A 57671-nucleotide genomic window follows, 5' to 3' on the forward strand; every position below is an offset into this window, starting at 1 on the left:
GGATTTGTGAAAGATCGCTATCCGGACGCTCGCATTGCGATCGTTTCGGACAATTATCGGCCAGTCGACCTCGCCTCGGCATTTCGAGCAGGCGCCAACGGCTACTTTGTCAACGTCAATTCATGCGACGCTTTCATCAAGTCGGTCGAGCTCGTGACAATGGGCGAGACCGTCTTTCCACCTGCATTCCTGTCATTCGCCCTTGATGCCAGTCGCGAACGCGAAACGGCGGAGCCCGGCGAATGCGAACACGCCATCCTCGCCGTTGCGGAGGACGCGATCTTGCCGCAGCTCTCTCCTCGAGAAAACGCAATCCTATCCTGCCTCATCGAAGGCGATTCCAACAAGTGCATTGCCAGGAAGATCAACATCGCCGAGGCAACCGTGAAGGTTCACGTCAAGGCGATCCTGCGGAAGATCCGGGTCCAGAACCGGACACAAGCGGCGATCTGGGGAATGAACCATGGCTCGCGGATACGAGCGATGGACGGTCGCATCCCCTCAGCCGTGGATGCGGGCAGAGGAATCGCGAAGACCCTCGAGGTGATCTCCGAAATGAAGCAACTCGAGGAGCCGGCTCCATTGGTTCCCAACGCTGGTCACGCCGCGGTACCGCCTATCGACGGCCTACTTCGCAAGGCCGGAGTTCGATCGCCTGCCGCAGCCGTACGGCTCTGCAAGTAGATGCAGGGTTGTTGAAACGCCCAGGGGGTCTTCAAACCTCTGACGTCGCGCGAAAGTAACGCCGCGACATGTTCGTGGACATCTCGACACCGGGTGCTTCGCACGATCTGCCCTGCTACCCCGGCGCGAGTAGCAGGCGTGATCGCCGGACACTCTCCTCGGGCTGACGAGGCCCAGGCGCAGGGCTGCGGAGCCCGCTGTTTATCGCGCCCGCAGCGCCTGCTGCTTTGTACCTTGCCCAGCGGGGGCGACGGTGGCTGATGATCCTGCGTGCGCCGGTCTCGATCTCGACCGTCACCGCCGAGCCTCGGCCCATCCTCGAACCTGCATGTCATGTCGCGTTGACCGGGAGGCCGCGTGGCCGGACCAAAACGCTGCTCTTGGCTTTTCAAGGCTCTCGCCTCGCGTAAGCGGCCAATCAGAGCGGCGGCCAACGATAATTGTCACCGAGCCCCGCGCTTCCTCTGCAGGAGGCCGAGTTACCTATTTATCGCCAATTCCCATCCAGCGAGCTGTAATGTACTGATTCAGTCGACACGAGCGACTGGGTGGTAGAGTGCCATGGGCTATGCGTTCTTCACCAATCTGCCGGTCTCTACAAACTTTCCAGCACATTTGGTCGACGGCGGCAGAGCGGCCTCAACAAGCGTCGGTAGTGGTCGTTTAGTTCTCTCGTGCGACTTCGTCTGCTGCCGACCGACGTCCCCTTGGTAAATCGCGGCACATATTCAACACGGGCACCGTCGCGAAGCCTCAACTGACAGCGCTGGTACGAAAATGATGCAGACCAATAGAACGGACAATCGGGATAATATGCCTCGTCCGGCACCGTCCGTGTCCCTGGTGGAAGTGCTAACCTTCATACGACGGCATCTCAGGGCCATATCGCTGACATCTCTCGCAGCGCTTGGCATTGCTATACTTTATCTCGTCACCGCGGTCCCGACGTTCACTGCGAAGGCGGAACTCGTCGTCGACTCGAAAGCGATCGACCCTACGTCGGTGTCAACGGTCGTGGAAAGTCAGATCAGGATCATAAAGTCTGACAGCATCGCTAGCGCTGTGATCGGAAAGCTCGGCCTTGCTCAAGACCCGGAATTCGCGGACCAAGCCAGCCTCTTGCGCACGATGACCAGGTCGATATCCCGTCTGCTTGGCTGGAGCAATCCGGATACGGAAGCTAATGCCGCCCGCTATGTCGTGGAATCATTCCAACGCAAGCTTTCGGCCAAGCGTCTCGGCCCGACGTATCTTGTCGAGATTACTTTCGACTCCCGAGATCCCAATCGAGCGGCGCAGATTCTAAACGCTGTCGCGGAAAAGTATATTTCCCGTCAAATGGACAATGCCGGCTTGCAGGATGATTCATGGGTTAAGGATCGATTGAATGATTTGAGCACCCAGGCAGCGGCTGCCCAAAAGGCATTCGATGATTATAGTAGAACTGGGAAAGATGCAGCGGATTCCGCCGCGACTATGGACAAGCTGGCAGCAGCTGCCGAATCATCCAAAGCCGCCTATGACAATTTTCGTCACGTGCTGCGCAAGACGGAGGCCACGCAACAACAATCCTCGCCGGTGTTTGAGGCGAGTTTCATCACGGGGGCTTCGCCTCCCTTGAGCGCCAGTTCGCCAAAAGCCAGAATTGTGCTTGGAGCAGCGATCATTGTCGGGGCACTTCTTGGCATAGCTATTGGAATACTGCGCGATCTTTCGGAAATTCTCGCCAGCGAAAGCGCGCAAGATGACGCGATCGAGCGAGCTATTCCGGATGTGGTCCGACCAGGTCTTCAATCTGACGCATCGGCAAAGACGCGGCCGGCGCGCCTTACGAGTTCGGGGTGAAGGTCATTGGCCTTCACCCTCATTGCCCGCCATCGATGCTGGCGGGCGTGTCCGCGCTAAGCAAATACGGGTTGAAAGCACTGGACGTTCCTCAACGGTCCGACCCATCGAAGTGAAATGGTCGGGACGGTGAGCGCGGCCGATGGCGGTGCCCCCAAGCCATGGCCGCGCGGACGACGATGCGGCAGCGGGCGCTACGGCGATGCTGTCGATGCTCGGCCTCGATCGCATGATCCATTTCGGTCCCGAGGCGCGCCAGCCGGTCGGGAGAAGTAGTTCAAGCGATTCGACATCGGCAGGTTGCGCGCAACGCTCCGGTGCTCCGCTTCCGTCTATCGCTCCCGCAGCGCCTCCTGCTTGTATCTCGCCAGGGGTGAGAGAAGGTAGCTGATAATCCTGCGCGCGCCGGTCTTGACCTCAACCGTTACCGCCATGCCCGGGCCGAGCTTGACGAGCTTGTCCTCCACCTGCATGTGCGTGCGGTCGAGGGAAATGCGCGCCGCATATTCCAGTTCCTGGCCCTTCGGCTCGCTGCTGCCTTGCGCTGTGCCCGGCGCGCGGTCGTTCGATCCGCCCTGCCTGTCCCGCGTGATGGCGTCGGTCGATACGCTGAGCACGTCCCCGTGCAGCAGCCCATATCGCGTGAAATTGAACGTATCGACCTTGATCTCCGCCTTCTGTCCGGGATGGACGAAACCGATGTCGCGGTTCGAGAGCATGGCCTCGATCTCGAGCTGACTCTCGCTCGGAACCACGACGGCCAGTGCCTGCGCCGGCGTCACCACGCCTCCCACCGTGTGAACGGCGAGCTGTTGCACGACGCCGTCGACCGGCGCAGTCAAATGCTGAAGCTTCGTGCGCCGTTCCGCCTTGACTACTTCCTGCGCAGCGTTCGCGGCCTTCTGCTCGGCTTTCGCAAGTGCGTCATAGGTTGCACGCCGATACTCCGCGGCAGTCTTTTGTTTCGTTTCCTTCAGCAAGGCGATGGCGGCATCAGCTTCGCGGAGCCTGCTCTGCTGGAGGACCAGATCCTGCTGAAGACCGACCAGCTCCTGATACTCGGAGAGATAGACAACTTTCGAAGCCAGGGCCTTGTCGACGAGACCCTTGCGAATGTCGACCCGCTCCTGGAGCACCGGTATGGTCGCCTGGAGCTTCGCCACGCTCGCCGACGTGGTCGCCCGCTCCGCTTCCTTCTGACCTTGCTGGCGCTCGATCTCGGCGAGCTTCGCGCTCTGCTCGGCGCGCTGGCTGATCAGAAACTGCCGATGCATCTCGATCTCCGCGGCGCTCGCGTCCTGCGGTGCTCGGAAGGCGGCAAGCGGATCGTCGGTGAGTGCAGCGCGCAGCCGCGCAACCTCGAGTTCGGCCGCAACGAGATCGCTTCTCTGGCGTTCCTGATCGGCTTCCGTCATCGTCGGGTCGAGCTCAATCAGAACGTCGCCGGCCTTGACGCTCTGTCCGTCGCGTACGTGGATGGCGCGAACAACGCCCGTCTCGAACGGCTGGATCAGCTTGGTGCGCCCGCCGGGCACGATCTTGCCCGTCGCAGTGGCAACGATATCGACGCTGCCGAATGATGCCCACAGCAGTGCGACGCAAAAGATCGCGATGATGCTCGCCCCGATCGCGCGACCGATCGGTGACGGCGGCGATTCGGTGATCTCGAGCGCCGCGGGCAGAAACGCAATCTCCTGCTCGCGCCGTCGAACCTCGGCTCTGGGAAACGTAACGATATTTCGGCTAGCGGACGTCATGGATACCGGCCTGCAGATAGTGGAGGTTGGCGTAGCGCCCGTTCGAGCGGATCAGCTCATCATGGCTGCCGTCTTCGACGATGCGGCCATGCTCGAGAGTGATGATCCGGTTCGCATTGCGGACGGTCGACAGTCGATGAGCGATGACGAATACTGTCCGGCCAGCGGCAATCCTTTTCATGTTCTGCTGGATAGCGCGCTCGCTCTCGTAATCGAGCGCACTGGTCGCCTCGTCGAGGATAAGGATGCGCGGGTTGGTAATGAGTGCGCGAGCGATCGCGACACGCTGTCGCTGTCCGCCCGATAAACTGCTGCCGCGTTCGCCAACGATGGTGTCATAACCCTCGGGCAGCTCCAGGATGAAGTCGTGAGCGCCGGCGAGTGACGCTGCCTCGATGACGCGCTCCATGGGCATGGTCGGGTCGGCGAGTGCAATGTTCTCGCGAATCGAGCGATTGAAGAGCACGTTCTCCTGCAAAACCACGCCGATCTGACGCCGAAGCCAGGTCAGGTCGACCATCGCGAGGTCGACGCCGTCAACCAGCACGCGTCCGCTCTCCGGCACGTAGAGACGCTGGATCAGCTTGCCGATGGTGCTCTTGCCCGAGCCCGAAGAGCCCACGACACCAACGACCTGGCCGGGCTCGATGCCGAAGGATACGTCATGGAGCACTTCGGGTCCGTCAGCGCGATAGCGGAAGGTTACATGCTCGAACGTGACCTTGCCGCGGATGGGCGGCAGCGCGGCGCGGGCCGAACTGAAGCTTGGCTCGGGAATGGTGTTGAGAATGTCCCCGAGACGATCGACCGACAGGCGGGCCTGATGGAAATCCTGCCAGATCTGCGCGAGCCGAAGCACCGGCATGCTCACCCGCCCCGCCAGCATGTTGAACGCGACCAGCTCGCCGACCGTCAAGTCGCCGCCGATCACGAGCCTCGCGCCGAAGTAGAGCGTCGCGGCGGTGACCAGCTTGTTGATCATCTGAACCGCTTGACTCGCCGTATTGTTCAGGCTGAGCACGCGGAAGCTCGCACCGACATAGCCGGCGAGTTGCTCCTCCCAGCGGCGTTGCATTTGCGGTTCGACCGCCATCGCCTTCAGCGTCTCGACCCCTGTCACGCTCTCGACCAGGAAGGCCTGATTCTCCGAGCCACGATTGAACTTCTCATCGAGGCGCCGGCGAAACAGCGGCGCGGCCCCGACGGAAATTCCGATGTAGAACGGGAACGATGCCACGACGATCAGCGTCAACGTCGTCGAATAGTAGAACATGACCGCCAGGAAGACGACGGTGAACAAGAGATCGACGACGAGCGTGAGCGCCGAGCTCGTCAGGAACTGGCGGATGTTCTCGAGCTCGCGAACGCGTGCGACGGAATCGCCAACGCGGCGTGTCTGGAAATATGCGATGGGCAACGCAATCAGGTGACGAAATAGCCGGGCGCCGAGCTCGACGTCTATGCGGTTCGTCGTGTGCGCGAACAGATGGACGCGCAACGTGCCGAGAACGGTCTCGAACAAGGTCAACGCGACGAGGCCCGCAACCAGGACGTCGAGCGTGCTGATGCTTCGATGCACGAGCACCTTGTCGATGACCACCTGGAAGAACAGCGGGGCGACCAGCGCAAAGACTTGAAGGAAGAACGACGCGATCAGCACTTCGCCGAGAAGACGGCGATACTTGTGGACCGCACCGAGAAACCAGCTGATGTCGAAACGCCGGGAGAGATCCGTCAGCGCGGCGCGGCGGGTCATCAAGATGATGTCGCCGTCCCAGATGAGCTCGAGCTCAGCCTGGGTCATGGATTCCGGGCGGGGGGACAATGGGCGCTGAACAAGAAGCTTGTCGTCGATGACCTTGCCGAGGATCAGGAAGCCGCCGTCGCGCAGCACGGCAATTGCGGGCAGCGGCGTGACGGAAAGCCTGTTCCAGCTCGATCGCTGTGCACGAGCCTTGAGCCCGTACTCCCTGGTACAACGCAGGATTTCGGTCACACCGACCCGCGACGCCCCCATGCGATGCCGGATTTGCTCCGGGTCGGCCGCAATGCCATGGCAACGCAGCAAGATCGCCACCGCAATGAGCCCCGACTGATCGCCGCTCTCAGGCTCAGGACCCGCCTCATGGACGGGCATGTCGCGACGATCGGCGGAATAGGCACGCGTCAGGGCGTCACCGGCCTTGCCAACCAGATCACGCCCGCGCGCAATCAGACCGGCAAAGGCATGATGTGCCCGAGCGGCCAGGCCCTGAGATCCGGTCAGGATCAATCGGCCGTCCCAGATTTCCTCGAATTCCGCACGCGGCATCAACTTCGGATGCGGCGAGGTCGGATGCAGCACAAGCGCGGCATCGTCCTCAATCTTCCCGAGCAGCAGAAATCCGCCATCACGCAGCGCTGCGATTCCGGGCAGGCGGATGCCTGCAAGCTGCTTCCAATGTGTCGTGCGCGAACCGACCTTCAGCCCGAAATCGCGGGCGCAGCGCAGCATCGCCTGGATGCCGATTGCGCTCTCGCCACAGCGAGAGCGGAGCTGGTCGGGCTCGGCGTTGACGCCGTGAAGGCGCAGGAACAGAGCCAGGGATCGAAACCCGAGATCCGCGGCGTGGGCATTTCCATTCTGGATCGCCATTTTTTACTCAACCTTTCGCGGCTACCGACCGCGTACGTGGTTCCTTCTCATGCATTCACTGAGATCGACGGTGCCGCACCCAGGCACTGAGCCTGGGTGCGGGCCGGCATTAATGTTGCGGTCGGGCCAGCAATGGTTCGTGACCCAAACCGATCGCCTGCGACACAGCCGACACGATCTGACCGGCATCCACCTGGCCGGTATGGCCGGCCAGATACTGGTTCAGCAGCGCGAAACTCTGGCTTGCCAAGGACGCCATGCCCGTCGCAGCCGGATGATCCGCCACAGCAATCGACTGCGGCGCGGTCGTCGCCAGAGTGCTGCTACCCGGATCAAAATGCTGTTGGAGCAGCGCAAAGGCCCGGTTTGCCAAGGACCCCGTGTTCGCAGCGGTCTCCTGCGGATGAACCGCAGGGTCGATCGTGTGTGGCGAGGTCTGAGTCACCGCCGTCGTGGTGGGATCAGCATGCTGATGATCCGTCGCGATGTGGTGGTGGTGATGGTGGTGATGAACCGCGGAGCCGACCGTCTGTGACGACGTCGGCGTCACGGCCGTCGTGGCGGTAGCAGCATGCTGATGATCCGTCGCGACGTGGTGCTGGAGGTCGGGCGACGAGGTGGTGGTCGTGGCGGCCGTGGGTCGAGGATCGATCACGGTGATGGTCTGCGGCGAAGCCGTCGAAACTGCGCCGGTTGACGGATCCTTCGCACTTGCCGTCAGGGTAAGTGTCGCAACCGGATGGCCGCCGCCGCGATAGTTCGAGGTCAGCTCCAATCCGCTGTCGACCTGCGCGGCCGTCAGCGTGATGTTATTTCCACTGAACGTTTTGCCGTCGAGCTTGTCAGTGATCGATTCATATTTCGGCAACCCCGTGATGTTCACGGTCACGAGATCGTTTGAATCGGTCGTCGTCACCTTGGCACCGAGATCGACTGTGCCGCCTCTGCCGGCCACCGTGAGCGAGTTATTCGCAATGGTGAGAACCGGCGTGGTCGACGACGGGGTGGACGGCGTCGTGGGTGACGAGGGTGTCGTCGGTGTCGTGGGTGTCGTGGGTGTCGTCGACGTCGGGTCGACCTGCAGACCGGAGAACGTTTTCACCGCGCCGGCAAGGTTCGCAGCGACACCGCTGGCGTCCTTGATGGCCGCACCGCTCGGAAGATTGACCCCGGTGATGGCAAGCGCCGAAGTGCTGGTGTTGGTCGACGCGACAGTCGTTTTGAAGGTGAGCGTGCCCGTGCCCGAACCACCGGAATAAGTGGCCGTGCCGCCGTCATTGAGCGACAGCGTCGGCGTACCCGTCACCGTAACCGCCTCATTGAAGCCGAGTGTCAGCGTGATCGCGTCACCGACGTGCTCGGTGCCAGTGCCCGGAGAGGCCGTGGCCTGCGTCACCGCCGGCGAGATCGGATCGATCTGGAGACCGGCGAAGGTCTTCACCGCGCCCGACAGGCTCGCTGCGACACCGGAAGCATCCTTGATGCTCGCGCCACTCGGAAGGTTGACGCCGGTGATGGCGAGCGCCGAGGTGTTGGTGTCGGTCGCCGCGACAGTCGTTTTGAAGGTGAGCGTGCTCGTGCCCGAACCACCAACATAGGTGGCGGTATTGCCGTCGTTGAGCGAAAGCGTCGGCGTGCCCGTCACCGACACGGCCTCGTTGAAGCCGAGCGACAGGGTGATCGTGTTTCCTGCCTGTTCGATGCCCGTGGCCGGGGAAGCGGTGGCTTGCGTCACCGCCGGTGTGACCGCTGGGGTGGTGGGCGAGGTGCTGCCAGACGGTGTCGGCGTGCCGCCGCTCACGGCCTTGAGCATTGGAAGGACCGAATTCATGTCCAGACGGAGCGCGTTCATTGTCGCCGAGTCATAGGCGTTCGCCTGGGTGCGAATGGCGGTCTGGGTGCCTCCAGTATCGATGACGTAGGCGCCATATTGCTGGAGGGCGTGGAACACTTCCTGACCGAGCGTGGAAAGGCCGGAGGGCATTGGCGTTCCGGGCGCAATGGCCAGAAGCTCTCCTTCCTGCATTATGCCGCTGGAACTGTTGCCGTCGGTGGCGATAGCGGGGGAGACGTAGCCTGGCTTCAAGAGCGAGCCGTCGACCGCAAGCTGCAGGGCATGATCGATGGTGCCCGTGTCCGTCTGCGCCTTGATCAGCATCCCGCCCAGCTCGCTCGCACCGACTGCAAGGATGCCTGCGCCCTTCCCGGCGGTGCCCCAACCGGTGTCCGTCACGGCGTTTGCCTCGCCATACGACTGGGCGGTCGCGGTCGTGTTGCTGGTGCGGTTGAACCGCCAGAAATTATAGACGTTGTCGCCGTCGACGATAACGATCGAGGAGTCGGTTGGGGTCCCGCCGGTCGCCCCGACCGGAACGTGGACGCTAACGGTCCCGCCTGGCCATCCCCAGCTGGCGGGAACAGACACCTGCACGACGGGGTCCGACGACGAGGCGACGTAGACTGGCACGTTGCCCCAGCCCACGTCGTAGTTCCATCCGGTCGAGGCGGGCCAGTTGAGCGAGGTATAGGTTGCTCCGGTCGGGACCTGCTGGTTCCAAGCAGAGGTCGACGAGAACGGAGTGGATGACAGGTTGAACGACATACGTACCCTTTCGTTCTATTTGCAGACTTAGAGAGTCTTTTCGTGACAACGGAATTCCACTGCCGCGCATCGTGAAGGCGCGCGACATACCACGTGCTCGCAACCTCAGGTCGCGAGCAGATTCCAACGCATCGCTGTCTCGGACCGCGAGCGGATTCCAACGCATCACAGTCTCGGACTGCGAGCGGATTCCAAAGCAGTGGGATTTGGATTTGCCCCCCAACTGCTAGGTCGGCTGGCTAAAGAGCAAAAATGGCGAAAAAACTTTCAAAGTGTGATTTATACCCAAGTATGTCGCGCCATTATGTGCCCATTTTGCGCAAGGTATTGAATTGCTTGGCTCAAGACACGCGCGTTCAATTTACCTATCAGCTTGTTTCGCCGTCGGAGAGGTACAGCTGGGTCCCACGCCGGGATGGAAACGTTGCGTAGGCGAGCACATCATTGTTCGGCGCTGCTCTTGCCCGCATGCGCCAGCGCCTTGCGCATGAACTGCAGGCGGCAACGCACGCAATGTGGCGTCGATGGTCGATCTGTTTGAAGCGAGGTGGTCGTTGCAATTCCACCGCGCGGCATGGCGGAGCCATCACAGGCTCATTGCTTCCGCTCTCAGTGAGGATTCACATCGGCTGGTGCCCCGGCACGTGCGCGCCTCGGCGAGAGCGCCGTATAGGCAGCGAGGAGCGAACGTTTTTCGAGCTCCCACTGAAATGCGCCGTAGGCACGTTCCCTGCCGTACTTCCCCATTCGCTCGCGCCCGGCCTCGTCCTCAAGCAGCGCCACGATTCCTTCGCCGAGCGCCCGCGGCGTCGGCTCTGCCACCACGAGGCCGGCGTCGCCCGCATCACTTCTCGCCTGCGCCAAGTCGAAGAGGACGAAAGGCAACCCGAGGGCCATGTATTCAAAGACCTTGATCATCGACATCACCACGTTGCAGGCATTGGGCGGATCCGGAACGACACCGATGTCGCAAGCCGCCAGCATGGCGGGAAGCGGATCGCCCGAAACGTACCCGGCAAATTCGACATTCTCGGCAATCCCGAGCTCGCTTGCGAGCGTCCTGAGCCGACCGGCCTCCGGCCCGTCGCCGATGATCAGACAGGCGATATCCGTTCGATGCAGGCGCCTGACGATGTGCTCCATCGCCTTGACCAGGAGGTCTACACCGTCCTGCTCGGCCATCATTCCCACATAGCCGACGAGATATCGACAGCTCCGCCTGACCGACAGTTCGGGCTTGACGCGACTGAAGCGCCCAAGCTCGGGGACGCTTCTGACAATCCACACGCTGTCTGGCGGCATGCCGCCTCGCTCCACGGCCTGCCGCTTCAGGGTAGGGTTTGTCGCGAGGCTCCCGTCGGCCAAGCGAAACGTCCAGCGTTCAAGCAGAAGCAGGACACGGTAAAGGAAATCCTGACGGCCGAACTTGACCTCATAAAGTTCGGGCACGGGATCATGCTGATCAAACAGAAATTTCTTGCCAAAGAAGACTTTGTAGAAAATCGCAATCAAAAAGATCAAATCCGGTGGATTACATGCATGAAGAATATCGAATCCATGCCTGTACAACACCTTCAACGAGAGAACGAATTGCCAAAAAAGGGCGACAGTATATTCGAGAAGATAAGTCAGCGCGCCCGAGCCTTCCACACCCCGTGGATGGCGGTAGATGTGCACACCGTCCATCTGCTCGTATCCCTTGTCATATCCCCTTCCTTTCGGGCAAATGACCGAGACGGTGTAACCAGCCTGGTGCAGCGCTGTAGCCTGCGGCCAGACCCGGCGATCGGCTGGCACCGGCAGGTTCTCAACGATGATAAGGACCGCGCCGGCTGTATCACCTGCCGCAGATACGTTCGTTGAGAGAACCATTGCGTCTACCTCGGTCACTGGGAACACGGCCAGTTCTCGTATAGGACGTCCCAAGCACAATCGCGAGGTCGCGGACGATTGGCAGGATGCCCTCAAACGGATTACGCCGAAAAAGCACGATCACCGCGCCACCCGCGATCGGCCGACACGACCCTCTTTAGGCCGCGAGGGCTGGTCGATCAGCCCTTTCTTTACGAAAACCAGAACATGCCGCAAATCGCCGGCGAACCTACGTGCGCAGGAGCAGAGCCTTCAGTCTACGGCTCGAATTTGAATTCAATACGTTCTGCGCCGCCAATCGCCCTCGTGGAGTCTGCGCCGTTGCGACCGAAGTCCAACCGGCGCGATGGGTAAGGCTCGTCTAAAGCCACGTGCAATCAGCACGCGCTGCTCGACACACCAGCAACAATCGAGCGACTGACAACCAATGTCACCTCGGGCACGCCAGCGTAAAGACGACCAACCGCTTTCAGGGTTTTGACCGATCCATTTAGGCATTTGGTGCTAGCCTGGTGAGATAGCGTTCAGAGCGCGATTGTATGAACGCGGCGGCCGCGCTCAGCCCGTCACCGCCACAGATGTTTCCCGGGAGCTTTCCTGCGTTGAGTGTCGGGTGCCCCAGGGGCCGGTTATGATATTCTTCTGAACGATTTTGGCTGGATTGCCCATCACGATGGATCCCGCCGGGACATTTTGCAAAACGACGCTATTTGGTGACACAATGCAATTATTTCCGATTTGAACTCCTGGCATTATTACTGAACCCGCTCCGATCAGGCAGTTGTCGCCAATATAAACGTCCTTGTACCTTCCGTTTATGAAATCATGAGCAAGGATTGCAGATCGAAAGGCAACCGCAGTATTCGTACCAATGTGGATGCCAGAAGGATTTGTCTTATCAAGCTTTGCGCTAAGCGAGATGCGTGACCCCTTTTTTATGTCCATTTTCCAAAAGTGAACGAAATACAACCGCCTCAATTCATAGTTGAGCAGGGCCAACTTCGATCTAACGCGCGAGATCATCGGTGTTCGCATAGTATTACTCCGCACCATACTTGCTGTGGCAATCGTCGCGCGCCCTCGAGGATATTTTCAGCGCGTGCCCGCTTGGGGACCCGGGAACTGTATGTCGCGTCCCACGGACGCTGCGGAGCCATTGCTCCAGCACGACGATGCTAAAGAGTATCTTGTGGTGGTCGCCACGGCCTGCCGCATGGTCGCGCAGCATGGATTGCACTGCAGCCGGCTCCAAGAACCCGTAGACCTGTGACTGCGGATCAGCCAGGTATTGCCGGATCCGTCCGTCGAGGGATTGGTGAAACCACCCATCCACCACATTCACCGCAAATCCGCGCTTCTTGCGATGGATGATTTCCGACGGCAACAGCCGCTTGCTTACTTCGCGATGAAGCCACTTGCGAACGCCATGACGCACCTTGAAGGACGCGCCCAATTGCTGGACATGCTCGACCACTTCGCGATCGAGATAGGGTACGCGGACCTCGAGGGCATGCGTCATAGACAGCTTGTCGCCATACATGAGCAACTCGTCCGGTAGCGACGAGCGCAGCTCGAGCAACTGAAAGGCGTTCAGGTCGTCCAGCTTTTCGAAGGCCGGCCGGTATTCCTCCCAGCAACGGGACGCCACGGCAGCTTCGTCATCAGCGATCAGCCCCGGGCGAAAAAGCCCGCGCATCGCGTCGTCCGAAATCAGGGAGAATACCTGCTGGAAACGACGAAGCCGGTCGGGTTCGTGCAGCGAGTAAACGCCACGCTTGATCGTATCGTTTCGCGGGAGGGCGCGCGCGAGTGCAGCACTGGGTGTCCGCAACCAGCCGGGTAGCGCGCGCCAGGCGGCGCCAAGGTGCACGCCTAGGTGCCGGGTATATCCGCCGAACAACTCATCCGGCCCCTGCCCGATCAGCGCCACCTTCACGTTTTCACGAGCTCGCTGGCAGACGAAATACATGGGCACGATCGACGAAGAGGCGACCGGTTCCTCGAGGACGTCCACGATGCGGGGCAGCACGTCTTCAAACGTTTCCCGGGTAAGGTGAACCGCGTGGTGTCTGGCCCCGTAGGTCCGGGCCGTTTTGACGGCATCCTCGAGCTCATCATCGGCGAACAACGATCCATACCCGACACTGAACGTGTCCCAGTCGCGGCCATAGAAGCTCATCAGCGCCAGCAGCAGGCCCGAATCCAGGCCGCCGCTGAGCAGCAGTCCGACCGGAACGTCGCTGGTGAGATGCCGCTTCATGGCCGCCTTGTACAGCCCGATCAATTTTTCCGCCGCCTCCTCCGGGCGGGGCTGCGGGGCAAATGGCTCCGGGACGAACTGGTAGTAGCGCGAGACGTGCACCTGGCCGTTTTCGACGACGAGTTTTTCACCCGCGGCCAGCTTCTGGATGCCTCTGAACATCGTGCGCGGGGCCGGCGTGTAGCGATAGCGCAGAAAAAGAGCGACGGCTTCGGGATCAACGCCCGGCGGCTCGCCGAGAGCAACGCGGACCGGCCGGATCTCCGAACCAAAAGCGAGCGATCCGTTGGAGATCGCGTAGTAGATCGGCTTGATGCCCATCGGATCGCGCGCCAGAAGCAGCCGGCGCCTGTTCACGTCCCAGATGGCGAGACCGAACATGCCGTTGAAGCGGTTCAGCACGGCGTCACCCCACTGCTTGTAGCCGTGCACGATCACCTCGGTGTCGCAGTTGGAACGAAACACGTGGCCGTGCCCCTGCAACTCCTGGCGGAGCTGCTGATAGTTGTAGATCTCTCCGTTGAAGACCACCCACACCGTTTGGGCCTGGTCAGACATGGGTTGGTGGCCGGCGGGTGACAGATCGATGATTGCGAGCCGGCGGAAACCCAAGCCGAGATTCCCGTCCAAATGCTGGCCGGCGTCGTCGGGGCCGCGGTGGATGATCGTGCCCATCATCGCTGCGATGGTGGAAGCGCTGGCGGGCGCACCGCTGCCGAAGTTAAACTGCCCGCAGATGCCGCACATGGTGGAATCCTTTGGCGTGCTCGATCGTCTCGTCAACGACAAACCAGGAAGACAGAAAACACTCTCGCATTGCCTGGTCGAGATTGCCTGGTTCAGCGATTATCTCACCCGCGCCTGCGATCCGCCGCCCGGCAACACTCTGTGCAGCGCAGGCTATCACGCCGATCGACATTGTGCTGGGCACAATTATCGGAGGACAAACTTGTCGGTCATTGCCAGCTTCACCGGATGGATACACGGAGATCTTCGTTAATACCTTATCATATGGCAGGTTTCCCAAAATGTTTCTTCAATTCCAGCACCGGCGCGACTATCGGCGGTGAGGTATTCGTTGGCGACGGCGTGCCGTTGACCAGCGATCGCCATCGGCGCCTTCGCCTGCTTCACGAAAGAACGCGCTCGTACAAAGATTGTATTCGCCTTGCGACCTTTGCAAGCGAAAGTTCCTGAACCGCGGCATAACCGCCGGAAAGCCGCTTTCCACGGACCAGCACCTTCTCTGCAGCTTCCGCGATAGAGGTCGGTTCGTCAGACACGATGTAACATCCTTCTAACTCTTCAATTCGCTCGGCCACGTCGCCAACGTCGACGGAAACAATCGGGAGATTGCAGGCAAGAGCCTCCTTCACGATGTTCGGAGAACCCTCGTGAGCGGACGTAAGCAGCAAGCAATCGACGGCGTTCAGGAATCGCGCCACTTCCTCTTGAGGTCTCTTATCGAGAGTGACCAATTGGGCGGATGGATTGGATTTTCGAACCAGCTCAAAAGCGGCCTCGGCGAGCGGGTATCTCTTATAACCACCCGCTGAGGGCCTGCCTGCAAATAGGACGTGCTGCTCATCGTCCTTTAGACCCAGTTCGTGCTTGGCGACCGCTCTGGGATGGTAGACATCGAGATCTACCCCATTGGAAATGATGGACGTTGTTTTGGCGCGAAGATATTTTGCAAGGCCGGCACTCTTCGCAATATTGTGAGCCGTCGCACACGACAATAAACGGGAGAATAGTCGGTGCAACACTCGATTCGAGAGTCGATATTCTCCCCGCTCATTGCAGTCACCAAATACGTCGTTGCCCATAAAAGACACAACGAGTGGAAGGTTAGTGGCGAATCTGGCTGTCCAGCCTGCGTACATGTAATGCGCATGAACGATATCGTACTGCCTCGAACGCAAAGCCTTCCGTACTTCTGCAATACCGTTGATGTATTTGCCAATGCCTGTGCCCTTGAGCAGGCAAACATCAACATCAATCCCAAGCTTCGCCAGCGACTCCACTTGAGTGCGGATAAAAACGCCCGCAGACGGATTCTGTGCGGTAGGGTACGCGCCCGTAACATGCAGAACAATCATCGAAGCTTGCTCCTTACGGCCTCCCGGAAATAGCTACCACCTGATAATTCGCTCACCCGATGCACGTCAAAAGCCCCGCTTGATGGCCAAATACGGAATCAGGCCCAGCTCTACTATCGCGGGCAACGGGTCCTCTGGGCTGAATACCGATTCAATGCCGGCTCGTCGTAGCGAGCGAAAGTAAGCCCAGAAATCCTGCCGGCCTCGCAGGATTTCCAAGGCCGCCGTCGGTGCGTCAGTGATCAGGCGAACCCAGTTGACGCCGGCCCGGCCGCGGCAGGGTTTCACCGGGTATCCAAGCAGATCCGCAAAGAGAAGATAGGGAAAATCCACGCCGGCACCCGAGCCGAGGCTGTGATAGCCCCACGTACGTGCGTTGACGTCGAGCAATTTGTACTTGCCGTCGCGCGGATCCAATTTGTACTCCAGCTCCACCAATCCGTAGTAGTTGATGGCGCGCAGGAAGCGTTCGGACATGGTCTCGAGCACGGGAAAGTCGATCGTTTCAACGTAGGTGCTGGCCCGCCCGAATTCGGGCGGGTGCTGCCGGCGTCGTCGAACGACCATGCTTCCAATCGCCTGGCCGTCTTTGAAAAAGGCGCAATAGGCAAACTGCTGGCGGCCGTCGCCAGGAATCAACTCTTGAACCATGACTTCTTCCGGGCCGACCTGAGCGGCCGCCCGCGCGAAGAGCTCTCGTAATTCGGCGTGGCTGTCGGCGCGCCACGCCTTTGCTTTGGTTGTGTAGATGAAATGCTCTTTGATGGCCGGCTTGATGGCAAACGGGGGGTTGGCGGTGACGTCCGGCAACTCCCCCGTGCTGCGCCCATACCAAGTCGCAGGCGTCGCCAGCCCGAGCTCATTCGCCAGACGATACGTGTTCCGCTTATCCCAGACCCACTTGACCGTCTCCCAAGCCGGCGTCGGCAGGCGAAAGAATTCGGCCAGCGCGGGCCGATACCGCGAGAGCGCCGCAACGGTCTCGTCCCGCGTCGGATAAACGACCCAACCTCTCAGGTCCAGGCGATGGCCAAGGTCCAGGATGATATCTGCGGTCTCTTTTTCTTCACGCAGGCTCGATACCTTGACGGAATGGGTGGTGTAGCGGGAAAAACGGGCGATGGAGATTTCGTCATCGATAACGCAGACGGGAACGTTGTGGCGTCCGAGGCTGCGCGCGATGCCCAGACCCTGGTAGTCCCCTCCGATGACGAGGGCGCCCACCGGCTTTTTTGCGGACCCGGCGGACACATGCCGCGTGGTCAGGTACTCGCGATTTGCGGCAAGCATCAACGTTGTCCGGTTTCAGCGGGAGCAAGGCGGTCTTGCAGCGAAGCTCGGACCAGTGCGTGAGATGCGTAACGTGCGCCGGAGACAAATTGCATGAGCGGGCCGAAACTCCAGCGGGCCGGCGCGCCGATGATGTGAAGGCCTGGGACCGACGTTTCAAGCCCCGGCTTCAACCGCGGGTAGCCGTTGAATCGGTCGATGGATTGAACGAGGCTTGGGGCAAGGAATTTGTACTTAGACACATCGACCCGGTAGCCGGTGGCGAGCAGGATATGATCGACAATGCGCTCGCTATGATCATCCAGTTTAACCTTCACCTTTTCCGCAAGCGGTGTAACCCCCACAACCGCCCCTCCGAGCCTGATCGGAGTATTTTTGAGCCGGTCCACGAGCCAGCGAGCCCCGGCCGGCCGGACGGCACGTTTTGTGAGCTTGTCCTGCAACGCGCGCGGCAATTGCCTGACCAAGTGCGGACGGGCCACGAGTTGGCTCAGCACCGCCGGCCCGACGTCCGTCGGTGCGTACAGCAGGTTTCGCGTAAACTTGCCAAGCCGGTGGTGCAACGTTTTGGAGGCCCTCCCGCCGAGCCAATGGATGCGAGGCGAACGTGCGACGATCTCGACCTCAGCGCCGCCTTCGTGCAGCAATGCCCCCGATTCCAAGGCGCTCTGCCCGCCTCCGACGATCAGCAGCCGCTTTCCGGCGAACTTCTGGAAGTCGCGGTGCTCTGAAGAGTGGGAAGTCAGGTCGTTGGGCAGGCTCTGAAACTCCGGGGGCCGCCAGGCGAACGAACCGATGCCAGCCGCGATCACCACGCGCCGGGCGAGAAGTGCATCGCCGTCGTCCAAGAGGAGGCGGAACCCTTTCGGATGCGCTTCGAGATGGGCGACTTTCCGATGATCAAGGTCAGGCACCGCCTGACGTTGATACCAAAGGCCATAGCCGACGAAGTGCTCGATCGGCACTGGCAAGGCGAACTTGAGGCCGTGCGCCGCTTGGTACGCTTCCAGGGTCAGCTCGTCGTTCGGATCGGCGATCTGCGTAGCCGTCCAATTCGAGCGGAGAAACATGCCGACGGGCATATTCTGATCCCAGAACGACATGGGTTCACCGAATACGCGAAGCTCCAAGCCCTTAACGGTGCGCAGATGTGCCCCTGCAGCGAGTCCGTAAGGGCCCGCGCCGATGATCGCTACATCGAGGATCGTCATCCTATACGTCACATTTTCCGTAATAGCTTACGCTTCCCAGCCGACCTGAAGCCCGCAAGACCACCGGACCGTAGTTTTTCCGGCATGTTGCGGCATCAAGCCGTTCAATCGGATCGGCAGTGCTGCACGTTCTGGTATTTACCACCACGGATCTAACCGAGGAAATCTGCTTTCGAGGTATCCCGTTCGACGTAGGCACAGCATCACCGCTCGAGGGATTTCCGCTTCGTAGAACTTGTTAAGTTCGATCAAGTTTTCGGTTCTGAAGTCGGTGACAGTTGTGACGGTATCTTCTCAGGCGCTATGGAGCCGGTCCACCCACCCACGCTTTGATCACAGGCAACCGTGACCCTCGTCCAGAATTTGCACGGGCGTCGCGGCGGAAATGGTGTCCATCTCATAAACAAGGTGATCATTCACCCGGACCGCGTACGCAATCCTGGCTCGTTCGCTCCCCTGACCGATGATCCTCCAGGAGCCTTCCACATTAACGAGCGCCAACTCACTCCGGACCTTCCACCATTCAGCGATTTGGCCGGGCAAGGCGACGCAGAGCTTGCCCATCGCGCGTAGCTTGGAAAGGTATGCGAGCAGCTCGACGTAGACTTTTCGCGGGGCCGGATCGATGACGTAATCGGGGTGAACGATGAAGCTCATCAGGCCGTGCTTGGCACGGATCCGGCCGATTTGCTCCTGCCAGAGCCGGGTCGAATGATCCTTGAGGACGTGAAACAAAGAGTAGTCCTGCGTCGCGGTCACCGGCAGTTCGACGGTTGTACCGATGAAGAAGGGAAACACGGTGCAGCACCCGCCACGCTGTGGGTCAAGGTGCGCCACATTCGGGATTGACATGTCATAGGCGAAACCGAGGAGATCGCACCAGTCCGCATTCCGGTACAGCACCGCTGAGCGGAAGCCCGAAGCCTTGAATTCTCGCGCGTAATGCTTGATCCGTTCGGCCCGGCGCAGAAACTCCGCATGGTCGTCAAAAAGATGACCGTCGTGATTCAGGTCATGGACGTTCACTTCGAACCCTCGCTGCCGCATATCCTCCAGAACCTTGGGCGGCAGCGCGTATCTCCCTTCCGGCACAAGCTGGAAAGAGGATTTGATGCCGAATGAATCGTTCAGATCCATGAGCTGCGGGCAAAAATTCAGGCCGGCGCGCGTCTCGACGTCATGGGTTACCATCGCACAACTCTGGTGGCCATCCGGCCAGAACCAGATGAACGGAACGCGATCGAGATTTCGGGATTTCATCGCCAGAATCAGCAATCGCTCCAGAATGTCCTCGACCGTCATATCCACCGGCCAGGAGGGAAACGGAATTTTGTCCCAACCCCGCAAGTACCAGGATTGCAGGTGTTTACGTATCGCGACGGACATAAATGGGCGCGCCGTGTAGTACAGATTTCTTACAATGTTGCTAGCCCAGGGCGGACCGTTGCGCGCTGCGGGTATGCCGCTATACCGTTCCAGGCGCAGGTTATTCACCACCTGGACCGGGTCGAAAGGGAGTAAAATCGTATCACCCTGCGCCCTTGTGTGCATATAAGCGTCGGAAAGAGTTCTCGCCGGCAAAGTCGACGAAACGCTGAGATGGCATTGCCCAAAACAGACCGTTCCAGATCCGAACTGAAAAAAACCCGGCACCTGCGGAAGATCTCGTGCGACCAAGAATTCGGCAAGATCGTCGGGACAACGATAGTGGTCCGACACGAGCGTCTTGGTGTCGGATTGTATGAAGCGCATTGTGCCATCAGCGATGTGCCCTTGCGTCATGCACTCCCCTCCTTCGTGCGTCGAGCACACCTTTAGGGGTTCAATTCCAAGCCGGTCGCGCACGAGATGCAGCACCCGCTTTCGGCGTCCCCAAGTGCCCTCGTGTACATTCCGCTGAGCGCGTTTGTTGCCGCCGCTATTCCTCTGCTTGCAACAGACTCGGCCAGAACCTCTATGTCCGAATGACCTCGCCACGTGAGCGAGGCAACGCTCGACTCCCGACGAATATCTCCCGTACTGCCTATTTCAACATTATAACTTCGCCCATATGCCGACATCATGGGCAGCGCTCCGGCCTTACTTGGGTCAATTGTGGCCTCGGCGGTGTGAGATCGCCGAGGCCAATTTCTGCATCAATCCGCCCCCTCACCGTCTGGGCCCCGATGCAATCGCATCCGCCATCGCGCGCCGAACGTTGCAAGGTCTCCGGCTGCGCCGGCCGCTCGCAGTCCCACCTCAACAGAAAGCACTATTCCCGCTTGCCAACTGCCGGAACAACTCAACGTGCCTCTGCACCATTTGTTCAATCCCGAACTTCTGCTCGACCAGCGCGCGTCCTGCACGACCGAACGCGCTTCCAAAGTCAGGACGGTCGACAATTTCCTTTATCCGCGACGCCAGTGCATTTTCGTCTCCGGATGGGATCAGGAATCCACTCTCTCCGTCCTTGACAACTTCGCGATTGCCCGCCGCGTCTGTGGCTATGACAGGCTTTTCCAGCGCCATGTACTCTAGGATCACATTGGATATTCCCTCTCCGTTTGTTGAAACCAAGACTCCGACGGAAAAGGTTTTTATGATTTCTTCGACCCGTTTTCTGGCTCCCAGAATGCGTATGTTCGAATGACCGTCGCACTTCAAACGCTGCTTGAAGCTTTCCAGATCCGGACCTTCGCCCACAGCGACGAATGTTATGTCCTCCCGCTCGCTGCACACCAATTTTGCCGCCTTGAAAAACGTATCGTAGTCTCTCTCTCGATGGAATCGTCCGACCATACCGACTACGTGTTTGGTTCTTATGTCCATCGAACGCTTGACCTCGTCAACGTCCGGAAGATCGTTCACTCGATCAAAATCAAAACCGTTTCGTATGCAAAGTCCTTTTTTTCCATCAACTCGAAAAGCTCGCAGTCCTGCCGCCGAATTTGCCAATATCACACTTGAAAACGGAGCCGTCAGAAGGAAACGTCGATACGTATAATCTTTCAAATTCAAACAGAGCGGTGCGTTTTGTATCATCCCGTTGATCAAAGCCGATCCGGATATCAGGGCAATCGGTGACGCATACACCGAACACATCGACTCCCACGAATATATTATATTCGGTCGGTATCGTCTCACCAGGCTATAAAGCTTTTCGAAAATGCTGAAGTCCCATTTTCGGCTTCTTTTGAAGATGTGTATTTTTATTCCCAGTGACATAACCTCATCGTAGTGGATGGTATCTGAAAGAACGACCAGTTCGTTCGTGAACCCATCTATTTTGTTGAACCCGCGCAGCAATTCAACGAGTTGCCGCTCCTTGCCCCCGGAGCCCAACGCGTCGGTTATATGCAGCACCCTGATCGCGGGCCTTGACGGATTCAGCATTCCTTCACCCGACCTTATGACCGCAGTCGCAGCGCCAACCCAAATCAGGACTTTGACATGGGTTGATATCCGTTGGCGACGCGGAGAATCCTCTCGACTAGAATTCTCTTGGCTCGACGCTTGGCGCGGACTGCCAGTTCGTCACAGCTCTGCGCCGCTGGCCTCCCTGAGCCGTCGTCGGATCTCCGCCGGCACGCCCATCACGAGGACACCGTCGGGCACGTCCTTCGTCACCACCGCACCGGCGCCGACGATCGCGCCAACGCCGATTCTGACGCCGGGCAGCAGGTTGGCTCCCAGGCCGATCGCCGCGCCCCGCGCGATATGGGGCCCGAGCATGGGCGAGCCATCGTAGCCGTTGCGGCCGATCGCATTGTCGTTCGACGTGCCGACGCAGCCCGAAACAAACACGTCGTCTTCGATCGTCATATTGCCCGCCAGCCAGGTGTGATCCTGCACCCGGACGCGATCGCCGATTTGCGTGTTGTAATTGACCGTGACGTAGCGTCCGATAACGCTCTTCGAGCCGATCCGCGATTGTTCACGGATCGAGGCGCCGTCACCAATTAGGGTCCCCGCGCCGACCGAGACGTCGTAGAAGATTACCGAGTGCGGCCCGATAGAACAGTTAGCACCGATGTCGACCCACGTCTCGAAATGCGGCGGGCGCGACAACGCGCCGGCTCCCTTAGGCGTCTTTCCGACATAGGCCCCCGGAAAGATTTCGACGTTGTCCCCGATTCTGGCGCCGCTCTCGATCACGACATGCGGGTGAATGACCACGCCGTTGCCAATCGTGACATCAGGTCGCACCACGGCGAACTCGGCGATCGTCACGGCCTCACCGATCGTCTCGGTCTCGACCACCGCCCATGTACTGATTCGATTCATCACCACTCCTTCTCGACCTCGGCCTGCAGAGCGGCGGGCGAGTACGTCGGCTTCCGCTGCACGTTCTTGTGATCGTCCCCCTCGGCCGCAGCGCGCGCAATCGCGGCGACACGGCGCACCTGGTCGCGTGTGAGCTCGGGGAACATGGGCAAGGACAATGATCGAGCCGCCATCGCTTCGCAGCACGGCAAGTCGCCCTGCCTGTAACCGAGATGTTCGAAAGCAGGCTGTAGGTGGAGCGGCAACGGATAATGGATCCCGGTCGCCACGCCAGCTTCCTCTAACTTGTTTCGCATTGCGTCACGATCGTTCGTGGTGATCACATACAAGTGGAAGACGTGCGTCGACCCCGTTCGAACGAACGGCGTCTTGATCCCCGACTGCGCAAATTCCGCGGCGTACCACTCGGCAGCGCGACGCCGACTGGTGTTCCATTCATCCAGATGCCGAAGCTTGATCTGCAGGACGGCGGCCTGGAGCGCGTCTAGCCGGCTGTTGAACCCCACCTCAGCGTGGGTGTAATGCGTGGTTCGACCGTGGTCACGCAGTCGTTCGATCCGCTCGGCGATCGCTCGATTGTTCGTAGTGATCGCTCCGCCATCCCCATAGGCCCCGAGGTTCTTCCCGGGGTAAAATGAGAAACATGCAACGTCGCCGAGCGCCCCGGTTCGGACCCCCTGATATTCCGCCCCGTGCGCCTGGGCTGCGTCTTCGAGTACATACAGGCCACGCCGCCGTGCGATGTCCTTGATTGGACCCATGTCGGCTGGCTGCCCGAACAGGTGGACCGCGATGATCGCTCTTGTACGCTCCGTTACGGCGCGCTCGATCATCTTGGGATCAATCGTGGAGGTGCCCGGATCGATATCGACGAACACGGGTCGCGCTCCCGTCGACACGATTGCGGCCGCTGTGGCAATGAAGGTATGGGCGGTTGTAATCACCTCGTCGCCATGACCGATACCCAGGGCCCGGAGCGCCAGATGAAGCGCGTCCGTGCCGCTCGCCACACCGCGCGCATAGCGCACCCGGCAATACGCGGCGAAATCGCTTTCGAACGAGGCAAGTGGCTCGCCGCCTATGAACTGCGCGGAGTTGAGCACGCCCCGAATTGCTTCGGCCACCTCGTCTTTTAGCGTCTCATATTGCGCTTTGAGATCGACAAACGGAATATGCATTTTTCGAACCTCACGAGAATCCGTCTTTATTCAATTGAGAGCGTCATCGGGCACCGCGCCCCCGCAGCACCGCGGGAAACGTCAGGGCAATCAACTTCAGGTCGGTCCATAAGGTCCAGTTCATTGCATACTCGACGTCCATCTCGAGCATCACCTCCGGGCTGACTCGACCCCGACCGCGCACCTGGGAAATTCCGGTTATTCCGGGCTTCACAATGTGACGCTTATGGTGCCAGTCCCGGAAGTATTCGAGTTCATAAGGTATCGCCGGCCGCGGACCAACGATGCTCATTTCGCCCCGCAATACATTGAGGAGTTGAGGCAACTCGTCCAGGCTGGTTCTCCGCAGCAACCGTCCCACGCGCGTCACGCGAGGATCGTCGGTCAGCTTGTATGGGGCGGCGGGGTCGTTCGAGAGAGGTTCCTTTGCCCAAGCTCTCCGGATCGCATCGCGATGGACGTTTTCGTCAGCGTTGTGGCGGAGTGTCCGGAATTTGAAGCAGTCGAACGGCTTCTCGTCTCGCCCGATGCGACGTTGGCGAAAGAGTGCTGGCCCCGGACTGTCGAGACGGATTGCTATCCACACCACGATGAAGACGAGGGCCAGTGGCACGATCGCAAGAACGCTGATCGCGACGTCGAGCGCCCGCTTGCCCAACTCCCGTAGGGACGGTCGCGGGGCCTCATGCGACGGCAATTTCGGGACCTCCCGCCGGCAGATTCCGCCGCCGAAACATTCGTTGATCCTTACCATTGCCACCGTGTTTGTGTTTGAGCCGCAGGCACGCCGATGCCGCCTCGAGCGCTTCGACAACGCGCAACCCGTGCATTCCATCCGCGCGCGGCCGTTGCCCGGTCGTGATCGCGTTGACGAAGTCGAGCACCTCGAGTTTCAGCGGTTCGGTGCTGGATATGGCGGGGATATGCACGTCGCCATGATGATAGGCAGACTGGAAGTCGGCATAGGAGTCGCCGGTGATCCGCGGCCTGAATCGCTTCTGGTAAACGCGCACTTTCTCGGACGGCTGCACGTCGTCAAACACCAGCATCGCATCGCTTCCGACGACCGTGATCTGGCGCACCTTGACCGGATCCAACCAGGAAACATGGACGTGGGCGGTCGGGCCGCTCTTGAAGCCCATCTTGGCGTAAACGACGTCCTCGACGTTGGGCAGAACGTGCGCGCAACCCCAGGCGCCGATGGTCTGCGGTACCTCCTCCAGCAAACAGAAGATGATCGAGAGGTCGTGCGGCGCCAAGTCCCAGAGGACATTGGCGTCCTGCCGATAGAGACCGAGGTTTAGGCGCCGCGAGTCAATGTAATAGAGCTCGCCCAGAGAGCCACTCTGGATCATCTGGCGCATGACGCCGACCGCAGGGTGATACTCGAACGTATGCCCGACCATTAGCACACACTTGCGCTGTTCGGCGATCGCATTCAACTCGCGGCATTGCGCGCTGGTCATTGCCAACGGCTTCTCGACGAGCGCGTGCTTTCCGGCCTGGAGCACCGCTCGCGCCAATTCAAAGTGCGTCTCCACAGGGGTGGCGACGATGACCCCGTCTATAGAAGGGTTATTCAGCACCGCGCCGATGTCACGCGAAACGCCGACAGACGGATACTGTGAACGGATATATTCCAATCTGTCAGGGCGTGGATCAACGGCCATCGACAGCCTTGCGTCGCGTATATCGCAGCTGACACGGATGTGTTTCGAACCCCAGTAGCCGCAACCGATGACGGCGAGCGACGGGCTGCCGTTCGCGGTCCGGATTTGCGCGACTTTATTCGCCATGTTGGCTCCTTGTTTGAAGGCGCTCAGCGTCCAATTCCTGCAAAGATAACGGATTGCTCGCGCGCGCTGAGGTAGATCATGGATTATGATCTATGCTCTTTTGGAGTACACATGTTGGAACATCCCGCGCCTCCCCCATTTAGCGTGGGTTAAAGCCAAAGTGGCCGATCGGCTGATCAGATATCTAAAGCCTTGTCATTCCAGTGGTTCTTCAGCGCAACGGCCGCGCCGGTTGCGACACGGAGCTGGGTGTTTTGATCCATGAATTCCTGGATCGTTTTTTGCCGGCGTGCCCGAGCGGAGGGCGCCGAACGACAGCGCGGCGGCTTGAAAGCTTAGCGCGAACTGCGGATTTACAGATCGGCCAACTAACTCGGGCTGCTGGTTAAAGGTGAGGCCTCCGACGACCGACCCGCATCGGCGGTTTTGACGATCAAGAACCTTGGTTGCATAGCCCAGCGCTGATGGAGAACCATACCAATGCGCCGGCGTCCTTCTGTGGAAACCTGGCGATCTTTCATATAGGACTCGCCAAACAGGAGCACAGTCTCGAGGTCCCGGACGATCCGCAGGGTGTCCGCTGGCCTTGCCTAGGAATAATGCGACAACCGGGATGGAGTGCCGACGCCATGGACAGGGGTTCTTCGATCGCGCTCATGCTCCGTAACGACGACGCTCCATCGCCCGAGGATCGCAATCTAACGGAAATCCTGGAATTTTTCGGCATTCCCTGGACGGCGCTGACGGTCAGCGAAGCGAGCGCGGACAAGGTCGCCTCGTTGACGGCAAGTCATCCGCAGTTCTCCATCCTGACTTCCGCGCGCTGTCTCGCCGAGACCTTGCAGTCCTGCAAGGCAGGAACGTTTCCGGCTTTTTTGGCGGCAGCGGCTTCCGTGTTCGTCTATGGATTTCGACCTGAGGATCCCTGCCGAGCTCTGCTGCGCCGGATCACGGGAGACCCGGAGGCGGACATCCGTGGCATCGACGCGCGGCCGACAACCGTGTCCGTCACTGATGATTTTCCAGAGATGTGCGGCCCAATGTCGGCCCTGCAGATCCAACTCGAGCCCGGCGCGGCGGACGCGGCGCTCGTCATTCGGGATGGCGACGAACTGCAGAGCATCGTCGAGGCATCCGAGGGACATCTGTTCGCCGGATTTGCTCGGTGTGGCGTGCGTTTTTTTGTCGATGCGTCGTTGGCGATGGTGGACATTCGCGAACGCGCTGCGACCTATTTTGATGTAAAGAAGCGTTTCGCCGGTGCGGTGCCAGTCGTTCTGTATCTGAAGTGGTCGTTCCGCGACGTCTGCTGGACCACTTCCGAAACAAGCGCGTGCCTGATCATCGACGATCCGCCCCTGTGGCCCAGGTACGGCTGTCTCGATTTTGGCGAGCTACTGCAATTGGCCGACAAGCAGACGTTCGCGACGACCGTCGCTTTCATTCCATGGAACTGGCAACGAACAAATCACGACACCGTGGCCGCCTTTCGGAAAAATAGCGGAAAACTGTCCGTCTGTGTACACGGCTGCGATCACACCCGTGGTGAATTTGCAGCCCGCTCAGCCGAGCTGCTCGACAGAAAGCTGAAGACCGCCAAGCGTCGCATGCAGTCCCTTCTCAGCAACACCGCGCTTGATCATGAAAATGTGATGGTTTTCCCGCAAGGGGCATTTTCGCCCGAGGCACTATCGGCTCTCAAGCGAAACGGCTTCGTTGCGGCCGTGAACACCGAAGTCGCACCAGCCGATGAGGCATTGAACGAAACGACACTTGCCGACCTGTGGAGTGTCGCCTTCGTCCGCTATGGGGGATTCTCGATTTTTACCCGGCGGTACATTCAACATGGCATTGAAAACTTCGCATTTGACGGAATCCTGGGCAAGCCGTGTTTCATCGCCGGGCATCACGACATTTTCCGGGGGCACGGCAGCGAACTGGCGGAATTCCTTCGGCAGCTTGCATCGTTGCGATGGAAGCTCTGTTGGCGGACTCTCGGGCACGCCGTTTGCCGCAGCTACAGTATCAAGCCCGACGATGCAACGAGCATAGTAAGGATGTTTGCTGAACAACTCCGCATCGAGAACATGGAGGCGATGACGCGACGGATCCGGATTGTGAAGGAAGGGCCGCAGGTCGTCTCCTTGAAAAATGTTACAGTCAACCAGGAGGTCGTTGCGCACGAATACATGGATGGATGTCTTGAAGTGATCGTCGATATCCCGCCCGGAAGAACGGTAGACATACGCTGCGTTTATCACGAACAGCCGGATGCTTTCCGGAATTCAGAATCGGTCTCATACCGACTTCGGGTGGCGGCTCGGCGATACCTGTCGGAACTTCGTGACAGTTACGGGGTCAGCGGCCTGTTTCGTTTCCGCCTGTAGCCCGGAGGCGCATCGTAATCGAGCGTGGCCGCGCTGTTTCGACCAATTGCACCATGCATGATGCTCCCAGCAGATTGCTATCTGCTGCAATGAAGATCGGACGCGGCTCTCTGGTCTGGGGGCATTGCGGGACGCGCCCTGGCGCGCTGGTAAAGGGATTACCTCCAATTCGCAGAGTTCGCGCCGCATCAGACGCTTGCATATGAAGCGCGAGACGGCGACTCTCACGCACTATCTCAATCCGGTCGCGAATGACATCGGCTGCTGGTAATCGATAATGCCGGGTTCGATTGACGGCGTGACTTCGTCATCCGTGATGTCGCTGACGATGACGGCGCACAAAGGGTCATTCGACAACACGGCGATCGACAGATGAACGGCTCCTTCTCGAATTCCAGCTCCGTCCCGCTATTGCGAGCCGACACTTTGCTCCTGATTCTCGTTGGGATCTTTGGCGCGATCGGGGGCGGATTGACGGCAATGGTCGGGGGAGCGATTCCCTTTTTCCTTTTTTCGTTGCCGATTGCCGCGGCGGTGGTCCTCGCCAACTACCGGAATGGAGTCTGGCTATTGGTGTTACTCTTGCCTTTCGCGTCGACCCAAATGGTTCCGCGTCAGGTATTCGGGGTAACGGGACTTAACCCGGAAAATTGCCTGCTCGTGCTCACGTTCTTGTCTCTATGCTTGGCTTGTCTCCGAGAGGCCGTTCGGTTTCCCCGGCTGCCGCTGACCCTGCTGGTATATGTCGCACTCATTGCACTCGCCGCCTACAACGGGTCCGGTTCGGCAGAGCACGCAATCACGATTCCAGGCGAGGAGCCTTTGACCGTGACTGCGTACTTGCTCGACAGTTTCGCCAAGCCGATGGTTATCCTTATCGTGGCTTGGCTGGCGGCTGTGGTCTCGCGGAATGGAAATGGGCAGGCTCTGATCTGGGCGCTCGCTGGTGCACTCGTCAGCTTCTTCGTGCTCGTCGTGAGCGACGTCGTTGGCAACGGCATCAGCCTGGACAGTCTCGCGTCCGCGGGAGAGCGTGGTTTTCTCAATTGGACTGGAATGCACGCCAATGAGATCGGCCTCATGGCGAACTTGGGGTTTGCGATCCTGCTCCACACGGCGGCCGCCGCCTCCCGACCGCTTCCGCGCCTGATGCTTTTTGCATGCGCTATCGTCGTTGCCGCGACGGCGGCCCTGACCTTTTCTCGAGGCGCCTTTGTCGGTCTTGCCATCATCGTTGGACATTATCTGATCACCCGGCGCCGAACAGGCCAGATTGGTCTTGCACTGTCGTTCACCGTCGCTGTCGCCTTGATATTGCCGGACGCCTTCGTCGAACGGGCGACGACGGGTTTCCAGACAGAGGATACCCAGGCAATCTCGGCCGGTCGCCTGGACATGATCTGGCTCCCGCTATTGCCAACGCTGTGGGAAGCGCCCATCCTCGGGCATGGCCTCGGTTCGACCCAGTGGGCCACTCCCAATATCCAGGGAGCCATGCTGCCGGTGGGACACCCCCATAGCGCTTATCTCGGCGTTCTTCTCGATCTGGGGATCGTGGGCGGTGCAGTCGTTGCAGCCTTCTTCTGGTCGGCTTGGACGATGTTCAGGCACCTCGCGAAGAACCATCCTGATCCACTATGGCGCGGGATTTTCCAAGGTGGGGTCGTTTGCCTGATATGTCTCGCCGTCCAGGGACTGACGGATGACCGATTTGTGCCGACCTACCCGCAGGTGGCCCTTTGGTTGTGTTACGGGCTTGCCCTCGGCCAAGCCCACTCAACCTATTCGGCCAAAAGACCGCAGCCATGAAGGTGTGTTTCGTCGGACATGAAAACCTCCCGGTCCTTGCGCCGGAATACAATCGCCATGGTATTGGTGGGGAGGAGGTCCAACAGACGCTGCTCGCGAAAGCACTCGCTGCTCGTGGGTACCAGGTTTGCATTGTCGTCGGGGATTATGGTCAGCCCGACGCAGAAGCCTGGCATGGCGTCACAACCTACAAAACGTATCGTGCGGAAGCGGGTCTTCCGGTACTCCGTTTTGCTTATCCACGTTGGACCGCAACGTGGGCGGCGCTGATGCGAGCCGATGCCGACGTCTACTACACAAGCAGTGCCGCCATGCGTGTCGGCTTGGTCGCGATGTTCTGCCGCCGGCATGGACGTGGTCTCGTCCACCGATTGGCACATGACACGGATGCCGATCCAGAGAAGTTGCTGATACGCTACAGGCGAGACAAAAAGCCTCTACGAATACGGATTGAGGAGGGCCGACAGTGTTCTTTGCCAGCACTCCGGCCAGCAACGCTCGCTCTTGGAAAATTACGGTTTGACGAGCGTGGTCGCTGACATGCTGGTGGATCCGCCGGATCGGCAGCTGGATCGTGATCAGCGCGACTTGGACATCCTTTGGGTCAACAACCTGCGTGACTTCAAGCGCCCCGAGCTCGCCATCGAGTTGGCGCGTCGCATGCCTTCGCGACAAATCCACATGGTCGGCGGTCCACAGCCTGGCTATTCCGAGCTGTACAGCAAGATCGAGTCTGCCGCGAAGGACCTTCCGAACCTGACGTTTTACGGTCGCGTGCCTTATCACGACGTCGGAGATCTCTATGACCGCGCCAAGATTTTCGTCAATACGTCGCATACCGAGGGTTTTCCCAATTCCTTTCTTCAGTCCTGGCGTCGCGGTGTTCCTGTAGTATCGTTTTTTGATCCTGATGGACTTATCAGGCGCGAAGGCCTGGGTGCCTCCCCCCAGTCCATCGATGAGATGGCTCAAGTCATCGATCACTTGGTTGCCGATGAAACGGAATGGCGAAAGGCGTCCGAGCGATGCACGAGCTACATGAATCGAGTACATGGCGATCACGTTGTGCTGAAACCCTACCTCGCAGCAATCGAGGAAGCGGTTCACCAAAGGAAGAAATGACGCGTGTCGAGCAAACCGGTGTAGCGATGTGGTTCCTGATCGACGGCGATCGACGCAGGAGGGATGGCATGCATGCGCGTCAGCGCGTGCATGGCCTCATTTCCCTATGACGGAAGCACTCGCAGCACGAAAACCTGCTGGACAAGGGCCCATGGAGGCGGGCGCGAGCGGCACGACATCGGGGATTCGCCGCAAGGCTGGTTTTCTGGCTGCTGCAGGGGTGTTCGAGTATGCCATGCAAATGGCGCTGCCGGTCATCCTGGTCCGCCACCTGACCCAGCAGGAGTTTGGGGACTACCGCCTGATGTGGTTGGTTGCCTCGACAGGGTTGATCCTGTTTACCCTCTTCTTGCCGCAGTCCCTGATTTATTTCCTGCCGCGCGCCGCTCCCGGAGCCCGGCCCAAGCTGGTGGGGAACACGCTACTAAGCCTGTTCGCGCTCGGTGGTCTATCGGTTCTCTCGCTTCTGATCCTGATGCCCGTCTTGCCTGGTTCGATCGCCGGCTTGCAGCGCTACTCGCCGCTCGTGCAGATTTTCGTCGGCACCTGGATATTGGCGTCTATCCTCGACGTATTACCGAACGCGGATGGCAAGACGGAGTGGCAGGCCGGCACAACGGTGGGCTTTGCAATAATCAGGGCGGCGGCATTGGCAGGTTCGGCAGTCGCCTCGCGCGAGGTGGCCTGGGTTCTGGTAGCCATGTGCGGCGTGGCTGCGGTGAAAGTCGGAATAGCGCTCATCTACGCTCTGTTTGCCGCGGAGGAACCCGGCCTCGCATTCGACCGACAACTCGCACGCATGCAATTGAACTATTCGTTGCCCTTTGCTGTCGCCCAGGGACTTTTCCTTTTGCGCGTGCAGGCCGACCAATGGGTCGTGGCGGCGAACTTTTCGAACACGGCCTTTGCACTTATCTCGATTGCATCGACGGTTCTGCTGGTCGGAACGCTGACTCGCCAGCCTCTCAATGATGCTCTTTTACCCAAGATCAGCTCCTTGGTTGGGGCTGGCAAAGTTGATGACGCTCGCTCCCTTATACAGAAGGGATATCTCGTGCTGGGACTTATGCTGCCCCCAGTCCTCGGGTTGCTGATCTCGACCGCGAACGAACTCGTCGAACTCATATATACGCGCGAGTATCTGGGGGCGGTGCCGCTCATGCGCGTTTATCTGCTGGGACAGATGGCTACCGTCTTCGCGGCCGGCCATCTGCTTCAGGTATTTGGCTTCGGCCGGCGGGCTGCAATAATTGGAACAATATCCCTTCTGCTGTCGATTGCCTTGAGCATTCTTGGTCTGCAGTTTTTCGGTCTAGCCGGAGTGGTTGCAGGAAGCACCATGAGCCTTGTTGTTTGGGAGTGCTGGGCCTTGAGCATGGTTGCCAAAGCGCTGGGAACCAGCATCGCCCAACTGATACGGCTCGATCAGAGTAGTAAAGTCATCGCTGTCGTCGCAGTCGGCGTTCTCGTCGTCCACATCCTCTGCTCCGGGCTGGACACATCGGTCTTTCTTCGCCTTTTCGTGAAGTCATCGATCTTTGTGATAACTGTGACGCTTGGTTTTGTGCTCACGAACATGCATTGGTCGCTGATATCTCTCCTTCGAGAACGGCGGAAGTGACGCCGAATGGCTGAACCAGCTGGCGCCGACATTTCAGCGGGGTTTGCGTAATGGTCGAAACAAACACCATCAAATGCCCGCCAATCGCGGTACTTGAAATTCATTGCAGACGGAGGGTGTATGGAAGAGAAACGAGCGCACGCACCGTTGATGGTGCTGGGCGTTGGTGAGCGGGCCGGAAGATACGCACCCCTGGCAAAGAGCGCCTGGAGCGCATGGTTCATTCATCGAGCATGTCTGGGAGCGCTGCTGGCCGCTCTAAGCTTCGCCGCCGCGCATGCAGGCCGCGTCAAGAGCGAGCCATACGTTTGGACGAACGTGAAGTGGGGCGGGGGTGGGTACGTCACCGGAATCGTCGCGCATCCATCCGTCCCCAACTTGCTCTACATCCGCACCGATGTCGGTGGATGCTACCGGTGGGATGCTGCCAACCAGCGCTGGATTCCATTGCTCGACTGGCTCCCGCTCTCGCACCAGAATTTGTTCGGCGGAGAGAGCATCGCTATCGATCCATCGAACCCCAACAACGTCTACTTCGCTGGCGGGATGTTCAATTGGTGGCGCGGCGGGCCGTGGGATGTACTCAAGTCCACAGATCAAGGCAAGACATGGCAGCGCACCAATCTAAACGTCGTCATGAACGGCAACGATTTTAAGGGCGCGCTCAACGGCGAGCGCCTGATTGTGGATCCGAATGACGGCAACGTCCTCTACTTTGGTTCACGCAACGATGGCTTGTGGAAGAGCACCAACGCCGCAGCAAGTTGGCAGCGGGTCGAGAGTTTCCCCAAAGGCACGGCAGGAGTGGGGATCACCTTCGTGGCCGTCGATCGCACGACAGGCAGGGCGGGATCGCCTTCTTCAACAATCTATGCCGCCGTACGCGGCCGCGGCGTCTACCGCAGCATGGACGCCGGGGTCTCGTGGACCCTCATGGCCGGCAGCCCGGTTGACCCTCACCGCGAGGCCCTCGCCTCTGATGGAACCCTCTACGTGACCCACGATGACGGAATCGCGAAATTTTCCGGAAACGCCTGGACCAACATCTCGCCGCCCCACGAGAGGCGCAACTTTTCGGCTATCAGCGCCGACCCGACCAATCCGAACGTCGTGGTGACGATGGAGAGCCATTACGGCTGGTATCGCTCCACGGACGGCGGCGCCACTTGGACCTCCTGGAACGTGAGAGCCACCTCCTCCGTCCCGTGGCTGCCCAACAGCGAGTTTGCCGATGGGCCGTCGGCGATGGCAATTGATCCCGGCGATCCCAAGCGGGTTTGGTTCACGGACACTGGCGGGGTATGGCGCACCGACGACATTACCGCCAAGCGCCAAGTTTGGCAGAGCTATGTAAATGGGCTGGAAGAGATGGTCGTCTTCGACGTCAAGTCCCCGCCCCGGCGCGCTCCCCTGCTGTCAGCTGTGGCTGACCATATCGGTTTCCGAAACGCCTCTCTCACCACGCCACCGCCCAACGAGTTGGGATATACGCCCTTTGGCACCTCCACCGGAATCGATTTCGAGGAGGCGGATCCAGACTTCGTGGTGCGGGTGGGGCATCCTGGAGACACCTCGCCGGCCGGTGGCTATTCCATCGACAATGCGCAGACCTTCACGGCTTTTTCATCCTACCCAAACGGAAACTTCGACGGCCGGGTGGCGGTTTCGGCCACGTCACGGCGGATCGTATGGCTGCCGAAAGGCAGCGCTCCCTACTACTCGACCGACCTGGGCGCCTCGTGGACGCAATCGGTTGGAGCGCCGTCGACCGCCGTCGAAGGGAAGGACTACTGGAGCAAGAACAAGCCGCTGGCCGCGGACCGGACAGATGGAAGCAAGTTCTACCTGTACGACTACGAGAGCGGCCATTTCTACCGCTCGACCGACGGTGGGGCGACATTCGAGAGCATCTCAACTATTCAGTCGTCGGGTTGGCGACAGCAGGTCGTAGAAGCCGCCCCAGGAATGAACGGGGAGGTTTGGATGAGCAACGGTGCCTCGGGCCTTTATCGCTCGTCGAACGCAGGCGAGACCTTCGTCAAGCTTGCCAACGTCAACGCCGCCTTGATGTTCAGTTTCGGAGCACCGCCGAACGGGTCGAATGTCCCGACGATCTTTCTCCACGGCACAGTGGAGAACATGACGGGGATCTTTCGATCCGACGACATGGGCACCAGCTGGGTTCTCATCAACGACACCCAACACCAGATGAGCGATCTCGTAAACGGAGCGGGGGCCATGGCGGGTGACCGGCAAGTCTCAGGCCGAGTGTACATCGGGACCGACGGACGGGGCGTCTTCTACGGTGTACCATCTGATGCAGCCCCAAGCGCGCGGATGCAGTGATTGATCTTGTCCGCTCCTTAAACCCTGGAGATTTGACGACGAGCGCCCCTCCTCTGTAACTTGCAACATTTCGAGTATCGTTCTTTTCGTATAGAAAAATGATCGGGCAAGCATGTGCGGAATTGCCGGCATAATCGAGGCCGAGAAGCCGGTTAGTTTTCAACTGCTGCAAGGGATGTGCAATGCACTTGCCCACCGCGGCCCGGACGACTCTGGTGTCTGGCTCAGTCCGGATCGGCGGGCCGGCTTAGGTCATCGGCGCTTGGCCATAATCGATCTCAGCCCCCTCGGTCATCAGCCAATGAGTTCGGATGATGGCCAAATACAAATTGTTTTTAATGGTGAGATTTACAATTTTCAGGACGTTCGAGCCGAACTCGAGGCGCGCGGCAATAGCTTTCGCAGCGCGAGCGATACCGAGGTCGTGATCGCCGCGTATCGAACGTGGGGCCCCGCGTGCCTCGATCGTTTGGTCGGAATGTTCGCGCTCGCGATCTGGGACGGCGCCAAACGACGCCTCTTCGTTACTCGCGATCGAGCTGGCGAGAAGCCTCTTTTCTATTTGCACAAGAACAAGCGGTTCGCTTTCGCGTCGGAACTGAAGGCTATTCTCGTTGATCCGAATATCCCACGGAGGGTCAATCGCGAGGCGCTCGACGATTACCTGGCGTATGGTTACGTTTCCGGGTCGCTTTGCATCCTCGACGGATTTGCAAAACTGCCGCCGGGACATTGGCTGACTTACGAACCCGATCTGGATCGGCTGCAGATCAGCAGATATTGGGACCTACCGATACGTGCCACCGACACCGCACGGAGCGATCTGCAAGAGCTCACGAGCGAACTCGAACTCCTGCTGACGCAGAGCGTGCGAGGCCAGCTCATCGCCGATGTGCCAATCGGCATCATGCTGAGCGGTGGCCTTGATTCGAGCCTCGTGGCTGCCGCAGCCGTCAGAAGTTCGGAACAGCCTATTCGCACTTTCAATGTCGCCTTTCCAGACTATCCGAGCTTCGACGAGTCGCGCCATGCGCGTCGGGTCGCTGATTATCTCGGATCAAACCATACCGAACTCGTGGCTGAGCCCGGCTCGGGCGAGTTCTTGCCTTCGCTCATCCGTCAATATGACGAGCCAATCGCGGACAACTCAGTGCTTCCCACCTACCTGGTGAGTCGCGCGATTCGAAAGGAATGCGCTGTCGCCCTGGGAGGCGATGGAGGCGATGAACTCTTCGGCGGCTACATTCATCATCCTTGGCTTCTGAAGATCGCGCAACTGCGGAAGTTTGGTCTGCATCGGCTCGGGTTGGAAGCACTCGCCGCAAAATCGATTCCCGTGGGAATCGAAGGACGCAACGCGATCTTGGGGCTACTAAGCTGGAATGAGCCACAAACAGCACTGACGCGACTACTTGATCCGATTACGCGCTCGCGACTGACGGGCAGGCCGATGTCGGTTGCCCCGGAACTTCGCCGCGCCGGATTGGAGACAGCCTACACAGGCATAGATGCGATTTGTGCCACCGAGTTCCGCAGCTACCTGCCCGATGACATTCTTGTCAAAGTCGATCGGGCCAGCATGCTCACATCCCTGGAGGTGCGCGCGCCCCTCCTGGATCATCGAATCGTCGAGTTTGCTTTTGGGCGATTACCCGGAGCATTCAAGCTCGAGGACGGTCGAAGAAAGATCATCTTGCGTGCTCTTGCGCAGCGCTGGCTACCTCCCGACTTTGATAGCCATCGAAAGCAGGGTTTCTCCATCCCCCTGCATGAATGGTTCAAGGGACCTTGGAGACCGCTCGTGGACGATCTCATCGCGACCGGCTCGCCACTTTTCGACAAACGGTTCCTGGCGCGCTTCCTGTCGAGACTTCGGTCGACAGAGCGCGGAAGCCGCCGTCTATTTCAGCTCATGATGCTGGAGATGTGGCGCCGTGAGTATCGTGCTTCCGTATCAGAATAGTTTGCACCTCGGTTCGAGCGTGTTCACCGATAGCGCCTGCACTTCGTGAATCCTGGCGCCGGCGTGATCATCGGCGGTGAAGCGGCGATGCGTACGGTTCTTCAATCATGGTCATCTGCGTGCCCACGGCCCGCTTCGGTTACGAGCAGGAACTCGGTCACCAATAGCAAGAGAGCGGCCAATCCGCCTTCCAACGCGCCTGCGATTGCCGCACCTCCATCGACCGGAAGCCTGGTACAGGCCCGCAAACTGATGAAGCACGCCAAACTGGATGGAAATTGGCGAAAACCGGATGGGAGGGGCAATAAGTGGGTAACTACGATGGTCGGTTGAGCCACGACAGCACGGGACTAGATTCGGGCAGCAATCGTCGACTGGTATGTTGGAGGGCACCGAGCGGTTCGGCGCCAGAGAAGAGAACGTAATTCCGCGGATCGCCTGTGTGGACGCTACTCGACGTCGACGTGCTGCCTTCCGCGAACAAGCTTGAAAGACTCTCACTTCGGTGACCACGTTCGCACAGGAAATGACGCCATGCCGAACTCCAGACTGCGCAATAGCTTCCATGTCGACGTCTTTGGCAGCGACCTGGGTCGTTGCATCAAATGGGCCTTGGTGGCTGTTGGCCTGACAATTTCCGTCACTCAAGCAAAGGCGGAATATCTGGTAAGCATCGGAGATGTGCTGGAGGTTGCGGTGGCCGGCGTGCCGGAGCTGCGGCATCGTGCTCCCGTTCAAATGGACGGGACGATTTCGTTGCCTCTGGTCGGAACGCTTCCAGCGGCCGGCCTGCCCTTGCCACAGATCCGCGCCAAAATCGGGGCTGCACTTGCGCGCAAGGTATTTCGGCAGCGGACGTCCGATGGCCGTGAGACGGTCGTCGTGATTGACGCAGACGAGGTCACGACGATCATCGCGGAATACAAGCCCCTATACGTAAATGGGGATGTATCGAAGCCGGGTGAATACCCGTATCGTCCGTCTATCACCGCGCGCCAGCTCGTCGCCGTGGCAGGCGGCTACGACATCATGCGGGTCAAGATGAATAACCCGTATCTGGAGGCAGCAGACCTCAGAAGCGAGTATGGTTCGCTTTGGACGGAGCTGGCCAAAGAACAGGCCCGTATGTGGCGCATCAAGACCGAACTTGGAGATGGAGCCCAGATCAGTCCAGCCCCCTTGATGGATGCGCCCTTGGCTCGATCGGCAATTTCCGAAATCGTTAATTCGGAAGCGGAATATCTGAAGACCAAGCAAAGTGATTATCAGCAGGAAAAGACGTTCCTCCAGCGCGGCATTCGACAGGGAGACGACGAGATCCGGGTGCTGTCAGACCAGCAGAAGAAGGATGAAGAGGGCCTTCAGGGCGATCTTGAAGACCTGCAGAAAACGACCGAGCTCTTCAGCAAGGGTTCCCTGATCAGCCCTCGCGTTACGGATGCGCGTCGCGCGGTGCTGCTGTCTTCAACCCGGAAGCTGCAAACCTCTGCGCAACTGCTGCAGGTCAAGAAGCAGCAGGACGAGTTCGTCAGGAAGCTCGCGAAGCTGGATGACCAGCGCAAGCTCGACCTGCTCCGCGAGCTGCAAGATACCAGCGTAAAGCTCAATGAAATTCGCGAGAAGCTGCAGAGCGTCGGCGAGAAGCTTCAGTACACTGCGATGGTTCGATCGCAACTCGTGCAAGGAGCCGGCAACAACGCGGAGATTGCCATCATCAGGAAGGGCGATAAGGGGCAAGACCGGATCATTGCGAATGAAGATACCGAGCTGCAGCCGGGTGACGCCGTCGAGGTCAGCCTCCAATACCAAGATGGTCCTGCCGTCCCTCCCCGGAGGCCGGGCAGTTCGGATGCTCCGGCAGCGACAGGCCGGACCGGTTCGATCGCCGGCGGTTCGGTTCGCGTCGGGCAAAAATGATAAGCGCGAGCTTGCTGGGCTGGAAACCAGAGCGGGTCCGACTGGAACGTCAGATGCGCGATCGCTTGAACATGGGTGGTGCGACAATCGTGATCGCTGTCAGTCTTAGTCGAATTGATTGCGGCATCGGGAACCTGGACGAAACGCGGGTGTCCCATCAGAGGTAATACGTAAGGTTCGAAATCTCTCCACCCCATGACGCGGCTTGCAAGTAGTGTGATGCCTACGCTCAGAGACAAGTGATGCTGCATCAAGGTGTTCGCGTTCTGGCCGGTTCCGAGACGAGCCTCCACTGGGCCGCCGGGGCTTCCTCGCAGCAAGCGCTGTTGCGAGGTCGGCTCTGGAGAACCTGGCCGGCGCCGATGCAGGCATCGCACGGAGGACGGTGGTGCGAGTGCGGAAGGTATCCGAGATGATCTTGGTGACCGGAGGTGCCGGCTACATCGGGTCCCACGTCTGCATCGCATTGCTGGACGCCGGGCTCGACGTCGTCGCTGTCGACAATCTTTCCAACAGCACCAGGGCGTCGCTGGACCGCGTGCAATCCATCTGCGGGCGTTCGCTCGTGTTTCGGCACGCCGATATCCGGGATGAAAAGGTGATCGGCGACATACTTCGTGAGTTCGGAGTGACCGCGGTCATTCACCTCGCAGGGCTGAAGGCGGTGGGCGATTCCAATGTACGACCCATGACGTATTACGAGAACAACGTCCTGGGAACGATGCGACTCGTGTTGGCCATGAAAACGGCGAATGTAAAGACGCTCGTCTTCAGCTCGTCTGCGACCGTCTATGGGATACCGAGATATCTGCCGATTGACGAAAGGCATCCCCTTGGCCCCACCAATCCGTATGGCCGCACAAAGCTCGTGATCGAACAGATGCTGAAGGACCTCTACAGGTCTGACGACAGTTGGCGCATCGCGAATCTGCGCTACTTCAATCCGGCTGGCGCGCACGAAAGCGGGCTCATCGGAGAAGACCCGTTGGGCGTTCCCAGCAACCTGTTGCCGTTTGTCGCGCAGGTGGCGATTGGACGGCGGGAGAAGCTGCGGATTTGGGGAGGCGATTATGATACGCCTGACGGCACGGGTGTCCGCGACTTCATTCATGTGGTCGATCTCGCAGCTGGTCATTTGAGTGCCTTACGCCAACTCAGACAACCCGGCCTGCTCACGGTCAACCTTGGAACAGGCTACGGCCACAGTGTCTTGGACGTCGTTCGCACATTCGAAGCGGCGAGCGGGCGGCCCGTCCCGTATGAAATCGTGGAGCGCCGGGCCGGTGATGTCGCCGTCTGCTATGCCGACCCGACCTTTGCGAAGGATGCGCTGAGCTGGACGTCGACGCGGTCCTTGCAGCAAATGTGTGCGGACCATTGGCGCTGGCAATTGCAGAACCCCAATGGCTTTCGTGCAGGCGAGCTCCCGAAGGCTCCGGAGCGGTCCGGTCATCTGCGCCGTCATGCCTGAGCGCTCCGGCCCAAGGCATTGGTCGAGCACCGGAGCCCAATCGCATGAGCTGAATTCGGAACGAACCTCGGCAGCAAGCATACCGCCCATCAGAGGTAGCTCGTAATGACCCGAAATCTCCGCGCCGCGGAGCAAGGCTGCAGGTAAGATGCCGTCGCTCATGGGAATCCGCGATGCCACACTATCGTGCATACGTTCTGGACGAACACGGCCGGCTGGGGGGCGTCGTCAATCTTGAATGCCCAGACGACGCGTCCGCAACCAAGCGCGCCGGGCAGTTGGCGGACGGTCACGAGGTTCAGCTTTGGCGGCTTGTCGCCGAACTCAAATTTGAAGACCCGCAGCACCGATCCAAGCGACGGCGGAATGTCCGGGCACCCGTGCACTAAGCGCTCGATTGACGCTTTCATCCCGCGGATGGCATCGCCCCGATAACGCCGCCCGACCGTCGCGGTTGCCGACGTGAGCCGTTCCCCCCGCGCTTTGGAAAAGGTGCCGATCCGCCGCGGATGTGAGTCGCAAGAAGCCCTGGGCGGGAAGATCAGCCTGCTCGTCAACGACGTTTGCGTGTCAACGGGTCGGCATCTTCGCCAAATGCGCCATCATCCGATGGGACGCGGCGGACACCGCGAAGCCGACGCAGGTCGAGAGCGCATCGACGACAAAATCCCCAAACCTCGCGTGCCGTCCCGGCACCCATAGCTGCATGATTTCAAGCAGGCCGATCAGGGCAACGGCGACCGCAGAAATAGTCCAGCGCCGCTGCGGATAGGCGAGACCGAAGCTAATGCCGACCAGAACGAAGGCGAGCGCATGGTCGCCGTGCTGTCCAAGGATGGGGTGAGGCCGAAGGTCCTGAGGGCCGAGCGTTACGAAGGTAACGGCGGCCGCAAGCAGCCAGGCGACAAGCCGAAGAAGAGCGGTAACTAAATCGTCTTGATTGCTAGCCACACCGGGGCTCGTCATTTCTGAGACTCGATTTCAAGAGCACGCTCCCTCCGATCAACGCAAAACGCCAAACGTCAGGTCTAGTTCAGCGTTTTGCTGGTTTGACTCTTATCACGCGGCCTCGGGGAGTTTGTAGGACCAAGATGAGGGGATGATGGTTCACGTCTCCGACACGCCGCACCGGGGCCGGAACATTGAACGATCCAGTCGGTTCCACCCTGCTCCTGACGCCCGAGTATGGATTCCTGTGTGCGCGGACGTGGGGGAGTACTCCAAAGGAGCGTCCTGCAACGCCTCAGCCGTGCGTGCTCAGGCGCTTGTCCCGGCCCGGCGGCCCCCCGATTGGTTCTGAAACACCGTAGATCCCAAACAACTTCATCGCGGTTCGCAGGCGCCGACCGGCATAGGGAGTACCCATCCATGGCAGTTGTTCAATAGCGCTGCTTATTGATGAAATCGCTTCTGTTTTCCTCTCGAATGAGGGGAATGCAATGGCGCCCCGGGAAGGCACTGCTCTGAACCCAGCTTGCCGATGAAAGCCCACACAGACAGTCGAACGGGACGGCAAAGTCCTGGCGCCACGTACCTGGCAGCACGTGATGGAGCGCAAGGTCATGCTTCATGAGGAATTGAAGATCTCCCTGAGGTGGGACCGATCTGCACCTCTGTGGATGGCAGCGGTCATGCTTGCTATGACTTGGGCGTCGGAAACGATGGCTTCACCGGATCAGACGCGGCGCCTCGCAGACGCACAACAGGCAACGACTGCCCTCAACCTCAGTGCTCACGAGTTCGCGACTTTGGTGCCGCGCCCAGGCGGCAGCGCCAAATCGATGCAGGTTGCGCAAGCGACGAGTAGCGAAACCGGAGCCCAGCAGCTTTCGGAGCCGCAACGTGACTGGGCCCAGTCACTGTCCTGCGAACTTGGCCTTGCAAGGCGCGACATAGCGTTGCTGCAACATCTCGAGCGAGAGCACGATCGCGCCGAGGGGCTGTTGCAAAGTCTCGACGATGCGCGGCGCGAGGTCGAAACGCAAAAGGCGTTGGCAGCGAAGGCCGTCGACGACGCTTGCCGACTAAAGGAGGCTTCCCAACCGAATCAAGCGGGCGCGAGTGCCGTAGCTGAGTTGCAGGCATCGCTACAGCAGGAGCGCGAGCGGTCAGCACGGCTGGAGCAGGACCTCGTGGCCGCCCGCCGCGACCTCGACACTCAGAGCGCATTGGCGACTAAAGCAGGTGAGGAAGCGTCAGAGCTGAAACATGCGTCGGAGAGCAACGCCCTGGAGCTACGGAACGCCGTGCAACAGCAAAGCGATCGTTCGGCGCGGCTGGAGCAGGACCTCGTGACCGCCCGGCGCGACATCGAAACCCAGACTGCATTGGCGACTAAAGCAGGTGAGGAAGCGTCGCAGCTGAAACATGCGTGGGAGAGCAACGCCCTGGAGCTACGAAACGCCCTGCAACAGGAAAGCGATCGTTCGGCACGGCTGGAGCAGGACCTTGCAGCCGCGCGACTTGATGTCGAGTCCCAGACCGCGCTGGCGGCAACGGCGAAATCGGAACTTTTGAGGCAATCGATGCTAAAGGAGCGTGACAGGGCCGAGGCGCTGTCACAGGACTTCTCTCTGACCCGGAGCGCAATTTACGCATACGAGGCCCAGACCCTCAAGGCTGGAGGCGAATCTGCCGAGTTCGACCTAGCGGCTGCAAACGCCATGCCGCTCCCGGCCTTTGCGCAGGACGCGCACGACCGGATGGAGCGGCTGCAGCAAGAGCTCGCGGTGGCGCGGCGCGAGGCTGCGACCCAAACGGCACTGGCGGCGAAAGCCAGCGAGGAAGCGTCCCGGCTGAAAGCGGCAGGAGAGAGCGACGCAGCGGAGTTGCAGAAATCCGTGCAACAGGAGCGGGAGCGGACCGGTCAGCTCGAGCAGGCGCTCGCGGCCGCTCGACGAGACATCGATGCGCAGACGGCGCTGGCCGCAAAGGCGGGCGACGAGGTCGCCAGGCTGACGCTAGCGGCAAAGGCTGACGCCGAAGAGCAGAAACGGTCGATACAGAAGGAGCACGAGAGAGCCGATGCGCTGGCGCAGGATCTCTCGATGGCCCGCAGCAAGATCTACGCATACGAAGCTCAAGCCGCCCAGGCCAGTGAGGAAGCGGCACAGCTCAGACGAGCGGCGAGCGATACGGCCTCGCTGGAGCAATCGCAGCAGCGGGAACACGAGCGCGCTGAACAGCTATCCCAGGATCTTGCGAAAACGAGCCGCGAGCTCGACGCACAGACCAGAATGGCGTCCAACGCGAGCGAGGAAGTCACACGGATCAAGCAGGCCGCCGAGCGCGACTCGGCCGCGCTGCGGAGCTCATTGCAGCGCGAGCGCGAGCGCGCCGACGGATTGGAAAGGGATCTGGCGTTGGCGCGTCAAGATAACGGCGCACTCGTGGCGAAGGCTCCCTACGCCGCGTCTCCGCCGGCTACGACCGGCAAGGCAGTACGCCAGGAACCGGTGTCAGCGCCGGCGCGGCCAATCCAAAACCGGCCTGTCCAAGACCGAGCGGTCCAGGACGGAGCGATCCAAGACGTAGCCGTCCAAGACAAGCCGGTCAAAGATCAGGCCATAGCGGCGCGCAGCCAGGGCGATGCTCAGGTCAATCCTAACGACGGGGTGCAAGCGGTGAAATTGATCGCGCGCGCCAGCGCGCTGCTTGAACAGGGAAACATCGGCGCGGCGCGGATCGTGCTCGAGCGCGCCGCCGAGCTAGGGAGCGCGCAAGCAAGCTTCCTGCTCGCGGAAACCTACGATCCGCTGATCCTTCGAAATTTTGGAACGTACGGAACGCAAGGCGATCCCACTAAAGCGCAGACTCTTTATGCGCGGGCCGAGGCTGGAGGAATCAAGGAAGCGAAAACGCGAGCGGAAGCGCTGCGCCGATAGCACGGTCTGGTGAGGCGATCTCCAAAGCGACGATGCAATCAAGGATCGAAAGCGCCGCCACGGCCGCCGCATGTGTAGAGGAGTTGGTCGATGAAAAGGCTTACAGGATTGCGTCGGCTGCTCTTGCTCGCGGCGCTCGCACCATTGCTCCTGACCCCTCAGCTCGGGGCAGATGCGCAGCCGCAAGATATACGACCGCGCAAGGTTCGCCTGGCGCGGCCCGAGCCGCCGCTGCCACGGCCTGAGGTGGTCTCCATGAACGCCTGGACGGTCGGCCTCGCCGGGGGTCTGCTCGAGGGCGCACCAATTCGCCTCGCGGCCGAGATCGCCCGTGTGGTCGACGATGGGGATAACCTGCATGTTCTGCCGGTCGTCACTCGCGGTGCCGCGGAAAACCTCAATTCCCTGCTCTATTTGCGCGGCATCGATGCGGCCATCATCAACTCCGACGCGCTCGAGGAATACAAGAGCCAGGTTCCGGACATCCAGCGACGAATTGCGTATGTCCTCAATCTGTTCCCGTCCGAGCTGCATATTTTCGTTCGACCCGAGATTCGGAGCTTGAGTGATCTCGCCGGGAAGAAAGTCAATTTCAATACGCAGGGCACCGCTGCGGCCTATTCGGGGCCGCTGATCTTCAGCCGCCTCAATCTCGACGTCGAGAAGACGTTCATTCCGCACCAGATCGCACTCGAGCAGATGCGCAAAGGCGAGATGTCCGCCGTCGTCTTCATCACATCGAAGCCGGTGGATGCTTTCGTGCGAGGCCGTTGGGAGCCCGGCTTCAAGTTCCTGCCCCTCCCATACGAGAGCAAGTTCGAAGACTACTATCTTCCCGCCAGCCTCGATGCGACCGACTATCCCAATCTGATAAAGCAGGGCGAACGCGTTTCAACGATCGCCGTGCCGACTGCATTGGTCGCTTTCAATTGGCCGGCAAAGTCCAATCGCTCTGAGCGCGTCACACGCTTCATCGATCACCTATTCTCCCGGATCGACAGATTGCAGGCCCCCGGCTTCGATCCGAAGTGGAAATCCATCAACCTCGCTGCGACGGTTCCGGGTCTCGCGCGCGTCCCTGCGGCGCAGGCATGGCTGGATCGGCAGCCTCGCGCAACACAAGCATCACAATGAAACGCGCCGCGATCCTCCTTCTTGTTGCACTCGGCGGTACAGGCCGCATTGCGCTGGCCCAGGATCCCGCGACGGAGCTGCGTTCCTGCCTTCAGAAGGAACACGCGGACCGCCTGGGGTGTCTGAATAAATTGACGCGTTCCATCGCGCCTCAAAATGGCATGACGCCCGAAGACGACTGGATCGTCAGCCTGACGACCTCCCCCATAGACTACTCGCCGATCGCGACCGCTACGACGTCGTCACGCAGCGGGGCCGGCGAGTCCACGATGCAATTATCGATCCGCTGCCGCGCTGGCAGGACGGAACTGGCGCTCGCGGGCCCGGGCATCTCACGCGGAAGCGGTGATGATGCAATTTCCTATCGCGTCAACGACAATCCGGCAGTGCAGGTCGCAGCGGCCGCGCCGGCCTTCGGTCCTGGCGTCGCGTTCGCGGGCGATGTTGTTCGCCTGGTGCAGTCGCTTCCGGACGGCGGGGACCTTATCGTCCTCCTCTCGGCAAGGGGCGGGTCTGCGCATGACGGAACGTTCTCCCTCGCCGGGCTGGACGCGGCGCGCGCGAAGATGGCCTCGGCATGCAGGTGGCCGCGCGCGATTGCAGCACCTAATCATTGATGGCGAACAGATGATCTTGTTCGATGGAGGCGCATAATGATCAACTTTCATCTTAATGCCAAAGCGGCCGCGATGGCAGCGTTCGCCACTCTGCTTGCTGCATCGCCTGCGGGCGCGGAGCAAGGCGGCAAGTACTGGACGCCGGCAGACGGGCAACCCGCCCTGTACAGGGCGAGCCATGCGAGGCAACACATAGTGAAGCAGACGACGGCGAGGCGAAAACAGTCCGCGTTTGCCCGGATGGATGATCCGGCCGCAACCAAGAAGCAAGAGCATCACCTGATCCTTCAGGTGAATACCAATGACCCCGCCGCGATGAATCTCGCGCTCAACAACGCAACCAACGTGGCGGAATATTACAAGGACGCCGGCGAGAAGGTGAAGATCGAGGTGGTGACGTTCGGGCCCGGCCTGCACATGTTGCGTGAAGACACATCGCCGGTAAAGGCGCGCATTGAAGAGATGGCCCTGAGCACGCCCGAGGTTTCGTTCAAGGCCTGCGGCAACACCCGGGAGAAGATGCAGAAAAGCGAGAGCAAGGACATACCGATTGTTCGGCAGGCGGAGGTCGTGAAGTCGGGCGTCGTGCGCGTGATGGAATTGCAGGAAAAGGGATGGACCTACGTCAAGCCGTAAGAAAAGGTTCGAGCCTGCTCGCACGGGCGCGGAAGCCGCTGAAGAACAGATGATTTCGCGTACATCGCGTTCATTACCCCCGAGGTAATCGAACTGGGTCCCGCATCGGCGCATCTTCGGTCATGACAGGAGATGACCATGATCGCACTGCTGCTCTACCGGACCCTTGCAGACTACGTGTTGCCTCGCATCGCCTCTTGGGCCGTCACGTTCGCGGCTCGGATGCTGGCCCGGGGACTCAACATGCCCGAGCCGCTGGTGCACTCGACGGGTGACTATGTCGTCGCGCAGGTCACGGCACTCGAGCACAGCGTCGGCAGGAGCCTCTTCCCCGTCCTCAGCCGGCTGCTCCGCGCCTGGTGGCGCGGACTGCACTGAGTTCCCCCGCGCCCAACCCAGCCAAGGAGACCTCTGATGATCGACGCATCCACCTTCCTGCGCCGCGCCCTGCTCGCCGACGCCCTCTTCAGCGGCGTTGCCGCACTCGGCTTCACCGTCGGCGCCGGTACGTTCGCGACGGTATTCAACCTGCCCGAAGCGCTGTTGCGCGAAACCGGCCTGTTCCTGATCGCCTACACCGCACTGGTGGGGTGGCTCGCCTCGCGCACAGTGGTGCCGAAGCCGCTCGTGCTGCTGGTCGTGGTCGGCAACGCCGCCTGGACGGTCGGCAGCATCGCAGTGCTGTTCTCGGGCACGGTGTCACCGAACCTCGCCGGCGAACTCATGATCACGGCGCAGGCAATCGCGACCGGCGTATTCGCCGAGCTGCAATATGTGGGCTTGCGAAAGAGCGGGAGCGCAGTGGCTGCCTAAACAACAATGTACCCCCATGTCCCGCCTTCGGCCGGGCATGACGGTGGGCCCAAAGGGGCGACGCGCGGGTTATGCCCGTGCGCGGCTCTTTTTGGCAACGGCATGGCCGTTGAGCTTCTTCTTTTTGGCACCCTTCTTGAGACTCTTGGCACCCGTCTTCTGCGCCTTGCGCTCCGCGCGCGCCTTCACCCTGGCACGTTCCGCACGCGCCTCGGCGCGCTGCTTCTTGCGCTTGTTCTCACAGGAAGGGCACTTGCAGCCGATCGGCTTGAGATAGGCTTTGAAATAGTCGGTGCCGTAATCATAGTTGATCTCCTCGCCCGGCTCGATGTTCTTGATGGCGCGGATGAACACCTTGCGCTCGCGCGGGCGGACGTCGGATTCCGCGTTGGGCCGACAGGAATGGTTGATGTAGCGCGCGAGATTCTTGCGCACCGAGCCATCGATGGTCCAGCGGCCGTTGAGCTCGAACAGATATTTGTTCTCGATCTCGTCGTGCTCAGGAATGCGGCAGTCCAGGATCGGCCCGAAATAGCGGATGATCCGGGTGCCTTTCTTGATCGGCATGGTGGCGAAGAGGCCAAGTCCGGTCTTGGAGCGGCCGACGCGATAGGATTTGCGGGAAGCGATGGCTGGCATGATCGAGAGGCATGAGGACGCAAATAGGGCCGGATGCCCCAAGCGAAGCCGCTCTTCTAGAACGATTCCGCGCCGCTGTCAGGTCTATCTCACCGCGCTCAGGCCTTGCCCACAGTCAACTTGCCCATAGTGAAGGTGTCGATGGCTTGAGTTCCGCAAGACACGGGCGGTGCCTGTCACATTCCGTTGGCCAGCGTCAGGTCGGCAGCCTCCCCGCCACCGTCGACTTCAGGATCGCTTCCAGCAGTTGCTCGGCCGTCGTGCCCGCGGGCAGCCGTTCCAAAATATCCTCGAGCCGCCCGTCGAGCAGCAGCATGGTGAAACCGTGCACCATCGACCAGGCCCGCGCGATCGCCGCGCCCTGCTCGACGGTCAGGTTGTCGCCGCGGATCGGCTCCTGGCGCATCGCGCCGATGGCATTGGCAAGTCCGGCAAAAGAGGATTCCGCCGCCTCGTGCAGCGAGGGCCTGGAATAGTCGAGCCGCTCGGTGCGGAACATCAGACCGTACATGCCGGGATGGGCCTGGGCATAAGCCACATAGGCTTTCGGTCGCGCCAGCGCCCGCTCCAGCGGCGAAGTGACCGCCTCGCAGGACGCGGCCATCGCCGCGTTGAATTGGCGGAAACCGATCGCCGCGAGCTCACTGACAAGCCCCGTGAGATCGCCAAAATGATGCGTCGGGGCCGCATGCGACACGCCAGCCTCGCGCGCCACCGCGCGCAGCGTCAGGCCGGCGAGCCCGTCGCGCTCCAGCACTCGTTCGGCGGCCTGGAGCAGAGCCTCGCGTAAGGCGCCATGGTGATAAGGCGCCTCGGTCTTCACACTCGCCGGGCGGCGAGCCGGGCGAGGTGACGAGGGTGTCTTCTTGGGCGCGCGCGCGCGGCGAGCCGTTTCGCTTTTGGTATCGCTCTTAGCCATTTACAAGCTATATGACGCAATATTGACAGTGTAAAGATTTCACTTGACGTCAGCAGCGATCGGCCCTATGCCATCTTTACGATGTAAAGATAGGGATACGCCGTGTTTCAGGATGCGACCGCCGAGCGCCGCAACAACATCGCTCCGATTCCGTTCGAGGCGGACGCGCCTTTCCTCAAGATCATCGGCGAATTGCCGCGCGAGCTGAACGGCACGCTTTATCGCAATGGTCCCAATCCGCAGTTCGAATCCCCTGGCGCACACTGGTTCGTCGGCGACGGCATGCTGCACGCCTTTCACCTCGAAGACGGGCGTGCCTCCTACCGCAACCGCTGGGTCCGGACGCCGAAATGGCTCGCCGAGCACGATGCCGGCCGGGCGTTCTTCGGCAAGGGCTTCGGCAACAGATTGCCGGACGCGCCCGCCCATGTCACCGACGGCGGCGTCGCCAACACCAACATCATCTTCCACGCCGGCAAGCTGCTCGCGCTGGAAGAGGCGCATCTGCCGACCGAGATCGAGCCGGGCACGCTGGCGACGCGCGGCTATCATAATTATCAGGGCCGCGTCGCCGGCAGCTTCACCGCGCATCCGAAGATCGACCCGGTCACGGGCGAGCTGGTGTTCTTCGGCTACAATGCGGCGGGGCCGCTGACATCGGCGCTCTCGTACGGATCAATCGATGCGTCCGGCAAGGCAACGCGCTTCGAGAGGTTCGAGACGCCCTATGCCAGCATGGTGCACGACTTCATCGTCACCGACAATCACGTGCTGTTTCCGATCCTGCCGCTCACCGGCAGCAAGGAGCGCGCGATGACCGGCAAGCCGCCCTACGCCTGGGAGCCTGAGAAAGGAGCCTATGTCGGCGTGATGAAACGCAACGGATCGAGCAAGGACATCGTCTGGTTCCGCGGTGAAGCCTGCTACGTCTTCCACATCATGAATGCGTGGGAAGAAGGAAATCGCATCATCGCCGACGTCATGCAATTCGACGAAGCGCCGCTGTTTCCGCATCCCGACGGCTCGCCCGTCAAACGTGAGACACCGTTCGCCCGCCATTGCCGCTGGACCTTCGATCTCGCGGGGAATACCGACCGCTTCCAGCAGACTTATCTCGACGATCTCACCGGCGAATTCCCGCGCGTCGACGATCGCCGCGCGGGCTTGAAGAGCCGTCACGGCTGGTACGCCTGCGCCAATCCGAAGGCGCCGATGTTCGGCGCGCTGTGCGGCATCGTCCATGTCGACGGCACCGGCAAGCGGCTCGGCCAATATCTGCTGCCGGGCGGCGACACCATCTCCGAGCCGGTCTTCGTCGAGCGGTCGAAGGATGCGCCCGAGGGCGACGGTTGGTTGCTGGCTGTGGTCTGGCGAGCGCGGGAGAACCGCAGCGACCTCGCCGTGTTCAACGCCACCGACATCGAGGCTGGCCCCGCCGCTCTGGTGCAGCTCGGCCATCGCGTGCCCGACGGCTTTCACGGCAATTGGGTGGAAGCGCAATAGCCCGCCTCCTCGCCACTCCGGCACTGCGGACCCATCATCAGCGAGACCGCGCATGCACGTCCCCGCGATTACCGCAAACTATCTCGCCGTCCTGGCGCTGATCTACGTTGCGCTTGCGCTCCAGGTGATCCGGCTGCGTCGGAGCAACGGTGCCGCCTTCAACGACGGCGGTAACGAACGCCTGCGCAGTGCGATCCGCGCCCATGGCAATTTCATGGAATACGTCCCCATCATCACGCTGATGATCGCGTTTCTCGAAATGTCCGGCGTATCGCCGTTGCGCATTCATTTGCTGATGGGAGCCCTCGTGCTGTCGCGGCTGTTGCATCCTCTCGGCATGTACGCGACGCCGGGCTCGCGCAGATTCGTGATCTGCCGCGGCGGAAGCATCTTCCTGACCATCGGTCTTCTGGTCTCCAGCGCGCTGACCATCCTGTCGCGCCTGCCCTGGGCTGCCGTCGCCGACGAAATATCCGACCAAGCCATTGCAGCAATTCAGTTTTTACAGGTCATTCACGTCATTTTGACACTGTAAAGATTTTGCTTGACCCGGCGCCGGCCCTGAACTACCAATCTTGACATCGTAAAGATGGCTTCGATCGAGGCGAACATGACGATTTTCCTGATCCTTGCTCCCTACGGCGCCTACACCTTTCTGATGCTCATGACCTCGGCCACGATCTCCGTATTCGCGGCCTGTGCGATCTGCCTCGCCACGATCGCAATCGACGTTGCGCGCGGCCGTTCTGTGAAGATCCTGGCTGCGGGTTCGGCGATCCTGTTCGCCGGCATCGGCCTTTTCCTCGCGCTGCACGATCCCTGGCTCAGCACGCTCGGCGTCAAGCTCTCGGTCGACATCGGCATCTTCGTCATCTCGCTCGGCTCAATGCTGGCGCGCCGCCCATTCACGCTGCAATACGCGATCGAATCCGTGCCGGCCGAAACCGCGGCGATGCCAGGCTTCCTGACTGCCAACTACTTCATCACCGGCGCATGGACCCTGGCTGCTCTTCTGATGATGGCCGCCAACATCGTGCTGCTCTACTTCCCGGGCCTGCCGGTTTGGCTCGGCATCGCCGTCGCTTTCGCTGCCCGCAACAGCGCGATCTATTTCACCAAATGGTATCCCGAATATCGCCAGCTCAAGTATGGTGCGCCCGGTGGCGCGCTGCCCGAAGTCCAGTGAGACAGGATCGACAATGAAGGACGCATTCGCCCGCCTCGCCTCCGACTTCCTGTCGGCCATCGTCTTCCTGGTGATCTATCTCATCACCGACAACGTCATCCTGGCGACGTCGGTGGCGATAGCAGGCGCGATCGCGCAAGTGATCTATGCCCGCGTGAAGGGGCGCGAGCTCGGCTACATGACCTATGCGAGCCTCGCGCTCGTCGTCGTGCTCGGGACGGTGACGCTGCTGACCAACGACCCTCGCTTCATGTTGGCAAAGCCTGCGATCGCGCATTTCGCGATCGGCGCGATCATGCTCAAGCGCGGCTGGATGCTGCGCTACATGCCGCCGGTCGTGGTCGAGACCGCGCCGGAATATGTCACCGCTGCGGGCTATGCCTGGGCGGCGCTGATGTTCGTCCTCGGCGCCGGCACGATCGCCGTCGCCTCCACCGGCGACCTGAAGCTGTGGGCGTTCTACATCTCGGCGGTCGCAGGCGGCGCCAAGGCCCTCGCCTTTGCCGTGCAGTACGTGGTGTTCAGGCTGGTCGTCACCAGCCGCCGGCGCGCTGCCGCCCGCGCCTGAAGGACCCCAGCGGGCGTTGAAGGGCCGTTAGGAACCCGCCCCGACTTGCGCTATAGGCTCAGCCCAGGACTGGCTGTGGATCATCGCAGCCCGCCGGATCATGTTCAGGAGACGCGAATGGCCGTGGACGGCAACTGGAATCTCACCATGACGACGCCGATGGGCGAACGCCAGGCGACGCTGAGCCTGAAGACCGCGGGCGGCACGCTCACGGGCACGCAGGGCGCGGACGGCAATACCGCCGATATTTTTGACGGCGCCGTCTCTGGCGACAACGTCTCCTGGAAAGTCTCGATCACCAATCCGATGCCGCTGACGCTCGAATTCACCGGCACGGTTGCCGGCGACAGCATCAGCGGCGAGATGGGCATCGGCCCGATGGGCAGCTTCCCCTTCACGGGCACGCGGGCTTAGGCCTCTACCTCGCCCCGCTCTCGCGGGGCGAGGTGACGACTAGCCCAAATTCAACTCCTTGAAGAAGTCGTTGCCCTTGTCGTCGATGATAATGAAGGCGGGGAAGTCGACGACTTCGATGCGCCAGATCGCTTCCATGCCGAGCTCGGGATATTCGAGCACCTCGACCTTCTTGATGCAGTGCTCGGCGAGGTTCGCCGCCGCGCCGCCGATCGAGCCGAGATAGAAGCCGCCATATTTCTTGCAGGCCTCGCGCACCGCGGGCGCGCGGTTGCCTTTCGCTACCATCACCATGGAGCCGCCGGCGGCCTGGAACTGGTCGACGAAGGAATCCATGCGGCCTGCGGTGGTCGGACCGAACGCACCGGAAGCGTAACCCTCGGGCGTCTTGGCTGGACCGGCATAGTAGACCGGATGATTCTTGAAATAGTCCGGCAGCGGCTCGCCCTTGTCCAGGCGCTCGCGCAGCTTGGCATGCGCGGAGTCGCGTGCGACGATCATGGTGCCGCTCATCGAGACGCGCGTCTTGATCGGGTACTTCGAGAACGTCGCCAGGATGTCCTTCATCGGCTGGTTGAGGTCGATCTTGACCACCTCGCCGCCAAGCGACTCCTCGACCTCAGGCAGATACTGCGCCGGATTGTGCTCGAGCTCTTCGAGATAGATGCCGTCTTTGGTGATCTTGCCCAGCACCTGGCGATCGGCCGAGCAGGACACGCCCAGCCCGATCGGCAGCGAAGCGCCGTGACGCGGCATACGGATCACGCGCACGTCGTGGCAGAAATACTTTCCGCCGAACTGCGCGCCGACGCCGAGCGACTGCGTCATTTTGTGGATTTCCTTCTCCATCTCGACGTCACGGAAGGCGTTGCCATCGGGCGAACCGTGGGTCGGCAGCGCATCGAGATAGCGGGCAGAGGCGAGCTTCACCGTCTTCATGCAGAGCTCGGCCGAGGTGCCGCCGATCACGATGGCTAGGTGATACGGCGGGCACGCCGCGGTGCCGAGCGTCAGGATCTTCTCCTTGAGAAAAGCGAGCAACCGGTCCTTGGTCAGCACCGAGGGCGTGGCCTGGAACAGGAAGCTCTTGTTGGCGGAGCCGCCGCCCTTCGCCATGAACATGAACTTGTATGCGTCGCCGCCCTCGGCGTAGATCTCGCACTGTGCCGGCATGTTGTTGGCAGTGTTCTTCTCCTCGTACATCGACAAGGGCGCGACCTGCGAGTAGCGCAGATTGCGGCGCAGATAGGCATCGCGCGCGCCTTCCGACAGCGCCGCCTCGTCGTCACCGTCGGTGAGGACGTTGCAGCCCTTCTTGCCCATGATGATTGCCGTGCCGGTGTCCTGGCACATCGGCAGCACGCCGCCGGCCGCAATGTTGGCGTTCTTGAGGAAGTCCAGCGCGACGAACTTGTCGTTCGGGCTTGCCTCGCCGTCCTCCAGGATCGCGCGGAGCTGCTTCAGATGGCCGGGACGCAGATAATGGTTGATGTCGCCGAAAGCCGCCTCGGACAGCGCCCGCAACGCCTCGCGCGACACCACCAGCATGTCCTTGCCCAGGACCTTCTCGACCCTGACACCCTCGGACGTGATCTTCTTGTAGGGCGTCTCGTCCTTGCCCAGCGGAAACAGCGGGGTGTGCTTGTAGGGCGGCACGGGCTTCGAGGCATCGGGGAAGGCGGTTGGTGCGTTCATGAGGCAAATCTCGGGGTTCGCGAGCCCTCGTTCGGGCCCTGGCTGAGAAGCGTTCTAAGCTTTTTTACCGCAAAGGGAAGGCGTTCTGGCACGGCCGGAGCATCCCGATTCGGGCCGCGGCAACCGTTTTGGTGGCCGGCTTCGTCGATGGGTGGTGTTGATCGTGCCCAACGGAGGCGGGTTGCACCCCCTTGCACTTCGCGCGCGGCAACGGTTCAATGCGCGCCCTCAAGGGGCTTTTCATCATGATTTTCAAATTGGACTTTCGGGGCGCGATGTTGGTCGCCGCCGCAATCACCGGCCTTTCGACGCTTGCCTCGCCTGCGCGCGCGGACCAGTGCGACGACATCGCAAAGCAGCTGGCCGGCGGCATCGACGGGCTGAAGGTCAATTTCAAGGCCGCCAACATCATTTACCTGACGCATCCGGCGGCAAAGGAGCTTTCGCTCGGCTGCCGCGCGCGGGGACAGGCCTATTCCAACGAGCTCTACGCCAAGGGCGACCGCAAGCCGACACCGCAGTTCTATGATCTGGTGGGGTCGGCGGCAGCGATCATCTTCACAGTGACGAAGGACGACACCACGACAGGCGCAACGCGCTGCCTGAAGCGCATGGGCCTCTTGCGCGGCGACAAGATCACGATGCGCTACAAGCGCCTCAACATGGAATGCACGCGCACCAAGACGGACGCATCGATCGCGATCACGCGACCGAAGGACGAGTAGCGCGGCGCTTTCACGACAGACCCGGTGCGCATGGGGTCTAGACACCGGTTGCTGCACACCCCGTCAGCGCGAGTTGAGCACCGCCCGAAGGCCGACCCGCGCTTGATGTAACGGGCGCACCAGATCCCTCGCATTTTATCGATTGGCTTGACGGAAGTTTTGTCTCCTCCGGCGCAGGGTCAGTTGTTTCAATCTATGAGGATCCGTGGATGAGCGTTTCAAGCGTTGCACCGCCCCCTGTCACGATCGTGGTGGCGAGCTACGACACCACCAAGCAGCCGGACGACCAGACCAAGGCGAAGGACAACGACCCGACCAACCAGCCCACGCAATCTGCGCCGCTGCCGCCCGGCCAGGGCACCCGGATCGATCAGCTCGCCTGACCGCGCCTGCCTGCGATGAACAGCCCGGTCCTGACGGCCGGGCTTTTCGCGCGTCCGGCCGCATCTTTGCCGGATAGCACAGCCAGACTCATGCGAGCCTGCCGGGACCGCGCATGATCGCACGCCTGTTGTTGCAAAACACGATCTTCACCGCCGCGATGGGTGCGCTGTTGTTGGCATCCGCCGGCACGCTGCATTGGCCGTCCGCCTGGGTGTTCCTTGTGACCTCCGCAACGATCGGCCCGCTCTGCGGGTGGTGGCTCTACCGGTTCGATCCGGCGCTCCTCGCGGAGCGTCTCCGTCCAGTGATCCAGCGCGATCAACCGGCCGCCGACAAGGTCTTCATCATCGCCTTCATGGCGGGTATGCTGGCGTGGCTCATCGCCATCGGTCTCGACCGACGCGCTGCTGCTTCCAACGTACCGCTCGCCTTGCAGGCTCTCGGCTTTTTGCTGTACCTCGCCTGCACGTTGTTCACGATGTGGGTTTTTCGCGAAAACTCGTTCGCCGCGCCGGTGGTGAAGCTGCAGGCGGAGCGCGACCAACACGTGATCTCGAGCGGGCCCTATGCCCATGTCCGCCATCCCATGTACAGCGGCATGATCCTGTTCTTCACCGGAGTGCCGCTGCTGTTGGGCTCATGGTGGGGGCTAGCCTTGGCGCCTGTTTTTCTGGTCCTGCTTGCAGTCCGCATCCGGATCGAGGAGCGCACGTTGCGCGCGGGACTGCCGGGCTATTCGGACTACGCGGCGCGGGTGCGCTATCGGCTGCTGCCGGGCGTGTGGTGATTTAGGCGTCCAGTTCGCGATAGCGTCGGAATATGCCCTGCTCGTTGAAGGGAATGCGGCGCTTGCTGGCGAGGTAGGCCTTGATGTTCGGCCGCGCGGCAACGCGGTCGTGCAGGCCGACGAGACCGGGGATGTTTTTCTCGAACGCCTTCATGCGCTTGGGAAACGCGTAGCGCAGCCCGTCGACGATCTGGAACAGCGAGAGGTCGACATAGGTCAAACGACGACCAGCGACATACCCGGCGCCATTGCCGTCGAGAAGCTGCTCGAAATACCCCAGATATTTCGGCACGCGCTCGTCCCAGAATTCGGCCGTGCGCTTCTTCGCCGGCGCCTTCTGGTCCTCGTAGTACAGCGACGGCCCGAGCGGATGATGAGTGTCGTGAATCTCGAGCACGAGGTCAGTGATGGTGAGCTGAAGCTGGTGCACCCAGATTCTTCCCGCTTCCGTCTTCGGCGCAAGCCCATGCCGCGCGCCGAGATAGAGCAGGATGTTGGCGGTCTGGCCGATGACGAGCTTGCCCGCTTTCAGAAATGGCGGCGCAAAGGGCGGCGTACCCTTTTGAGTATCCATCATCTTCATCATCGCGCCGGAACCGAGCGGGCCTCGCGCGACATCGACGTAAGCCGCACCCGCCTCCTCCAGCGCCAGGCGCACATATTCGCCGCGGCCCTGGATTTCGGGCCAGTAGTAGAGTTCGTATTTCATGGGACAGTCCTTTGAGAGGCGCGCGGGACAAGCCTATCACGTGACGCAAGTTCCGTCGTCGTAGGCAGACAACAAGCAGCCAAACAAAAAGGGCGCCGTGCCGAAGCACGACGCCCGCGTTTTCCGCTGTGCGCGATCAGTTGGTCTGCTGTATGGCCGACAATTCCCAGGGACTGCCGGCGCGGCGCGCGAACGTCCAGACTTCGGTGACCTCGCCCGGCTGCTCGCTGCCCGCGACGATGGCGCCGGTGTTGCGATCGACCGTCTTGTCGGTGAGCGCGAAGCGCATCGCCACCGTGGCATAGTCGGTTTGGCCTTCGCGCCAGGCCTCCGCGAGGTCGCCCTGCAACAGCTTGACGTTGGTCACCTTGTTGACGGCGTTGCGCGCGCGGTTCTCTGCGAGATCCCTTTCGAAATAGGAGACCATTTCCGGCGTCGCCAGCGTGTGCAGCTTGGCCACGTCCTCATTCGACCAGGCCGACTGAATCTCGCCGAGCAGGCGTTCGAACGCCTGGTAGTCATCAGGCTTGATCTCGAGCGGCGCGTTGTTGGCGCCGAAGCCGAAGCCGCCACCAAGGCCGCTGCGATAGTTCGTCTGCGGTCCGGGACCGGCACCAGCATCCGCGCCGGCATAGGCCGCCTGCGGCGCGTTGCGGCGCTGCCACCAGGACATCGCCAGACGAACCACGAACACCACGAGTGCAATCTGGATGATCAGACCCAGAATCGAGGACAGGCCGCCGAGGCCGCCGAACAGGCCACCACCGAACAGCATGCCGAGAAGGCCTGCACCGAGGAAGCCGGCGGCGAGACCTCCGAGGAAGCCGCCGCCCCGGCCGAACAGGCCGCCGCGCGCAGGCGCGGCCGAGTTCATCCCGACGCCGGGCTGGCTGTAAGTGCGATTGAATTGCGAGGCGGAGCCCGGCGCCG

General features: G+C 60.7%; 49 protein-coding genes and 1 pseudogene (2 of these 50 running past the window's edge). 26 read left to right on the forward strand and 24 right to left on the reverse strand.

Going from position 1 to position 57671, the window contains the following annotated elements:
- Nucleotides 1-684 carry the 3' portion of a LuxR C-terminal-related transcriptional regulator gene (locus ACVIIW_RS32680; RefSeq protein ID WP_456704460.1) on the forward strand. It extends 210 nt beyond the left edge of the window, so only the last 684 of its 894 coding nucleotides appear in the window; its start codon lies off the left edge, out of view; it ends in the stop codon at nucleotides 682-684.
- 777 nt (nucleotides 685-1461) lie between these two features.
- Nucleotides 1462-2529: a Wzz/FepE/Etk N-terminal domain-containing protein gene (locus ACVIIW_RS32685; protein WP_456704461.1), complete on the forward strand. Its 1068-nt coding sequence runs from the start codon at nucleotides 1462-1464 to the stop codon at nucleotides 2527-2529.
- A gap of 332 nt (nucleotides 2530-2861) precedes the next feature.
- Here the strand turns inward: ACVIIW_RS32685 and ACVIIW_RS32690 are convergent, their stop codons facing one another.
- From ACVIIW_RS32690 to asnB (ACVIIW_RS32715), 6 genes are all read right to left on the reverse strand, one after another.
- Nucleotides 2862-4286, reverse strand: a complete 1425-nt coding sequence (locus tag ACVIIW_RS32690) for an HlyD family type I secretion periplasmic adaptor subunit (protein WP_456704462.1) — start codon at nucleotides 4284-4286, stop codon at nucleotides 2862-2864.
- Nucleotides 4273-6921: a type I secretion system permease/ATPase gene (locus ACVIIW_RS32695; protein WP_456704463.1), complete on the reverse strand. Its 2649-nt coding sequence runs from the start codon at nucleotides 6919-6921 to the stop codon at nucleotides 4273-4275. Before ACVIIW_RS32695 ends, ACVIIW_RS32690 begins: the two co-directional genes overlap by 14 nt.
- A 109-nt stretch (nucleotides 6922-7030) precedes the next feature.
- Nucleotides 7031-9523: a hypothetical protein gene (locus tag ACVIIW_RS32700; RefSeq protein WP_456704464.1), complete on the reverse strand. Its 2493-nt coding sequence runs from the start codon at nucleotides 9521-9523 to the stop codon at nucleotides 7031-7033.
- A gap of 609 nt (nucleotides 9524-10132) precedes the next feature.
- Nucleotides 10133-11395 (reverse strand): glycosyltransferase family 4 protein, encoded by a 1263-nt coding sequence (locus ACVIIW_RS32705; RefSeq protein WP_456704465.1) that lies wholly within the window; start codon nucleotides 11393-11395, stop codon nucleotides 10133-10135.
- 558 nt (nucleotides 11396-11953) lie between these two features.
- Nucleotides 11954-12394: an acyltransferase gene (locus tag ACVIIW_RS32710; RefSeq protein WP_456704466.1), complete on the reverse strand. Its 441-nt coding sequence runs from the start codon at nucleotides 12392-12394 to the stop codon at nucleotides 11954-11956.
- A 40-nt stretch (nucleotides 12395-12434) separates the two neighbouring features.
- On the reverse strand, nucleotides 12435-14402 hold the full coding sequence (asnB, locus tag ACVIIW_RS32715) for an asparagine synthase (glutamine-hydrolyzing) (RefSeq protein ID WP_456704467.1): 1968 nt from the start codon (nucleotides 14400-14402) through the stop codon (nucleotides 12435-12437).
- Here asnB (ACVIIW_RS32715) and ACVIIW_RS32720 point away from each other — a divergent pair.
- On the forward strand, nucleotides 14317-14655 hold the full coding sequence (locus ACVIIW_RS32720; protein WP_456705370.1) for a hypothetical protein: 339 nt from the start codon (nucleotides 14317-14319) through the stop codon (nucleotides 14653-14655). The two genes, asnB (ACVIIW_RS32715) and ACVIIW_RS32720, sit on opposite strands and share 86 nt — an antisense overlap.
- On the opposite strand, the gene ACVIIW_RS32725 is transcribed toward ACVIIW_RS32720, so the two are convergent.
- From ACVIIW_RS32725 to ACVIIW_RS32775, 11 genes and pseudogenes are all read right to left on the reverse strand, one after another.
- Nucleotides 14652-14789, reverse strand: a complete 138-nt coding sequence (locus ACVIIW_RS32725) for a hypothetical protein (protein WP_456704468.1) — start codon at nucleotides 14787-14789, stop codon at nucleotides 14652-14654. The genes ACVIIW_RS32720 and ACVIIW_RS32725 overlap by 4 nt on opposite strands.
- Nucleotides 14786-15754, reverse strand: a complete 969-nt coding sequence (locus ACVIIW_RS32730; protein WP_456704469.1) for a glycosyltransferase — start codon at nucleotides 15752-15754, stop codon at nucleotides 14786-14788. The genes ACVIIW_RS32725 and ACVIIW_RS32730 overlap by 4 nt, the downstream gene beginning before the upstream one ends.
- Nucleotides 15755-15820: 66 nt before the next feature.
- Complete coding sequence (locus tag ACVIIW_RS32735) at nucleotides 15821-17044, reverse strand: carboxylate--amine ligase (protein WP_456704470.1); 1224 nt, start codon at nucleotides 17042-17044, stop codon at nucleotides 15821-15823.
- On the reverse strand, nucleotides 17044-18255 hold the full coding sequence (locus tag ACVIIW_RS32740; RefSeq protein ID WP_456704471.1) for an FAD-dependent oxidoreductase: 1212 nt from the start codon (nucleotides 18253-18255) through the stop codon (nucleotides 17044-17046). The genes ACVIIW_RS32735 and ACVIIW_RS32740 overlap by 1 nt, the downstream gene beginning before the upstream one ends.
- A gap of 333 nt (nucleotides 18256-18588) precedes the next feature.
- Nucleotides 18589-20037 carry a hypothetical protein gene (locus tag ACVIIW_RS32745; RefSeq protein ID WP_456704472.1) on the reverse strand — a complete coding sequence of 483 codons (1449 nt, stop codon included), beginning with the start codon at nucleotides 20035-20037 and terminating at the stop codon, nucleotides 18589-18591.
- Nucleotides 20038-20069: 32 nt separating this feature from the next.
- A pseudogene (locus tag ACVIIW_RS32750) lies at nucleotides 20070-20354 on the reverse strand (hypothetical protein); the annotation flags it as partial.
- 139 nt (nucleotides 20355-20493) lie between these two features.
- On the reverse strand, nucleotides 20494-21627 hold the full coding sequence (locus ACVIIW_RS32755) for a glycosyltransferase (RefSeq protein WP_456704473.1): 1134 nt from the start codon (nucleotides 21625-21627) through the stop codon (nucleotides 20494-20496).
- A gap of 141 nt (nucleotides 21628-21768) precedes the next feature.
- Nucleotides 21769-22494 (reverse strand): acyltransferase, encoded by a 726-nt coding sequence (locus ACVIIW_RS32760; RefSeq protein WP_456704474.1) that lies wholly within the window; start codon nucleotides 22492-22494, stop codon nucleotides 21769-21771.
- 23 nt (nucleotides 22495-22517) lie between these two features.
- Nucleotides 22518-23696 carry a DegT/DnrJ/EryC1/StrS family aminotransferase gene (locus tag ACVIIW_RS32765; protein WP_456704475.1) on the reverse strand — a complete coding sequence of 393 codons (1179 nt, stop codon included), beginning with the start codon at nucleotides 23694-23696 and terminating at the stop codon, nucleotides 22518-22520.
- Between the two features lie 43 nt (nucleotides 23697-23739).
- Nucleotides 23740-24393 carry a sugar transferase gene (locus tag ACVIIW_RS32770; RefSeq protein WP_456704476.1) on the reverse strand — a complete coding sequence of 218 codons (654 nt, stop codon included), beginning with the start codon at nucleotides 24391-24393 and terminating at the stop codon, nucleotides 23740-23742.
- Entirely contained in the window at nucleotides 24380-25492 is a 1113-nt protein-coding gene (locus tag ACVIIW_RS32775; protein ID WP_456704477.1) for a Gfo/Idh/MocA family protein, read from the reverse strand. The genes ACVIIW_RS32770 and ACVIIW_RS32775 overlap by 14 nt, the downstream gene beginning before the upstream one ends.
- A gap of 629 nt (nucleotides 25493-26121) precedes the next feature.
- On the opposite strand from ACVIIW_RS32775, the gene ACVIIW_RS32780 reads away from it, so the two are divergent.
- From ACVIIW_RS32780 to galE, 9 genes are all read left to right on the forward strand, one after another.
- Nucleotides 26122-27879: a hypothetical protein gene (locus ACVIIW_RS32780; RefSeq protein ID WP_456704478.1), complete on the forward strand. Its 1758-nt coding sequence runs from the start codon at nucleotides 26122-26124 to the stop codon at nucleotides 27877-27879.
- Between the two features lie 372 nt (nucleotides 27880-28251).
- Nucleotides 28252-29688, forward strand: coding sequence for an O-antigen ligase family protein (locus ACVIIW_RS32785; protein WP_456704479.1), 1437 nt, complete (start codon nucleotides 28252-28254; stop codon nucleotides 29686-29688).
- A complete protein-coding gene (locus ACVIIW_RS32790) occupies nucleotides 29685-30227 on the forward strand; it encodes a glycosyltransferase family 4 protein (protein WP_456704480.1) in 543 nt (180 codons plus the stop codon). Before ACVIIW_RS32785 ends, ACVIIW_RS32790 begins: the two co-directional genes overlap by 4 nt.
- Entirely contained in the window at nucleotides 30217-30810 is a 594-nt protein-coding gene (locus ACVIIW_RS32795) for a glycosyltransferase family 4 protein (RefSeq protein ID WP_456705329.1), read from the forward strand. Before ACVIIW_RS32790 ends, ACVIIW_RS32795 begins: the two co-directional genes overlap by 11 nt.
- A gap of 151 nt (nucleotides 30811-30961) precedes the next feature.
- Nucleotides 30962-32431, forward strand: a complete 1470-nt coding sequence (locus tag ACVIIW_RS32800) for a lipopolysaccharide biosynthesis protein (protein ID WP_456704481.1) — start codon at nucleotides 30962-30964, stop codon at nucleotides 32429-32431.
- Between the two features lie 120 nt (nucleotides 32432-32551).
- On the forward strand, nucleotides 32552-34777 hold the full coding sequence (locus ACVIIW_RS32805; protein WP_456704482.1) for a WD40/YVTN/BNR-like repeat-containing protein: 2226 nt from the start codon (nucleotides 32552-32554) through the stop codon (nucleotides 34775-34777).
- Between the two features lie 112 nt (nucleotides 34778-34889).
- Entirely contained in the window at nucleotides 34890-36740 is a 1851-nt protein-coding gene (gene asnB, locus ACVIIW_RS32810; protein ID WP_456704483.1) for an asparagine synthase (glutamine-hydrolyzing), read from the forward strand.
- Between the two features lie 534 nt (nucleotides 36741-37274).
- A complete protein-coding gene (locus ACVIIW_RS32815; RefSeq protein ID WP_456704484.1) occupies nucleotides 37275-38657 on the forward strand; it encodes a polysaccharide biosynthesis/export family protein in 1383 nt (460 codons plus the stop codon).
- Between the two features lie 412 nt (nucleotides 38658-39069).
- Nucleotides 39070-40128 carry a UDP-glucose 4-epimerase GalE gene (galE, locus tag ACVIIW_RS32820; RefSeq protein WP_456704485.1) on the forward strand — a complete coding sequence of 353 codons (1059 nt, stop codon included), beginning with the start codon at nucleotides 39070-39072 and terminating at the stop codon, nucleotides 40126-40128.
- Between the two features lie 158 nt (nucleotides 40129-40286).
- On the opposite strand, the gene ACVIIW_RS32825 is transcribed toward galE, so the two are convergent.
- The gene (locus tag ACVIIW_RS32825; RefSeq protein WP_456704486.1) at nucleotides 40287-40685 is read right to left on the reverse strand and encodes a hypothetical protein; all 399 of its coding nucleotides are present in this window, start codon (nucleotides 40683-40685) and stop codon (nucleotides 40287-40289) included.
- Nucleotides 40686-40698: 13 nt separating this feature from the next.
- Nucleotides 40699-41094: a VanZ family protein gene (locus ACVIIW_RS32830; protein ID WP_456704487.1), complete on the reverse strand. Its 396-nt coding sequence runs from the start codon at nucleotides 41092-41094 to the stop codon at nucleotides 40699-40701.
- A 581-nt stretch (nucleotides 41095-41675) separates the two neighbouring features.
- Here ACVIIW_RS32830 and ACVIIW_RS32835 point away from each other — a divergent pair.
- From ACVIIW_RS32835 to ACVIIW_RS32860, 6 genes are all read left to right on the forward strand, one after another.
- Complete coding sequence (locus ACVIIW_RS32835) at nucleotides 41676-44012, forward strand: hypothetical protein (RefSeq protein ID WP_456704488.1); 2337 nt, start codon at nucleotides 41676-41678, stop codon at nucleotides 44010-44012.
- Nucleotides 44013-44102: 90 nt separating this feature from the next.
- The gene (locus tag ACVIIW_RS32840; protein WP_456704489.1) at nucleotides 44103-45146 is read left to right on the forward strand and encodes a TAXI family TRAP transporter solute-binding subunit; all 1044 of its coding nucleotides are present in this window, start codon (nucleotides 44103-44105) and stop codon (nucleotides 45144-45146) included.
- A complete protein-coding gene (locus ACVIIW_RS32845) occupies nucleotides 45143-45763 on the forward strand; it encodes a hypothetical protein (protein ID WP_456704490.1) in 621 nt (206 codons plus the stop codon). Before ACVIIW_RS32840 ends, ACVIIW_RS32845 begins: the two co-directional genes overlap by 4 nt.
- A gap of 36 nt (nucleotides 45764-45799) precedes the next feature.
- Entirely contained in the window at nucleotides 45800-46399 is a 600-nt protein-coding gene (locus ACVIIW_RS32850) for a DsrE family protein (protein WP_456704491.1), read from the forward strand.
- A gap of 138 nt (nucleotides 46400-46537) precedes the next feature.
- A complete protein-coding gene (locus ACVIIW_RS32855; protein WP_456704492.1) occupies nucleotides 46538-46777 on the forward strand; it encodes a hypothetical protein in 240 nt (79 codons plus the stop codon).
- A 36-nt stretch (nucleotides 46778-46813) separates the two neighbouring features.
- Nucleotides 46814-47212, forward strand: a complete 399-nt coding sequence (locus ACVIIW_RS32860; protein ID WP_456704493.1) for a hypothetical protein — start codon at nucleotides 46814-46816, stop codon at nucleotides 47210-47212.
- 69 nt (nucleotides 47213-47281) lie between these two features.
- Here the strand turns inward: ACVIIW_RS32860 and ACVIIW_RS32865 are convergent, their stop codons facing one another.
- Nucleotides 47282-47851 carry an SET domain-containing protein gene (locus ACVIIW_RS32865; protein ID WP_456704494.1) on the reverse strand — a complete coding sequence of 190 codons (570 nt, stop codon included), beginning with the start codon at nucleotides 47849-47851 and terminating at the stop codon, nucleotides 47282-47284.
- A gap of 196 nt (nucleotides 47852-48047) precedes the next feature.
- The gene (locus ACVIIW_RS32870) at nucleotides 48048-48770 is read right to left on the reverse strand and encodes a TetR/AcrR family transcriptional regulator (RefSeq protein ID WP_456704495.1); all 723 of its coding nucleotides are present in this window, start codon (nucleotides 48768-48770) and stop codon (nucleotides 48048-48050) included.
- Nucleotides 48771-48872: 102 nt separating this feature from the next.
- On the opposite strand from ACVIIW_RS32870, the gene ACVIIW_RS32875 reads away from it, so the two are divergent.
- The 5 genes from ACVIIW_RS32875 (at nucleotide 48873) to ACVIIW_RS32895 (ending at nucleotide 52441) form a co-directional block, all read left to right on the forward strand.
- The gene (locus ACVIIW_RS32875; RefSeq protein ID WP_456704496.1) at nucleotides 48873-50273 is read left to right on the forward strand and encodes a carotenoid oxygenase family protein; all 1401 of its coding nucleotides are present in this window, start codon (nucleotides 48873-48875) and stop codon (nucleotides 50271-50273) included.
- A 52-nt stretch (nucleotides 50274-50325) separates the two neighbouring features.
- Nucleotides 50326-50808 (forward strand): MAPEG family protein, encoded by a 483-nt coding sequence (locus ACVIIW_RS32880; RefSeq protein ID WP_456704497.1) that lies wholly within the window; start codon nucleotides 50326-50328, stop codon nucleotides 50806-50808.
- 75 nt (nucleotides 50809-50883) lie between these two features.
- Nucleotides 50884-51459: a hypothetical protein gene (locus ACVIIW_RS32885; protein ID WP_456704498.1), complete on the forward strand. Its 576-nt coding sequence runs from the start codon at nucleotides 50884-50886 to the stop codon at nucleotides 51457-51459.
- A gap of 13 nt (nucleotides 51460-51472) precedes the next feature.
- Nucleotides 51473-52027 carry an inner membrane-spanning protein YciB gene (locus tag ACVIIW_RS32890; protein ID WP_456704499.1) on the forward strand — a complete coding sequence of 185 codons (555 nt, stop codon included), beginning with the start codon at nucleotides 51473-51475 and terminating at the stop codon, nucleotides 52025-52027.
- 117 nt (nucleotides 52028-52144) lie between these two features.
- Entirely contained in the window at nucleotides 52145-52441 is a 297-nt protein-coding gene (locus ACVIIW_RS32895; protein WP_456704500.1) for a hypothetical protein, read from the forward strand.
- A gap of 39 nt (nucleotides 52442-52480) precedes the next feature.
- On the opposite strand, the gene ACVIIW_RS32900 is transcribed toward ACVIIW_RS32895, so the two are convergent.
- Nucleotides 52481-54136 carry a fumarate hydratase gene (locus tag ACVIIW_RS32900; RefSeq protein ID WP_456704501.1) on the reverse strand — a complete coding sequence of 552 codons (1656 nt, stop codon included), beginning with the start codon at nucleotides 54134-54136 and terminating at the stop codon, nucleotides 52481-52483.
- 245 nt (nucleotides 54137-54381) lie between these two features.
- Here ACVIIW_RS32900 and ACVIIW_RS32905 point away from each other — a divergent pair, with 245 nt between their 5' ends.
- The 3 genes from ACVIIW_RS32905 to ACVIIW_RS32915 all read left to right on the forward strand — a co-directional run bounded on the left by ACVIIW_RS32905 (nucleotide 54382) and on the right by ACVIIW_RS32915 (nucleotide 56032).
- Nucleotides 54382-54861: a hypothetical protein gene (locus ACVIIW_RS32905; protein ID WP_456704502.1), complete on the forward strand. Its 480-nt coding sequence runs from the start codon at nucleotides 54382-54384 to the stop codon at nucleotides 54859-54861.
- A gap of 209 nt (nucleotides 54862-55070) precedes the next feature.
- On the forward strand, nucleotides 55071-55244 hold the full coding sequence (locus ACVIIW_RS32910; RefSeq protein WP_456704503.1) for a hypothetical protein: 174 nt from the start codon (nucleotides 55071-55073) through the stop codon (nucleotides 55242-55244).
- Between the two features lie 113 nt (nucleotides 55245-55357).
- A complete protein-coding gene (locus tag ACVIIW_RS32915; protein WP_456704504.1) occupies nucleotides 55358-56032 on the forward strand; it encodes a methyltransferase family protein in 675 nt (224 codons plus the stop codon).
- Nucleotide 56033: 1 nt separating this feature from the next.
- Here the strand turns inward: ACVIIW_RS32915 and ACVIIW_RS32920 are convergent, their stop codons facing one another.
- On the reverse strand, nucleotides 56034-56741 hold the full coding sequence (locus tag ACVIIW_RS32920; RefSeq protein ID WP_456704505.1) for a glutathione S-transferase: 708 nt from the start codon (nucleotides 56739-56741) through the stop codon (nucleotides 56034-56036).
- A 136-nt stretch (nucleotides 56742-56877) separates the two neighbouring features.
- A protein-coding gene (locus ACVIIW_RS32925; RefSeq protein WP_456704506.1) for a Tim44 domain-containing protein crosses the window boundary here: on the reverse strand, nucleotides 56878-57671 show its 3' portion. It continues 193 nt past the right edge of the window; 794 of the gene's 987 nt are visible here — the last part of the coding sequence; its start codon lies beyond the right edge, outside the window; the stop codon is at nucleotides 56878-56880.

This window comes from Bradyrhizobium sp. USDA 4449 (assembly GCF_054056275.1).

What these genes read in the sequence shown, in the direction of transcription:
- ACVIIW_RS32785 (WP_456704479.1), top strand. Translation starts at nt 28,252, where the DNA reads ATGAACGGCTCCTTCTCGAATTCCAGCTCCGTCCCGCTATTGCGAGCC.
- ACVIIW_RS32720 (WP_456705370.1), top strand. Translation starts at nt 14,317, where the DNA reads ATGATCGTGCCCATCATCGCTGCGATGGTGGAAGCGCTGGCGGGCGCA.
- ACVIIW_RS32790 (WP_456704480.1), top strand. Translation starts at nt 29,685, where the DNA reads ATGAAGGTGTGTTTCGTCGGACATGAAAACCTCCCGGTCCTTGCGCCG.
- ACVIIW_RS32805 (WP_456704482.1), top strand. Translation starts at nt 32,552, where the DNA reads ATGGAAGAGAAACGAGCGCACGCACCGTTGATGGTGCTGGGCGTTGGT.
- ACVIIW_RS32755 (WP_456704473.1), bottom strand. Translation starts at nt 21,627, where the DNA reads ATGCTGAATCCGTCAAGGCCCGCGATCAGGGTGCTGCATATAACCGAC.
- ACVIIW_RS32915 (WP_456704504.1), top strand. Translation starts at nt 55,358, where the DNA reads ATGATCGCACGCCTGTTGTTGCAAAACACGATCTTCACCGCCGCGATG.
- ACVIIW_RS32870 (WP_456704495.1), bottom strand. Translation starts at nt 48,770, where the DNA reads ATGGCTAAGAGCGATACCAAAAGCGAAACGGCTCGCCGCGCGCGCGCG.
- asnB (WP_456704483.1), top strand. Translation starts at nt 34,890, where the DNA reads ATGTGCGGAATTGCCGGCATAATCGAGGCCGAGAAGCCGGTTAGTTTT.
- ACVIIW_RS32700 (WP_456704464.1), bottom strand. Translation starts at nt 9,523, where the DNA reads ATGTCGTTCAACCTGTCATCCACTCCGTTCTCGTCGACCTCTGCTTGG.
- ACVIIW_RS32780 (WP_456704478.1), top strand. Translation starts at nt 26,122, where the DNA reads ATGGACAGGGGTTCTTCGATCGCGCTCATGCTCCGTAACGACGACGCT.
- ACVIIW_RS32900 (WP_456704501.1), bottom strand. Translation starts at nt 54,136, where the DNA reads ATGAACGCACCAACCGCCTTCCCCGATGCCTCGAAGCCCGTGCCGCCC.
- ACVIIW_RS32815 (WP_456704484.1), top strand. Translation starts at nt 37,275, where the DNA reads ATGCCGAACTCCAGACTGCGCAATAGCTTCCATGTCGACGTCTTTGGC.
- ACVIIW_RS32910 (WP_456704503.1), top strand. Translation starts at nt 55,071, where the DNA reads ATGAGCGTTTCAAGCGTTGCACCGCCCCCTGTCACGATCGTGGTGGCG.
- ACVIIW_RS32730 (WP_456704469.1), bottom strand. Translation starts at nt 15,754, where the DNA reads ATGATTGTTCTGCATGTTACGGGCGCGTACCCTACCGCACAGAATCCG.
- asnB (WP_456704467.1), bottom strand. Translation starts at nt 14,402, where the DNA reads ATGTGCGGCATCTGCGGGCAGTTTAACTTCGGCAGCGGTGCGCCCGCC.
- ACVIIW_RS32850 (WP_456704491.1), top strand. Translation starts at nt 45,800, where the DNA reads ATGATCAACTTTCATCTTAATGCCAAAGCGGCCGCGATGGCAGCGTTC.
- ACVIIW_RS32690 (WP_456704462.1), bottom strand. Translation starts at nt 4,286, where the DNA reads ATGACGTCCGCTAGCCGAAATATCGTTACGTTTCCCAGAGCCGAGGTT.
- ACVIIW_RS32920 (WP_456704505.1), bottom strand. Translation starts at nt 56,741, where the DNA reads ATGAAATACGAACTCTACTACTGGCCCGAAATCCAGGGCCGCGGCGAA.
- ACVIIW_RS32705 (WP_456704465.1), bottom strand. Translation starts at nt 11,395, where the DNA reads ATGGTTCTCTCAACGAACGTATCTGCGGCAGGTGATACAGCCGGCGCG.
- ACVIIW_RS32885 (WP_456704498.1), top strand. Translation starts at nt 50,884, where the DNA reads ATGACGATTTTCCTGATCCTTGCTCCCTACGGCGCCTACACCTTTCTG.
- ACVIIW_RS32735 (WP_456704470.1), bottom strand. Translation starts at nt 17,044, where the DNA reads ATGCTTGCCGCAAATCGCGAGTACCTGACCACGCGGCATGTGTCCGCC.
- ACVIIW_RS32905 (WP_456704502.1), top strand. Translation starts at nt 54,382, where the DNA reads ATGATTTTCAAATTGGACTTTCGGGGCGCGATGTTGGTCGCCGCCGCA.
- galE (WP_456704485.1), top strand. Translation starts at nt 39,070, where the DNA reads ATGATCTTGGTGACCGGAGGTGCCGGCTACATCGGGTCCCACGTCTGC.
- ACVIIW_RS32830 (WP_456704487.1), bottom strand. Translation starts at nt 41,094, where the DNA reads ATGACGAGCCCCGGTGTGGCTAGCAATCAAGACGATTTAGTTACCGCT.
- ACVIIW_RS32855 (WP_456704492.1), top strand. Translation starts at nt 46,538, where the DNA reads ATGATCGCACTGCTGCTCTACCGGACCCTTGCAGACTACGTGTTGCCT.
- ACVIIW_RS32745 (WP_456704472.1), bottom strand. Translation starts at nt 20,037, where the DNA reads ATGACGCAAGGGCACATCGCTGATGGCACAATGCGCTTCATACAATCC.
- ACVIIW_RS32840 (WP_456704489.1), top strand. Translation starts at nt 44,103, where the DNA reads ATGAAAAGGCTTACAGGATTGCGTCGGCTGCTCTTGCTCGCGGCGCTC.
- ACVIIW_RS32860 (WP_456704493.1), top strand. Translation starts at nt 46,814, where the DNA reads ATGATCGACGCATCCACCTTCCTGCGCCGCGCCCTGCTCGCCGACGCC.
- ACVIIW_RS32890 (WP_456704499.1), top strand. Translation starts at nt 51,473, where the DNA reads ATGAAGGACGCATTCGCCCGCCTCGCCTCCGACTTCCTGTCGGCCATC.
- ACVIIW_RS32880 (WP_456704497.1), top strand. Translation starts at nt 50,326, where the DNA reads ATGCACGTCCCCGCGATTACCGCAAACTATCTCGCCGTCCTGGCGCTG.
- ACVIIW_RS32895 (WP_456704500.1), top strand. Translation starts at nt 52,145, where the DNA reads ATGGCCGTGGACGGCAACTGGAATCTCACCATGACGACGCCGATGGGC.
- ACVIIW_RS32800 (WP_456704481.1), top strand. Translation starts at nt 30,962, where the DNA reads ATGGAGGCGGGCGCGAGCGGCACGACATCGGGGATTCGCCGCAAGGCT.
- ACVIIW_RS32845 (WP_456704490.1), top strand. Translation starts at nt 45,143, where the DNA reads ATGAAACGCGCCGCGATCCTCCTTCTTGTTGCACTCGGCGGTACAGGC.
- ACVIIW_RS32695 (WP_456704463.1), bottom strand. Translation starts at nt 6,921, where the DNA reads ATGGCGATCCAGAATGGAAATGCCCACGCCGCGGATCTCGGGTTTCGA.
- ACVIIW_RS32765 (WP_456704475.1), bottom strand. Translation starts at nt 23,696, where the DNA reads ATGCATATTCCGTTTGTCGATCTCAAAGCGCAATATGAGACGCTAAAA.
- ACVIIW_RS32740 (WP_456704471.1), bottom strand. Translation starts at nt 18,255, where the DNA reads ATGACGATCCTCGATGTAGCGATCATCGGCGCGGGCCCTTACGGACTC.
- ACVIIW_RS32865 (WP_456704494.1), bottom strand. Translation starts at nt 47,851, where the DNA reads ATGCCAGCCATCGCTTCCCGCAAATCCTATCGCGTCGGCCGCTCCAAG.
- ACVIIW_RS32775 (WP_456704477.1), bottom strand. Translation starts at nt 25,492, where the DNA reads ATGGCGAATAAAGTCGCGCAAATCCGGACCGCGAACGGCAGCCCGTCG.
- ACVIIW_RS32685 (WP_456704461.1), top strand. Translation starts at nt 1,462, where the DNA reads ATGATGCAGACCAATAGAACGGACAATCGGGATAATATGCCTCGTCCG.
- ACVIIW_RS32835 (WP_456704488.1), top strand. Translation starts at nt 41,676, where the DNA reads ATGGAGCGCAAGGTCATGCTTCATGAGGAATTGAAGATCTCCCTGAGG.